The organism is Stenotrophomonas sp. PS02300, assembly GCF_029959395.1.
Lineage (GTDB): Bacteria > Pseudomonadota > Gammaproteobacteria > Xanthomonadales > Xanthomonadaceae > Stenotrophomonas > Stenotrophomonas maltophilia_AD.
Window position 1 is genome coordinate 1 of sequence record NZ_JASCOP010000018.1, and the last position, 47,442, is coordinate 47,442.

Consider the following 47,442-nt stretch of genomic DNA (forward strand, 5'->3'; position numbering starts at 1 on the left):
TGGATACGTGTTGTTGGCCGTTGCGAGCCTGGCTGGCGAACACCTGGTTGGCGCTGGCCGGCAGGGCCGTGGGGGCCAGCGCCACCAGCAGCCCTGCCTTCCAGCGGGTCACGTCAACGCGTCCGGATTGGTCATCGCAAGATGCAGGTCGGCCAGCGTGATCACCGCACGCAGGACTTCCGCGTCCGGCAGCGTGCCGCCGGCTTCCTCGATCTGGATCAGCAGCGCGTGCATCTCCAATGAGTCTACATCCAGGTCTTCAACCAGGCGCTGCTGGGACCCGACTTCTTCCAGCGGCCGCCCAAGATGGGCGGCGGCCAGTCTGCGGATGTCCTGCAGGCTCAGGACGGTGCTCATTCCTCGGCTCCCTTCATTCCCTCCAGGCGCTCGCTCAGCTCCTTGATGAGCTGCACTGTTGGATCCGCGAGATCATTCCCCTTGGGGGTGAGAGCAGCGCGGTCGGCCACGCGAAGCGGCGTCTTCGATTCCCCGCTCTCATCTGAACTCAATACCGGCGGCGAGTCCCGGCCGCAATCCATGCTGACGGCGGAATAGCTCCGCTGCACGACCATGTTGTCCTCGGGTTCGACGTCGCCGAAGTCCACGAGCTCCTCGGGCCCGTCGCCCGCAACGCTCGAAAGCGCATCCCATTCCTCATCGAAGCTCTTGTATCGCTGTCCCGGTGTTACTTCACTCCGCAGCGGCTCCTCGTCCCTGAGACGTTCATGGGCTGCATACGGATCGATGCTGTCCTGCGGATCGCGGGGAACGCTGAAACTTACCGAGCGCTCCTTCTCGCCGCGGGGTGTCCGCGCATCAGCCACGATGTTCTGGCGGAGTACATCCTGGCGTTGCCCGTTGGCCGAGCCCGGAGAAGCGGGCGACGCCGCATGTGTGCGCACAGCCGTCTCAACGATCGGCGCCGACGGGATGCTCCTGGCCAGCAGGGCCAATGGCGTCAACCCGGCGGCAGGGGCGTTCAGCGGCCCGTGTCCCGCACGCGGAGGCAGGGTGGGCCGTGACTGCCTGGATGCGGAGTAGATTCGCTTGCCGAGCTCAGCCCCGGTTTCGCTGGCGTCGCTCTCGTTGCTGGCGATGCTTGCGAGGGAATCAGAACGGTTCAGCACGCCTCGCGCTGCAATGGGGCTGGAGGGCAAGCTGTCCAGGAACGACTGGAAAGTCCTGCGTTCACCAAGGACCGCCGATGCCGGCTGCGCCTGGACGGACGGGCGGGCCAGCCCCTGGCTGCTGAGGGGTATGGAGGACCCGGTGACGGTCTGCCGCTGCGAACGTTCAAGCAACGCCAGGTCACGCTTCTGGAAGAAGGCCTCCATTCCCTCCTGCAAAGGAGACTTGGCTCGCAACGTGGCGGGAGCAGACTTCTTGAGGCCCACGGTGCCTTCCTTCCCCGCTATTTCGCTCGGAACGAAGCGCGCCGCGCCCAACTCGTGGATCAGCTCCCTGACGCGCCCCGGCGACGATTGCACGGGCGGGAGCAGTGAGCCTTTCATGGTAGGTACAAACGGCGTACCGGCCTTCGCGCTGCGCCGGCCGACGTAGTCCTTCACGCCACTGGGATGAATCCAACGGACGGGGTTGACGCCGCGCGCTGGGTTCCACGGCTTGCCCTCCTCCATCCCGCGCACATTGGTCGGCTGGAACGGATCAGGGTCCAGTGGCCCCACGTCGATCCCCTGCGAATTCAAGAAGTGCTTGAACTCCTCGTAGTTGCCGGTCCCGGATGGCGCACGCTGGTTGTCCAAGCGGTTCATCATTCCCGCGCTGCAGGTGGCGATTCCGCTCGGTCCTCTGCCCTTCCAGGCGCTGTTCCGTGTTGCCCAACCGCTGACGTTGGTTCTGGTTGTTTTCGTTGTTCCGGTTGTTCTGGTTCAGCCTGTTGAGTGCCTCGTCATCAGGCGTCCTCGACGTGGAGGCCCGATTGATCGGACGCGAGGTGTTGTCCACCTCATCTTCCGGGGGAAGGTTGTTGTTGCGCGGACCACCGCTGCCATTGCCACGGCTGTTGACCTGACGCTGTTCTGAATGCTCGTTGTCGGTTCGACGTTCCTGCTGGTTCTGGCGGTTCTGCCGGTCAAGCTGGTTCTCGCGCCGCGTCAGGTCGGGAGTACCCGAGTTGCGCAGGGAGGACGAATCCACCTCGACCTGATCCAGGTCCCAGGTCGAGGTGGTGGCATCGCGCAGCTGATGCTCGGTACCGGTGCCCTGCTCCCGGGTAGAAGCCGGCGTCGCTCGCGTCAACCCAGAACCATTGGCCCACGCCTGAAGACTCCTGTTCTTCTCTAGGAAACGCTCCTTGAGGTCAGCGATCTCCTGCTTCTGCTGTGCGATCAGCTCGCGCTGCTCGGCAATCAGTTCATCCTGGATCAGGTTGCGCTCCTCCGACCGGCCCAGGGAGTAGGCATCCTTCCGCATTTCCTCAATAAGATTGCGGACGTCGGTCCACTGAAGCGGCGGCTTGTCCAGAAGTTTGAATAGCTTGGAGATGTCAAAATCGACCTTGTTGTCGATATTGACGGGAGCATTGTTGTGCAGGGACGCTGCACCGCTACAGGCGTGCGGCTGCAGCGCCTGCGGCGGGTTGGCCGGCGGGGGGGTGCGAGGCGGCTTGTCGGGCTTGTCGGGCTTGCCACCGGGCTGACTCTGCTCCACATACTCCGGCGCCTTGAGCAGGTGCAGTACGGCCTCTGCCAGCGCTTCGGGGCTTCCGTCTTCGAGCATGTTGCCGATAACCCTCTGCAGCGACAGTGCCTCGTCCACCTGCAGTACGTTGAGGATGTCGGGTGCCCCGTCTGCTCTGTCGAACTTCGCAAACGAATCAGGGAGCCGCTCGGCAACGCTGTCCCTCATTGCCGACGGCAGGATCGCTTCAGCAATGCCACGCATCACTTCCCCACCACCGACCTCCCGGACGCACCGGGTCATGACGCCCTTGGCCACCTCGATTTCGTCGAACAGCTTCTTGGACTTGGGGTCACCGTGAAAGGCGCCGTCAGGCACACCGTCACACTTGCCAATCCTGACGGCAACCTTGACGATAGCGCGATCCAGCTGATCCAGGCAGCGGCTCAAGCAGCGGCTCAAACGCTCATCACCGGCGGATTCACGCAACAGCAAAGCGACACTGGCGCGCTCCGCACCCAGTACCGTCATGTAGCACTGGAGTTTGCCGCCGAGCCGGATCGGGCTCTGCGGGCTGAACTGCCACATTGCCTTGTCCAGCGCCTTGGCATCCGACCTGGAAAGCCCGCTCCGCCCCGCCTCCATGACGTCGTATGCGACGCTTATTGCACTTGAATTGGCGGTGCGCTCATGCACGCCAGGGGTATATGCCAGGCGGCAGGGGATCGCGCTTTGGGCGACATTGCGGACGTCGTGAATGGACAGCTTTCCGAAGATGCCCTTGAGGTTCGGTCGGTTATTGATTTGCGGCGCGACGACTGGCGCGCCAGATTGAGATACTGAACGGGGCATTGCGTTTCTCCTGATAGTGCGCAGGCCAAACTTCTGCGCACGAAGCTCGTTTCGGCGCCGGGCATGCTGACGCCGCGCGGACCAGAAATCTCTACAACATTGTCGAAGTTGGACCAATCAGCGCTACCGACCCATCCAGCCGCGAAGCCGCCGGCACTGGAGAGCAGTGCCGGCAGGCTGATGGACATCTCGACCTGTCAGCGCGTAGACCGGTCAAGCGGCAACGTCGGTCAGGTGTTGTGTACGTAGGCGTTGTTGGCCTCGGACATCTTGTCGATGGAAGAGCTGAGGATCTTCACGATGTTGTCGAACTTCTGAGTCATCTCATTGAGCTTCTCACCCAGCACCTTGCTGACGTGCTTGATCTGCTCCATGTTGCTGTCTTTCGCAGAAATCCATGAGTTGTAGCGAGCGCTGTCCCACGTAATCCGGAAAGGCCAGTTCTCGTTCAAAGGATGGGCAGGCATATCGTTGATCAGCTGATCCACCGCAGAGAGGTCCATCATCACTTTGTAGCTTCCATCCGCAGCTCTGACCACCGTCAGACCAGGCAGGCCCATGGAGTCCTTGAACGCTTGCGCGGCAGCCTCATTCGAAAACGAGGCCAAGGCCACATCGGGGAGCCCGTACTTGGCCATCAGCGCTTTAAGTTCCTTGCGAACTACACTGAAATCCGTCGTCACATCCCCCTTGTCGCCGTTTGCGTCAAACTTGATTTTCTCCATGATGTCGGAGAATTCCTTATAGAACTCCAGGAACTTGGCCAAGGCATCCTGGTACTTGCTTAACCATTCGGTCTTCAGCACTTCCAGCAGCGCGCTGATCTGTGCGAAGAAGTCGGCATGCGAGTTCCAGATGAGACCGCTCATATCGAGGTCTGCCGGGTTCTTCATGGGCGACTGGAAGCCCGGAAGACCCGCAGCCTCCTCGTCTTCCAGCACGACCTTGGGCAGGAGGAACGAGAAGGCACGCAACATGTCGGCTTGGACACGTTGGGATGTACCCAATGCGTAGCGCAGCGCGGACGACAGCTCCGACTCCCTCTGCTTGTTGCGCTTCAGCTCCTCGAACGCAGCCTCGTCACTGAGAACCTCGGCGTGGGGCGGAGCCAGGGTACCCAGCCCGTCCGCCTTCAGCTCATGGGTCAGCGTGATCATGGTGGCCGCAGTGTTTCTCACGCTCCGCGTCAGATGTCCGAGTTGGAGCAGGCGGGAACGGGTTTCGGGATCCAGGACGGACGCTTCCGTGATGACGTTCTGGACCTGGACGTCGGTCTGCGCCGGCTGCACCTGGCGCATGGCCATAAGAGTGGCGGTGATACTGAAGGAATTAGGCATGACAGGTACTTCTCAAGCGCGTTGAATGATGTGTTCGTTGGTGCCGTTCTCCAGCGCCAACAGGCTGATGAAGAGCTGCGCCGTTGCGTCGCGCAGTGCCCGGTTGTTGGACACGTTCTCCTGGTGCGTCTTGGCGACGTTGGCGAGGATGTCGGCCTCCTGCTTCGCGATGTCGCCCACAACCGTGGTCGATTGCGACTGGATGTTCCCACCGGCCTGGATGGTGCCCGTCACCGCCGGGAGCATTGAATTCAGCAGCGTCGCCTGGCTGAGCGTCTTTTGGGACTTGGCCATCGCGGACCCGTGCCATGCCTGATCGGTACGATCGACCTCACTCAACCCTGTCTTCTTGGCAGACTGATTCATCACGGTCACGTTGGCTTCGGCATCGGGCTGCAAGTCGGCGGGGACGCGCTCATTGCCCTTTGCGGTCGGCAACGGGCTGTCGTCCAGGTTGCGGGCGGGACGCAGGTCGGCGCTGGGCGTCGCATGGTGCCTCGTCCCCCCGTGAGAACTCGACGCTACGGCTCCGCTCTTGTTGGCCTCGGCCAGGTTCCGCTTCGACGTGCCGGTCTGCATGGAGGTTGATTCATATGTCTTCTTCATCGATGCTGCACCGATCGCAAGCCCCCCCAGGCCGCCTGCGATAGCGGCGCCAAAGTTTTCAACGGCCGCCTGCTTCTGCATCTCACCGGCGTAGATGGCGGTCTGCAACCTCATGGTCGACATCTCCGCGCTGTTCTTCAGTTCGATCGCTTCGAACTGCAGCAGAATGTCGCGCAGTGCGATCAGCAGATTGACGAACTGACTGAACTTGAAGAAGGCCCCCATTTTCGGTGAATCCGCTGCAATGTCCGCGTCGATTCCTGTCGCCTCCATCGCACCGTCAACGGCGCCCGAACCATCTGTACGCGCTGCGGCCTGCATCTGGGTAGCAACGCCTTCCCCGCCGCGGATGGCGGCACCCTCTTCAGTCTGCATGGGATCCCGAAGCGCCGCCGGGCCGAGCAGCAGGAGCGGCAGCCTGTCGACGATGCCTGCCAGCGTCTGCTGGGCTTCTTCCATCTGCTTGGCAGGTGCAGGAATGTCAACGGCGGGGGCCGGGCCGGTGCGGCCTTCCCCGCCCTGGCCACCCGAGCGCTGCCGGTTAGCGGCCTCTTCGCTGAGCGCCTGCACGGTCCCCGGGTCCATGGCCAGGATGATGTCGGCCATGCCTGCTGCCGCAGTGCGTGGATCAGCGCCTTGCGCCGGGTTGGCGGCGCGCGTGAGGCGTGGCTGCGCATGGATGGAGGGCAATGTATCGACGGTCATTATCTTGGATCCTTGAATGTAAGTTGACGGTATCGTCTGGCAGGCTTATGCAGCCGCCGCGCCAATGCGGTGGGTGACGAACCTTGCGGTGGCGTGCTCGAGCGCCTGCACGTTGCTCATCTCTTCGAACAGCTGCTGCACCAGGTTCTTGGTCTGGATGAAGTACTCGAGGATCTTCTGGATCAGTTCACGGAAGATTTCGCTCGCGACCAGACCCGTCCCGAGCTTCGCGAGCAACTCCGCGGCACTTACGTACATGTCGGCGATGACGATACTGCCAACGCTCTGGCTGGTCTGGTTGGCAAACTGCAGCGTGTGCGAGGCCTTGATGGCATACCCGGCGCGCGAGGCCATGTTGTCCGCGTTTGCGCCGATGGCCTTGCTGGCGGTCTTGCTGATGGCGGTGGCGACGTCATCCACGGTCTGGCCGACCGATCGGGCAACGGCCTTCAGCATCTGGGGAAGCGCCTTGCTGATGGCCTCGGACACCGCGCGGGTCACGGCCTTGGCAAGCTGCTGCACAGCAGCAGTGCCGGCCACCTTTTTGGTCAGCACGACGGCTGCAATGATCATGGCGGCCACCGCGATCACGCCGAGCACATCCTTGATCTTGTTTGCGATGTCCGAGGAAACGCCCAGTGAGGTGAGCACATCACCGATCACGTTGCCAACGGCCTTCACCAGCTCCATCACCAGCTTCATGATGGGCTCCATGATCTTGCCCATCAGGTCAAAGCCGAGTTCGGTGCCAATGGCCAGGGCCAGACCCACGCCGGCCAGTACCATACTGGCGCCGCCGGTGAACGGCGCAGCTACCACGGCCACCACGGTGACGACCCAGCCGATGATCTTGCCGATGCAGCCCATCTTCTTCTGGGCCGCCTCGGCCTTGGCTAATTCTTCCTGGTATTCCTGCGAACGGCGCATGTTTTCGGCTTCGCGCAGCTTCAGCACTTCCTGGAGCAGCCTGGTTTCGGCCTCCAGCTTTGCGTCGTTGGCCTTTCCGATGATTTCCTGCAGCATTGCGAGCAGCTCGCCCAGCATGGCGGCGTTGGTGCGGGCCTTCTCGTCACCACGCGCGCTGACGCTGCCGTTGGGATCCAGCTTGTCTGCTTCGCTCTTGAACTGCTCCAGATCGGCCGCTGCCTTATCCAGCACGCCAACGGCTTCGGCCAGCGCCTGGGTGGCGGTACCCACCTTGGCCTGCTGCTCCACGACCTTGTCCTTGGCGGCTTCCAGCTGGGCGCGGATGGCGTCCTGCTCTTCGGCCGGGGCATCGGTCAGCGCCTGTTCCAGACGCGCCACTTCGGCTTCGACCTGCTTTAACGCTTCCAGTGCGGCGGCGAGTTCGCCTTCCGCAGTACCGACGTCGGCCATTGCCGATTCGACCAGGACCTGGGCCAGGCGGATCGCCTCGGACAGTTCCGCTGATGTGGCAGCGCGCTGAGCCAGGCGCTGCTTGACCAGCTCCAACTGCGAGGCAAGGCTGCGGCTGTTCTCGGTAGTGATCACTTCGCTCAGCTGCATCAGCAATTTGGCCAACGCCGCCTCCGGGGTCAATGGCGCCTGCGGCACGCCACTTGCTGCAGCGCGCATCACCCGCGCCATGTCGGCCAGGCGCAGCGTGGGCTTGTTCGGATCCTGCGCTTCGGTCCCGTCTGCCGCGGCGAGCTGCTCTTCCGCGGCTTTGGCCAACAGATCCTGCGCCTGTCGGCTGATGGCTTCAATCTGGACGATCGATGCTGCACCATAGGCGGCGGCGACGGCCGCGGCATTGGCGCGCCCGGCAGGCGTGGAGGTGAAGGCCAGCGGCGTCAGGCCAGGGGAAGCGGAGATGTTCATGCGTAATCTGTTTCCTCAGTGGTATCGGGAGGTGCGGTGCCATAGCTGGCCAGCGCCTGCAGGTAGACCTTGGCCCGCGCAAGCAGGGCCGGATCGGTGGAACGCTCCTGCACGGTTTCGAAGCAGCCCTTGGCCAGGGCGAGCTTGCCCATGGCCAGGTGGCACTGGCCGACATGCAGCATCGGCCGTTCGTCCTGCTTGAGCAGTGCGTAGGCCAGCGCGTACATGTCGATGGCCTTGGCGTAGTCCTTCTTCATCTGCAGCACCGCGGCCAGGCCGAGGGCGTAATCGCCGTTGTAGAAGTCGTACAGGTACAGGAAGCGGAAGAACGTTTCGGCTTCATCCAGACGGCCGTCGGTGTAGAAGCGGTGCGCATAGGCGTACACGCTTTCCAGCAGGTCATCGCTGACCCCTTTCAGGTCCTTGATCGCGGCGCCGGTCTGGGCACCTTCGAACAACAGCTGGGCCAGTTCATCGAGCTGGGCCTGGTCGGTGTCGGATCCAGCGGGGGCGTCGGAGGCATAAGTCATGGTGGTTTACCGGGTTGGTGCCCACGGCGCTGCAGGACAAGCACAGTGTGGCGAGGGGGCAGAGAACGGGCTTTCGGGTTTCCCTCATCCGGCAGGCGGACGAGGCGGGGTGTCGTCAAGCGGCGGCGTCGGATCCGGACTGGAATCGTCGACAGGATCGGAATCTGGTGGCGGCTGCGCGTGGTTGCGCTCGATATCCTTGAGCCACGCCAGGATCCGGCTGATGGGGGCGACCAGGTCACCCGGCACGAACTGGTAGCGGCGTGTCCTGAAGTAGACCGCGCGCGCCACCGGGATGTCGCGCACGACCGGAATGCCCCACTTCTCGGCCAGGGCAATGACCTTGCGCGCGCGGTTGCCGCGCTCGCGCACGGAAACGAACTGCAGGCCGGGGTAGTCGGGGTGGGTGAATATGCCCACGGCGATGTGGGTGGGATTGGCCAGGATCATCGAGGAGCCGGCGACGTCCGCCTGCACCTGGCCGGACAGTTCCTCGCCGATCTGGCGGCGGCGCTGTTTGATTTCCGGGTTGCCGTTGTGGTCCTTGTGCTCCTGCTTGACCTCATGCTTCTCCATGCGCATTTCGCGGATGTAGAGCCGGTACTCGACGAACGCCGCAGCCAGCGCGATCGGCGCCAGCACCGCCAGCAGCAGCGCGGTGCTGCGCCAGCCAACGCTGTGCCAGAGTGCGCCGGCGGCCTTGTCGGGCATCTGCACCTGGGCGAACAGCGCGGGCGCGAACAGTTTCCAGGCCAGCACCACGAACACCAGGCCGGCCAGCAGGTACAGCACTGCGGTAACCAGGCCCTTGATGGTCTTGAGCGAGAACAGGTTCTTGAAGCCGGAAATCGGGTTGACCCGGGCCAGGTCGATGCGTACCGCCTCGGCGGCGATGACGCCGCGGCTCTGCAGCAGCGAAATCAGCACCGCCGCGACGATGGCGGTCGCGCCGACCGGCACGGCGATCCACAGGAACGCGGTGGTCGCCTGCCACGCGGCCTCGGCCGGGGTGAGGCTGAAGCCCCGCTCGGCCATGCCGCGATAGAAGCCGTGCACCGCCCGGCTGGAGATCATCGTGGTGATGGCCACCAGCCCGGCGATCAGCACCGTCAAGCCGGCCAAGTCGCGGCTGACGAAGCTCTTGCCCTTCTTCGATTCCTTAAGCAGGCGGTGCGGGGTGGGCTTTTCGGTCTTCATTTCGGTACCGCCAGCAGCAGCTGCAGGGCATCGGTGCTGTCACGGATCAGCGGTACCTGCTGGGCCACGGTGGGCATGAGGTAGAGCAGCAGCGCGATGAAAGCGATGTAGGACTTGACCGCCAGTGAGATGGAGAACGGGTTCATCTGCTGGGCGAAACGCGAAAGCACGCCCAGCAGCACTTCCACCAGGAACAACAGCAGCAGCACGGGCAACGCCATGCGCACCGCGCCGGCCAGCAGGGTGCCGGCGAAATCCTGCACGCGGGCCAGGTCCAGCGCGAGCACGCCGCCCATCGGAATCAGCGCGTAGCTGTCCTGGATCACCTCCAGCAGCACCACCATGCCGTCGGTGGCCAGGAACACCACCACGCTCATCAACTGCAGCAGGTTGGAGGTTTCGGTGGCCTCCATGCCACTGACCGGGTCAAGCATGGCGCCGATGCCTGCACCACGCTGGTTGTCGATGATGGCGCCCATGCCGTGGAAGATGTGGAACGGCAGGGCCACCACCAGGCCGATGGCGGTACCGATCAGCACTTCGCGCAGCACCACGCCGGCAGTGGAAAGGATGTCCGGCGGTATGCTGGCCCCGGCCGTGGACGGCCAAAGGCCGATCAGGATCATCATCGCCACCACGGTCCGGGTCATCTTGGCCGGCATCACGCCCGGCGAGAGATAGGGAATCCAGACCAGGCAGGCGCCGATGCGGGCCATGCCCAGCAGCGCCGGCAGGCCGTGGTCGCGGGCCAGCGCGACCAGTTCGGCGTCGAGCGGGGAAAGCTGCACCGCCCTACCCGTTCAGCGCGGTGTGCAGCGCCAGCCGGGCGAAATCCAGCATGCGCGCCGACATCCAGGTCATCAGCACCAGCAGGCAGGCGATCACCGCCAGCAGCTTGGCACCGTAGGGAAGGGTCTGCTCCTGCAGCTGGGTGACGGTCTGGAACAGGCCGATGGCCAGGCCGACGATGGTAGCCACCGCCACCGGCGCGGCCGAGAGCAGCAGGATGAGCAGCAGGCTTTTGTTGCCCATGAACATGATCGCGTCCATGGCTACATCGGCACGTCGAGGTACTGGCGCACCAGACCCTGCGAGAGCAGGCTCCAGCCATCCATCGCCACGAACAGGATCAGCTTGATCGGCGCGGAGATGGTCACCGGGCTCATCATCATCATGCCCAGCGACAGCAGCACGCTGGAGACCACGAGGTCGATCACCACGAACGGCAAGTATAGATAGAAGCCGATGCGGAAGGCATCCTTCAGCTCGCTCAGGGCGTACGAAGGCATCAACGCGAACAGCGAGCGCTCATGCGGCTCCAGGTCGGGCACGGGCATGCCGTCTTCGGCATGCCGGGCGCGTTCGAAGAACTTCACCAGTTCCGGGTCCGAGTACGTGGCCAGGTAGACCTTGTAGCCGTCCAGGCTGCTGTCCAGGAACGTCACCACCGCCGCCACGGAGTTGAGCGGGGCTTCCAGCGCGAGGTAGGCGTCGTACATGTTCTGCACGATGGGCTGCATCACGTAGAAGGCGAGCATCAGCGCCAGCGCGTTCAGCACCATGTTGGAGGGCACCTGCTGCAGGCCCAGGCCGTTGCGCAGCAGCACGAACACCACGGAGAACTTCAGGTAGCAGGTGCCCGCTGCGATCAGGAACGGCAGCAGCGCGGCCATCGACATGACCGCGATCAGCGAGATGTCGTTGTTGACGAAATTCATGGCAGCGCGGGCGCCTGCGCCAGCTGTACGCCAAGCTGGTCGCCCACCTGCACCAGCTCGCCGCGGGCGATGAGCTGGCCGTTGACGCGCAGCTGCAGCTGCTTCCAGGCGTCAACCGGCAGGTTGAACACGGTACCGGGCTGGAGGCCGTCCAGTTCGCCGATGGAATGCTGCAGCTGGCACAGCACCACGTCCACGTTGACCGGCAGATGCTTGATGTCGATGCCCGGCGTGGTGGTGTTGGCTGTCGCTGCGGGAGCGGCGGTGGCGGGCGGGGCGATATCGGCGTTGCCGTCATCGTCGTCGAGGAAATCGAAGGGTGTGTTCACGGAGATGGTCTCTAGGGAGAAGTCGAAGGAGTACAGGCGGCGGGCGCCGGTGCGCGCCACGGGGTGCAGCTGCTCGAGCAGCAGCACTGCCCCCGGGGCCAGGCTGCGCAGGCGGTGCAGCGGCAGCCGCAGGCGGGCGATGCCAAGCGCCACCGGCACGTGCAGGCGACGGGTGGCGGGCGCCAACGCGGCCACGGCACTGCTGTCGGCGTGTTCAATCCAGGCCAGGCCTTGGGCGGTGGGCAGGCAGGGTTGCGCGCCCTCGCCCAGGGCGAGCGCCTTCACCGGCACCACCTCGCGCAGGCACACCTGCGCGGCTTGCAGGGGTTCGGCAGCGATGTCCAGCAGCGGCCGGTCCGGCAGCCAGCTGGACAGCGCGGTGTGGTCGACCAGTTCGGACCAGGCCAGGCCGGCCATGGCCGGCAGCATGGTCGGGCACCACTGGTCGGCCGCCACGGCCAGCCGCAGCGCGCCGCCGGGGCCGCTGACATCGAAGCGCAGCATGGCGCCGCGCGCCGGCAGCGGCTGCCACGCCGGGGTGATGCCCGCGCGCGCGCAGGCGGCCACGATGGCGGCCTGCGTTGCGGCGGCCGGGCTCAGGGCGGAAAAGGGCCAGCGGCGGGCGTTCATGCGTGGCCCTGGCCGCCGCGACGACGGCGTTCATCGGTGGCGTTGTCGCTGGTGTCCACGGCGATCTCCAGTTCGGCGCCCGGCGGTGCCAGCGCCGACGACAGCGCCTGCCCGACGCGTGCCGATGACGGCTGCATGTGCAGGCGCCCGCCCTCCAGGCGCGCGCTGACCGAGTGCCCCGACCCCCAGCTGTTGAACGACACGTTGAAGTGGCTGGCCGTGTCGGCGCGCTGGACCCTGGCGGTCTGCAGGGCTTCGGCCTGGCGCGCCGCGCGGACGTGCTGGCGGGTGCCGAGGTTGGCTTCGGCGCGGCGCGCGTCGGCCATCGACTGGCTGTCGGGTGCCGCGTCGCTGGAGGGCTGTTGCGGAACGGCAGCGGTGTTGGTGACGGAGACGGTCGAGCTGGCATCGGGCACTGCAGAAGGCTCGCTCCCCTCGACCGGGGCCGCCGCAGCAGCCAGCGCATCGGTCAGCGCATCGGTGGCGACGCCTGCAGCAGGCGCCGCCGTGGTGGCTGCGGGCGACGCAGGTGCGGATGGCGAACGCGGCGGTGTCGACGTGGAAGGCACGACGACGCCTGCGTTTGGCAGCACTGCGCCACTGTTCGCCGGGACGGTCTGCAGCGCCGGTGTTTGCCGTTGGGTGCCTGCAGATCCAGGTGACCGGATGTCAGCCGACGGCGTCGCACCGTGCTTGCCCGGCAGCACGGCGGGCGGCGGGTTGGCGACGGCCGGCGGGGGGCGGGATGCGTTGCCTGGCAGCACCGGTGTTGCCGCCCCCGCCTGCGGCGGCTTGCGCACCGTGCGCAGATCCGGGTGGCCGATGTGCTGGCCTTGCCTGCCCGGCGCTTCGCGGGGCGTCGGCACGGTGGCGGCATCCGGTCGCGGCAACGACAGCAGGGCCTGCTCCAGCGCAAGCGCCGGCGCCGGCGATGTACCCGCAGCCACCGCGTCCGGCGCCAGCATCACCTCATCCTCGCGCGGCGGTGCCTGTTCCTCAGCCACCTGCGCGGTGGGCCGCGGCTGCCTGGCCTGCACGCGCTCGCTCAGCGGAACCGGCTCGACGGGGCTGGCAGCGGCAACGGCAGGCGGCAGTTCTTGAATGCTCAACGACATGTGTATTCCTCTTGAATCTGGCGCTCCTGGCGGCGCAGGCGCGCCAGCCGGTGCTTCTGGTCGATATGCGCGCCAACCGCCTGCAGGCGGCGTGCGCGCGAATGGTGGCCGGCGGCGGCGTGGCGCAGCTGGTGCGCCTGCTCGCGTGCATCGCCGGCCTGTTCCTGCAGGTGGCCGGCGCGCAGCTCGCACTCCAGGACATGCGCCCGCGCCACCGCAACGCCGCGCAGGCGTTCGAACAGGCGTTGGCGGTCCAGGCCGTGCTCTTCACCCAGCTGCGCCTGCTGCAGGCGTTCGTCGGCGGCGCTGCGCAGCGTGTTCGCTTCCTGCTCGCGCCGCGCGGCCTGTTCAGCCTGCTCGCGCGCTTCGCGGCGCAGGCGATGCGCGCGATGGTCGAGCAGCGTGGCCAGCCGGTCCGGGTCAGCGGGCGAGCGCATCGAGTGCCTCCACGGCGGCATCCAGCGTCACCGGCTCGTGCAGCGCCTGCCGCAGGAAGGCCAGCACGTGGGGTTCGCGGGCCACGGCATCGTCCTGCTCGGGCTGCGCGCCGGGCCTGTATTCGCCGATGTCGCGCAGCAGCTGCAGGTCATCCAGCCGCCCCATCACCGCGCGCACGCGGGTGGCGGCGGCGGCCTGGCGCTCGCTGGCCAGCTGCGGGTACAGGCGGCTGGCACTGCGCAGCACGTCGATGGCCGGGAACTGGCCACGCTGGGCCAGGCGGGGGCTCAGGTACACATGCCCGTCCAGCAGCGATTTGACTTCCTCGCCCACCGGATCCGGGTCGGCGTCGTCCTCCAGCAGCACCGTGTAGAACGCGGTGATGCTGCCGGACCGTGCATTGCCGGGTCGCTCGACCAGCCGCGGCAGGGCTTCGAACACCGAGGCGGGAAAGCCCCGGCGTGCAGGGGGTTCTCCGGCCGACAACGCCACGTCGCGCAGCGCGCGGGCGTAGCGGGTGGCCGAATCCATCACCAGCAGCACGCGGCTGCCCTGGTCGCGGAAGTACTCGGCGATGCGGGTGGCGACCATGGCCGCGTTGACCCGGGTGGCCGGCGAGGAATCGGACGTGGCCTGCACGATGATCGTGCGGGCGGCGGCCGGGCCTTGGCGGATCGCGTCGACGAACGAGGCGACTTCGCGGCCGCGCTCGCCCACCAGCGCCACCACCCGGACATCGCAGTCGGCATTGGCCAGCAGCATTTCCACCAGCGTGGTCTTGCCGCAGCCTGCGGCCGCGAAGATGCCCATGCGCTGGCCTTCGCCCACGGTCAGCAGGGCGTCGAGCGCGCGGATGCCGGTGGCGAACGGCACCTGGATCGGGCGGCGCTGGCGGTAGTCCAGCGGCGCGGCCTGGACCGGGGCGGACACGCCGGCGTCATCCACCGCATCCCCGCCCAGCAGCCGCTCCACGACCTCGCCGAACCCGTCCAGCACGCAGCCGAGCAGGTGCGTGCCCAGCGCCACCTGCAGGGGCCGGCCGGTGGCGGCCACGACAACGTCGGCAGCCAGCCGCACCGGCGCACCGATCAACGCCAGCGTGGCCACGCCATGGTCGACACGGGTGACCACGCCATGGGTCAACACCCGGTCATCGCGCGCCGAGCGGCGCACGTGGCAGTGCTCGCCCACCGCGACGTCGGCCAGTGGTACGCGCAGCTCACCGGCGCGCATGGCCACGGGCGTCGCGCAGGGGCGCCAGCAGGGCGTGGCCGCTGTCACCGCAGCAGGGCCTGCAGTTCAATCACGCGGGCGTGGAAGCCCTCGATCGCCGCTGCCAGCAGGCTGGACTCATGCCGGCAATCGGGCTGCAGTGCACCGCCCACCAGGCAACCGTCTTCAAGCTGCCGCAGGGCCAGGCAGCCATTGGCGAAATGCGCGGCCGGCGACGAAAGCGCGGTGAGCAGTTCGTCGGCACGGTTGCTGAAGCGCTCGGCCGGCGAGGTATCCAGGCGTCCCCACAGGTACACCATGTCGTCCACCGGATCGAGCAGCAGTTCGCCCACGTCGGCAAAGCCCATGACCACGGACGAATGGGTGTCGAACTGGAACCGCGACGGGTCGCAGCCCAGTTCCTGGAGGGCGGAGTTGAGGGTATCCAGCAGGGAGGTCATAAGCTTCTCATCACATCAAGGGTGACCGTGTCGGAGATCTCGGCGAAGGAGAGCACCGAGGTCGAGGGGAGGCGGTTTTCAATGAAGCGTTTGACGAAGCGGCGGATGTCCGGCGCGACCATCAGCACCACGTCCGGGCGGTGCGCGCTCACTTCGCCCACGTGCAGCGCGAAGCGGTCCAGCAGGTCGCCGGCCTCGGCCGGTTCGAGGTTGAGGTAGGCCGCGCCCTGGCTCTGGCGGATGCCCGCACGGATCTGGTCTTCGACCGGGCTGGAGACCAGGATCGCGGGGATGCGCCCCTCGCGGGCGAAGCGCGCGGAGATGTAGCGCGACAGTGCGCCGCGCACGTGTTCCACCAGCAGGATCACGTCCTTTTCGCGTTGGCCCCACTGCGCCAGGGTTTCCAGCACCACCTTCATGTTGCGGATGGATACGTCTTCGCGCAGCAGGCGCTGCAGCACTTCAGCCACCCGCTGGATGGGCATGTGCCGGTAGGTTTCCTTGACCAGTTCGGGGAAGCGCTTTTCCAGCGCGTCCAGCACGTGCTTGGCCTCCTGGATGCCGAACAGCTCGCCGATGTTGCGCTGTACCGCGCCATGCACCAGACGGCGCAGTTCCTCGTAGTCGCTGGAGACATCGCAGCCCAGTGCGCGAACGTCTTCGTGCGCGTCGGCCGGCACCCAGCGCGCGGTAGTGCCGTCGTGCGGCACCACCAGGCCCATGTCGAGCGCTTCAAGCTCGTCCTGCCGCCCCCAGACCCGCACGTGCCCGCTGACCACATGTGAAGACGCGGCCGGAATCTCGTTGATCAGTACCTTCACCTCATGGTCCTGCGCCGGCGTATGGCTGCGCAGGACCAGCGGCGCCAGCTGCATGCCGGTGTTGACGAAGGCATCGTGGCGCAGTTGCTCCTCCCACTGCCCGGCCATGCCGGCGTCATGCAGCGCCGGCGGCATCAGCAGGATCAGCGGCAAGGTCTCGCTGGTGAGGCGGGCGTTGGCGGTGTCACCCTTGCCGGCCGGGGCGGCAGCACCGCCCTGCCCCGCACCTTGGGCGCCGCCGGCATCGGTGGTCTTCGCACGGCGCAGGCGCCAGACCAGCATCGCCGTCAGGCCGACGGCCAGGCCGGCGAACACCGGCAGCGGGAAGCCCGGCAGCATTCCCAGCAGCAGCACCAGCACCGCACCGGTGCCGAGCACCACGTTGCTGTTGAACAGCTCGCCCAGGATGTTGGCGCCCAGGTTGTTGCTCTCGCCGCTGACCCGGGTGACGATGAAACCGGCGCTGATGCAGATCAGCAATGCGGGGATCTGCGCGACCAGGCCGTCGCCGATGGTCAGCAAGGTGAAGGTGTTGAGCGCCTGCGAGAACGCCATGCCATGCTGCAGCATGCCCACGGCGATGCCGCCGAACAGGTTGACGAACACAATGACGATGCCGGCAATGGCATCGCCCTTCACGAACTTCATGGCGCCGTCGTAGGAACCGTACAGCTGGCTTTCGCGCTCTACATCACGGCGGCGGCGCTGCGCCTCTTCCGAGGTGATGGCCTCGGCGCGCAGGTCGGCATCGATGCTCATCTGCTTGCCGGGCATGCCGTCCAGCGAGAAGCGCGCGACCACTTCACCGATACGCTCGGAACCCTTGGTGATCACGATGAACTGGACCAGGGTGATGATGGCGAAGATCACCGCGCCCACCACCAGGTTGTCGCCCACCACGAAGTCGCCGAAGGCGCTGATGATATGGCCGGCATCGGCATCGAGCAGGATCAGCCGGCTGGTACTGACCGACAGCGCCAGCCGCATCAGCGTGGTGAACAGCAGTACCGAGGGGAACGTGGAGAAATTGAGGATGCGTTCGACGTAGAACGAGCTGAGGAAGATGACGATTGCCACGGCCATGTTCAGGCCGATCAGCAGGTCGACCAGGAAGGTCGGCAGCGGGATGATCAGCATGGCCACGATCACGGCCATCAGCACCACCAATGCCAGTTCCGGGCGCAGGATGCCGCGGGCGCGCTGGCCCCAGCCGCTCGTGGCGGTGTTGGCCGTGGTGCTCATACGCTCACCCCACCGGCGTGGCCGGCGTGCCAGCGTTCGCGTTTCATGCTTTCCACCACCACCACCTCCAGAGACTGCGCCGCGCGTTCGCGCGCCAGGTCATCGCTCCACACCGCATCGGGCAGGCCGCCCAGCGCGCGGCGCAGCGCCTGCACCAGCCGCGCACGTTCGGGCGCCGACAGCGCCACCCGCGCATCGGCCAGGGGGCCCGCGAACAGGCCGGCCCAGTCCTGCAGGCCGCGCACCACATCCAGCAGCCCACTGACCACCGCCTCGGCGGTGGTGGACAGTCGCGCCAGCAGCCGGTCGCGGGTGGCCTCCTGGACCAGCAGGTGGTCGGTGGAGCGCAGCACGGCCAGGTTGCGTACCTGGCGCAGCAGCCGGCCGAACTCCAGGTGCGAGGCACTGGGGTCGAGCGAGTACATGTCCGCGCCGATCGCCTGCTCCATGAAGTCCACCACCTGCGCGCGCCGCTCGAAACCGTACAGTGCGATCCAGCCGGCGTACTCGCCCACGCAGTCCTGGTGGTTGCCGATGAAGTCGCGATAGCTCTGGCGCAGCGCCCGGGCCGAAAACTGACTGCCGCGCGCAGCCAGCCGCGCCTTGATTGCCACGTTCAGGCCACCGCGCGTGGCCGCGCCATTGCCCTGCGCGGCCTCATCGGCGAGCAGCTGCTCCAGCGACTGCTGCAACAGCTCGCGCAGCTCCTCGAGTTCGTCATCGGCGATCAAGGAGCGCAGCACCGCCAGCATGTCGCTGGGATCGGGGAACAGCTGCCGGAGCAGCGCCAGCAGCTGCACCGGGCTGCGCATGCCATCCAGCAGCGCGCGCAGGTCCATGACCTTGCCGTGAACCTGGTCATCCAGCACGTGGTCGATCCACGCCTGCGATTCCACGCTGGCGCCGGTCTGGTGACCATCGCGGCGATTGCGCAGCGAGGCCACCAACGCGGCCAGGTCATCCTGCATGGACATGGCCGTGGCCAGCGAGCCCGGCTTGGACGGCTTGCCCAAGCCTGACAGCAGGTCCCTTGCCGTGTCGTCGCGGTCGCCCTGCGTACTCGCCTGGCGGGGTGTCACCGGCAGCGGCGCGGTGATGTGTCGATTAATGGCCGGCAGCGCCATGCACGTCCTCCGCAGCGTTGAGGTGCGGGTGCAGCGCGCGGATCTGGTCGCGCACGGCGTCGCCTACGCCGGGGCCGTACACCTCCGGCATGCGGTAGCCATCCACCGGGTCGCTGCCGGTAAGCAGACGCGGCTGGATCAGGAACACCCGCACCAGGCTTTCCGCCGAGCGGCTGTTGTGGCCGAACAGCTTGCCCACGCCGGGAATGCGGCGCAGGCCGGGAATGCCGCTGTAGCCGTCATCGGCCTGCATGCGGGCGTAGCCACCCACCAGCAGGCTGAGCTGCTGCGGCACGCGCGCCACGGTATCGATCACGGTGCGGTTCACCAGCGGCAGCGATGCCACCGCGTTGGTGGCGTCTGCCGCGCCATCTTCGATCTTCAGCTGCATTTCCACTTCGTTGCCGCTGGAAATACGCGGGCGCACGCTGATCAGGGTGCCGTAGGTCACCTGTTCCAGCGACACCGCACGGTCGCCCACCAGCTGGGCGTAGAAGGTCTGGTTGCTGTCGAAGTACGCCGGGATGTTTTCCTGGGTCAGCAGCACCGGGCGCGAGATGATGTGCGCGTCGCCCTTGCTGGCCATGGCCTGCACCGAGGCCAGGAAGCGACTGCCGTCCAGCGTGCTGACCGAGGGCGACTGGTTGATGCCGATCGCCAACCGGTTGCCGATGTTGATGCCACCGCTCCAGTTCACGCCCAGGCGGTCCAGCTCGGTCTTCTTGATGTCGATGATCCACAGCGACATCTCGATCTGCTTGCGGGGAATGTCCAACTCGCCGACCAGGCGCTTGATCTGTTCGATCTGCGCCAGCGTGCCGCGCACCACCAGGCTGTTGGTTTCGGCGTAGGCCATCACCACGGCGGGGCTCGGCCCGACCGGCACCTGGGGGGCCACCTGGGCCGCCGGCGGCGTGGGCGCAAGCGACGGCAGGAGCTCTTCGGTGATGGTGGCCGGATCGACCGGCAGCGACGGCTGCTTGACCACGGCACCGAAGTCACCCAGCTGCAGGACCCCGGACAGCACGTCGGCCAGGCCCGGCAGGGAGACCTCACTGGTGCGCAGGCCGTAGCGGCGCCCGTTGACGAAGCTGTGTTCGAGCTTGATCACCTCGACGTGGTGCGGGCTGGCATCGGCGCCTTCATACAGGTCATCCAGGTAGCGCGCCGCGTTCATCACGATGTCCACGTACACCGGCGGACCGGCCACGTAGAACGTGCCGTCGGCACCGCCGCCGCGCACCGGGTAGCGCGTGTCGGACAGCCGCGCCTTGCGCAGGAAGTCCGACAGCGTGGCGATCGAGGTATGCCGCAGCCGGCCGACGGCGTTCTTCTGTTCGTCGGCGTCATATACGTAGATCGACTGACCGTCGCTGTACCAGACCAGGCCCAGTTCCGCCGAGACCTTGGCCAGCACGTCCAACGGCCGCGCCAGGTCGAAACTGCCGCTGACCTTCTTTTTCTGCGCCTTGGGGCTGAGTACCACCGCCTGCCGCGCGCGCGCGCCGATGGCATTGAGCAGGTGGCTGGCGTTGTCGGCGCGGGAGACGAACCCGGTGGCGTGCGGCAGGTCGGCGCGATCCTGGATCGCGGTGCCTTCGAGCGGGGTCTGTGCGAGTGCAACAGTGGGTACGGTCAACAACAGCAGGTACAACGACAGGGAACGCATGGATCACTCGTTGGGCGTCGAGACGGCCCGGTAGACGGAAAGGGGCGAACAGCCGATCAACGATTTGACGTCGGTGCAGAAGTGCGACAGCGACGCGTAGCCGTGGTCGGCGGCGAGGTAGGTGAACGAACGCGCACGGCCGGGATAGGCCAGCAGCGCGCGCGCGGCGCGCTGGATGCGCAGCTCGCGCTTGAGTGGGCGGCCCAGCACCTGCCGGCACCGCCGGTGGAACTGCGCCGAAGACAGGCCATAGCGCTGGGCCAGCGCGGCCACGGTGTTTTCGCCGCCTTCGTCGAGCAGGAAACGCATCAGGCCGTAGCTTTCGCTGCGCGCCAGGTGCCGCAGCAGCTGGGCCGCCTGGCCGTCCTCGGGTTGCCCGGCACCGCGCGCCAGCTGGTCGATCAGCCACGCGGCCGCCACATCCGGATCTTCCAGCGCGGCCGTTACCACCCAGCACAGCGGCTGCGGCTCACCGGCCGGGCGCAGCACGTTGCTGGCATGGTCGAAATGGGCCAGCGCCCGCGCCATGCCACTACCGGCCAGCGTGAGGGTGTCAAGCCCGGTGTTGCGCGGCAGCGGCACACCGGCCAGCAGGAGGCGGTTACCGGGAGCGAGCTGGATGGCCTGCCCACCGACGGTGAGGTCGATAGGGCCCTGCCCTGCATTGACGATGACGTGCATCCGACCACTCCCGTTCAGGCATTTGCCGAGGCGGCACGCGGTCTGCGGCCCTGCTCGATGAGGGCTGCATGTTGGAGACGGCAGGGGGGCAAGGCTCTACAAGAAGTTAGAAAGCCAGCGCGAGTTGCGGTATTTGTATCGCCCCCACCCAGACGGTTGCGCGGATGCGCCACCAGGAATCGATCCCATGACACCCCTGCTTGGCATCCACCATGTCGCCCTGATCTGTGCCGATTACGACCGTTCGCGCGACTTCTACGTCCGCGTGCTCGGCTTGACGGTCAAGGCCGAGCACCACCGCGCCGCGCGCGATTCGTGGAAGCTCGACCTGGCCCTGCCCGACGGCGGCCAACTGGAGTTGTTCTCGTTCCCTTCGCCGCCGCCCCGGCCCAGCCGCCCGGAAGCGCAGGGCCTGCGCCACCTGGCGTTCCGGGTAGCCACCCTGGAGCCGATGATCGAACGCCTGGCGGCCGAAGGCGTGCCCTGCGAGCCGATCCGTGTCGACGAGTACACCGGCCAGCGCTTCACCTTCTTCGCCGACCCGGACGGGCTGCCGCTGGAGCTTTACGAAGTCAGCTGAATGCGTTGTAGCGGCCGCTGCGGGTCCGTTCCGTACCGGAGCGAATGGGTATACAGTCCAGCTGTCCCGGCCGCGCGCCGGCATTCACGTACATCCCTGGGAGGGGAAACATGCGCAAGACCTTCAAGACCCTGCTGCTGGCGCTGCCGTTGGTGATGGCTGCAATGTCCGCTTCGGCCGCCGACAGCGCGGCGGGCCGCTGGAAGACCATCGACGACAAGACCGGTCAGGTGAAGTCGATCGTGGAGATCACCCAGGCCGCTAATGGCACCCTCACCGGCAAGGTGGTGGAAGTACTGAAGTCGGACAAGGGCCCGAACCCGGTCTGCGACGACTGCAGCGGCGCCAACAAGGGCAAGCCGGTGAAGGGCATGACCATCCTGTGGAACCTGAAGCCGGACGGTGACCACAAGTGGGCCGGCGGAACCGTGCTGGACCCGGCCAACGGCAAGACCTACAAGTCCAAGGTGGAACTGCACCAGGGCGGCAAGAAGCTGGACATGTCCGGCTGCGTGGCCTTCATCTGCCGCGCCCAGACCTGGATCCGCGAGTAACCGCTGGCTGGGGGGGAGCGTGCGATAATCCCGCGTTCCCCCCGCACCCGCGCAGATCATGACCCGCACCGCTCTTGTCACCACCGCACTGCCCTACGCCAACGGCCCGCTGCACCTGGGCCACCTGGTCGGCTACATCCAGGCTGATATCTGGGTGCGCGCGCGGCGAATGAGCGGCGGCAAGACCTGGTTCGTGTGCGCCGACGACACCCACGGCACCCCGATCATGCTGGCGGCCGAGAAGGCCGGGGTGACCCCGGAAGCGTTCATCGCCAACATCCAGGCCAGCCACGAGCGCGATTTCGCCGCGTTCGGGGTCGCGTTCGATCATTACGATTCGACCAATTCGGCCGGCAACAAGGCACTTACCGAAGCGTTCTACCTCAAGCTCGAGGCGGAAGGGCACATCACGCGCCGTTCGGTGGCCCAGTTCTACGACCCGGCCAAGGGCATGTTCCTGCCCGACCGCTACATCAAGGGCATCTGCCCCAACTGTGGCACGCCCGACCAGTACGGCGACAACTGCGAAGTCTGCGGTGCCACCTACTCGCCGACCGACCTGAAAGACCCGCGCTCGGTCATTTCCGGCGCCACCCCGGAAATCCGCGATTCGGAGCACTTCTTCTTCGAGGTGGGCCGTTTCGAGGCGTTCCTGCGCGAGTGGCTGGCCGGCGACGTGGCCCTGCCCGGGGTGAAGGCCAAGCTGGGCGAGTGGCTGAATGCCGAAGGTGGCCTGCGCGCGTGGGACATCTCCCGCGACGCGCCCTACTTCGGCTTCCAGATCCCGGGCCACCCGGGCAAGTATTTCTACGTCTGGCTGGATGCGCCGATCGGCTACCTGTCCAGCTTCCAGGCGCTGTGCGCGAAGAACGGCGAGGATTTCGACGCGCACCTGCGCGCCGGCACCAGCACCGAGCTGCACCATTTCATCGGCAAGGACATCGTCAATTTCCACGGCCTGTTCTGGCCGGCGGTGCTGCACGGCACCGGCCACCGCGCGCCGACCCGCCTGCACGTCAACGGCTACCTCACCGTGGATGGCGCGAAGATGTCCAAGTCGCGCGGCACCTTCGTGATGGCCCGCACCTTCCTGGATGCCGGGCTGGAACCGGAAGCGCTGCGTTACTACTTCGCGGCCAAGTCCTCGGGCGGTGTCGACGATCTCGACCTGAACCTGGGCGACTTCATCGCACGCGTAAACGCCGACCTGGTCGGCAAGTTCGTCAACCTGGCCAGCCGCTGCGCCGGCTTCATCAGCAAGCGTTTCGATGGCCGCCTGGCCGATGCGCTGCCCGATGCCGCGCAGTACGACCGCTTCGTGGCCGGCCTGGCACCGGTGCGTGAAGCCTATGAGCGCAATGATCCGGCCGCCGCGCTGCGCCTGACCATGGCGCTGGCCGATGAAGCCAACCGCTACATCGACGAGCAGAAGCCGTGGGTGATCGCCAAGCAGGAGGGCGCCGATGCGCAGCTGCAGTCGGTCTGCACCCAGGGGCTGAACCTGTTCCGCGTGCTGGTTACCGCACTGAAGCCGGTGTTGCCGGCCACCGCCGCGCAGGCCGAAGCGTTCCTGGCCGCCCCGGTGCTGCGCTGGACCGACATCGCCTCGCCGCTGCTGTCCCACACCATCGCCGTGTACAGCCCGCTGTTCACCCGTATCGACCCGAAAATGATTGACGCCATGACCGACGCTTCCAAGGACACCCTCGCCGCCCCCGCCCCTGCGGCCCCGGCCAAGCCCGCCAAGCCGGCGGCAGCGGCCGCCGCGCCGGCTGCCGCTGCAGCTGCGCCTGCGGACGGCCCGGCCTACATCGGCATCGAGGATTTCGCCAAGCTCGACCTTCGCATCGGCAAGGTGCTGGCCTGCGAATTCGTTGACGGCTCGGACAAGCTGCTGCGCTTCGAACTGGATGCCGGCGAGCTGGGCAAGCGCCAGATCTTCTCCGGCATTCGTGCCAGCTACGGCGAGCCAGAAGCGCTGGTCGGCCGCAGCGTGGTGTTCATCGCCAACCTGGCCCCGCGCAAGATGCGCTTCGGCCTGAGCGAAGGCATGATCCTGTCGGCCGGTTTCGATGGCGGCGCACTGGCGCTGCTCGATGCCGACAGCAGCGCGCTGCCCGGTATGCCGGTTCGTTGAGTCGAGCCCAACGGGAGGGTGTAGATGGAACTGGCCCTGATCGACTTCGACAACACCGTCACCGACTGCGACACCTACGCGCGGTTCCTGCGCCGCGTGGCCACGCCTGAGCAGCTTGCGCAGGCGTGGTGGAAGGTCGGGCCGTGGTTGCTGGCCTACCGGTTGAAGCTGATTTCCGCCCAGCGCATCCGCGCGCGGGTGACCTGGCTGGTGATGCGGGGCCGCCATGCCGACGATATCGCGGCGCAGGCCGCCGGGTTTTCCCGCGAGGTGCTGCCCGAGGTGGTGCGACCGCAGATGCTGGAGCAGATCCGTTGGCACCTGCAGCAGCGGCACACCGTGGTGATCGTGTCCGGTTCGCTGGACCTGTACCTGCGGAGCTGGTGCGACGCGATGGGGCTGGAGATGATCTGCAACCGGCTGGAAAGCCGCGATGGGCGCCTGACCGGGCGCTATGCCGAGGGCGATTGCGGACCACGCAAGGTCGAACGCATCCGCGAGCGCTACGACCTGTCGCGCTACGTGCGCATCCATGCGTACGGCGACAGCAGCGAAGACCGCCCGATGCTGGCCCTGGCCCAGGAACGCTGGTATCGCGGTAAACCCTTGAAGTGAACAACCCGCGCAGCCGACGCCACGCATGACATCGCCCTCCCTGCCCCTGATTGAACGCCTCGACCGCCTGCTGCCGCAGACCCAATGCGGCCAGTGCGGTTACGACGGCTGCCGCCCGTATGCCGAGGCAATGGCGCGCGGCGAGGCGGGCGTGGACCATTGCCCACCCGGGGGTGACGAAGGCGCGCGTGCGCTGGCACGCGTGCTGGAGGTGCCGGCGCTGCCGTTCGATCGCCGCCGGGGCGAGCACAAGCCCGCGCAGGTCGCGCGGGTGATTGAAGCCGACTGCATCGGCTGCACCAAGTGCATCCAGGCCTGCCCCGTGGATGCGATCGTGGGCGGCGCCAAGTACATGCACGCCGTCATCGCCGATCTGTGTACCGGTTGCGAATTGTGCATTCCACCGTGTCCGGTGGATTGCATTGAACTGGTGCTTACGGCAACGCGGCCGTAATCACGATCTCCACCTTCCAGCTCGGGTCGGCCAGCTTGGCTTCTACCGTCGCACGCGCCGGGGTCATGCCGTTCACCACCCATTCGTCCCACGCCGCGTTCATGCCGGCGAAATCGCCGATGTCGGCCAGGTAGACCTCCGCGCGCAGCACGTGCTGCTTGTCGCTGGCCACCAGTGCCAGCAGCTTGTCGATCTCGGCCAGCACCTGGCGGGTCTGGCCGGTGATGTCCTGGCTGGTGTCTTCGGGAATCTGGCCGGACAGGTAGGCAACCTTGTTGTGCACGGTCATCTCGGACATGCGCGGACCGACGTCGAAACGTTCCAACATGGCGATGGCTCCTCTGTGATGGTGGTCCATTGTCACCGATGCCGGGTAAAGCTGCTTGGCAAGCGCCTGCCGGAAGCGCACGATTCGCCCGCAAGGCACCACCGGGTGTTTTGACTCTTTCCTCGCCTGCCCCGGAGCATGCTGTCCCGATGACCGACCCCGCCCCTGCCCCCTCGTCCCGCGTCGGCTGGCGCCGCGCAGCGACCGTCATCTTCAGCCTGGGGATCCTTGCGCTGGCCCTGCACGGGCTGGCCAACGAGTTCGATGATCATGGTTATCGGGCCATTCGCGACGCTTTTCACCAGCTCAGTGGCGGACAGATCGCACTGACCGTGGTGCTTGGCCTGGCCAGCTATGCCTGCCTGATCGGCTTCGATGCGATCGGCCTGCGCCGCAGCGGCAAGCGCCTGCACCCGGCGCGCGTGGGCATCACCGCCTTCCTCGCCCACACCCTGGGGCAGACGCTGGGCTTTGCGGCGCTCACCGGCGGTGCGGTGCGCCTGCGCGGCTATGGCAGCGCCGGGCTGAACCTGGCGGAGATCGGCCAGGTGGTGCTGATGAGCATGCTGGGCTTCATGTTCGGTGCGTGGCTGCTGTTGGCGCTGGCGTTCCTGCTGGAACCGGGCGCCGCTGCACTGGCACTGCCGGTCTCGGCGCAGGCCGTGCGCGTGCTCGGGGCGGCAGGCCTGCTCGCTTACGTGGGCACCGTGCTGCTGGTCGGGCGCGAGGGCCGCAGCTTCCAGATCCGCGGCCATGCACTGTGGTTGCCGGACCGCCGCACCATGCTGGGGGTCACCGCGCTCAGCGTGGTCGAACTGGTGCTGGCCAGCGCGGCGTTCTACGTGCTGTTGCCGATGGATACGCCGACCGGACTGCCTGGGTTTGTCGGCCTGTATCTGGTGGCGGTGCTGGCGGGCCTGGTTTCCAGCGTGCCGGCCGGGCTGGGCGTGTTCGAGTGGAGCCTGCTCAAGCTGCTGCCGCAGGTGGCGCCTGCTGCGGTGCTTGCAGCGGCCCTGATCTATCGGGTCACCTACTACGTGTTGCCGCTGCTGCTGGCCACCGTGCTGGCCGTAGGACCGGCCCTGCGCCGCCCGCTGCGGGTGGGCGCAGGCGCCACCCGCGCCGGCTGGACGGCGCTGCGCCCGTGGTTGCCGCAGATCATCGCGCTGGCGGTGTTCAGCGTGGGCGCTGCGCTGGTCATCGATGGCACCCTGCCGACGCCGCGCCGGCACCTGCTGCACGCATCGCTGCCGATCCTGGAAACCTCGCACCTGCTCGGCAGCCTGGCCGGCGTGGTGCTGCTGCTGATCGGCCAGGGCCTGCAGCGACGCAGCCATGCGGCCTGGGTACTGGCGCTGGCGATCTGCGTGGCCGCGCCGCTGCCGATCTGGCTGCGCGGCGGCCAGGTGCTGATCGCGCTGGCATCGGTGCTGGTGGCGATGGCGCTGTGGGCATCGCGCCGCGAGTTCTACCGGCAGGGTGCGCTGCTGGATGAAGCGTGGTCGTGGCCATGGATCCGCAACCTGGGCCTGGTGCTGGTGGCGGTGATCTGGCTGCTGTTCTTCGTGTACAGCCATGTCGAATACCAGAACGAGCTGTGGTGGCAGTTCGCCGCGCAGGGCAACGCGCCGCGTGCGCTGCGTGCGCTGCTGGTGGTGGCCATCGCGCTGGCCATCTTCGGCTTGGCGCGGCTGCTGCACAGTACCCGCACCCCGCTGCCGCCGGCGGACGCCGGCACGCTGGATGCGCTGGCGCCGGTCCTGCTCGCGGCACAGGACACCCAGGCCTGCCTGGTGCTCACTGCGGACAAGGCGGTGCTGCGCGATGAGGCCGGCGGCGGCTTCGTGATGATGCAGCGCTACGGGGGCTCGCTGATCGCCATGGGCGATCCGGTCGGCCCGCCGGACGTCGCCCGCGCATTGATCTGGCGCTTCCGCGAGGAAGCCGATCGCCTTGGCCTGCGCCCGGTGTTCTACCAGGTCGGCGAAGCGTACTGGCAGACCTACCTGGACCTTGGGCTGACCCTGGTGAAGCTCGGCGAGGAAGCGATGGTGCCGCTGCAGGATTTCGGCCTGGAGGGGCGCGAACGGGCCGACCTGCGCCAGGCCTGGAACCGGGGCAAGCGCGGTGGCCTCAGCTTCCGGGTGGCCGCGCCCGAAGAGGTGCCTGCGCTGCTGCCGGTGCTGGCGCAGGTCTCGCAGCAATGGCTGGACGACAAGGCCGGCGATGAGAAGGGCTTCTCGCTGGGCAGTTTCGATCCGGCCTACCTGGCACGGTTCCCGGTGGCGATCGTCGAGGCTGAAGGGCGCATCGTCGCCTTCGCCAACCTGTGGCAGGCGCCTGCCGGCCGCGAGCTGTCGGTGGACCTGATGCGGCACGTGGACGACGCGCCCAAGGGCACGATGGATTTCCTGTTCATCGAGCTGTTCCTGTGGGGGCGCGAACAGGGCTTCCACCGCTTCTCGCTGGGCATGGCGCCGCTGTCGGGGCTTGCCCAGCACCGGCTGGCCGGGCGCTGGAACCGCTTCGCCAACGTGGTGGCACGCCATGGCGAGCGCTTCTATGGCTTCAGCGGGCTGCGCCGTTTCAAATCCAAGTTCGCACCGCAGTGGCGCACCCGTTACCTGGCGGCGCCGGGCGGCATGCACCTGCCTGCCGCGCTGCTGGATGCCACGCGGCTCATCTCGCTGCCGCCATCCGCGCAAACACGTCGGTAAACCGCGCCACGCTCTGGCTGCCATGGATGGCATGCAGGGCCTCCCCTGCCAGCACACGCTCTTCCCAGATCCACGCCAGCCGTGGATTGCCGGTGAGGTCCTGCCAGACGGCCAGCAAGGCATCCGCTGGCACCGTTTCGCCTGCCATCAGCCGTTCGGCGACGGCGATGCTCGCCGGTTGCTGGGTGATGTAGGCGATCGCCCGTGGCGACAGCGGGATGGCGGCAACCGGCTCGGGCAGGAAGTAGCGGGCCGCCATCGGCCACGCCGCGTGGGTGTCCGCCAGGCGCCTGAGCGAGGCGCCGCTGATGTGCAGCACCTGCGGCAGGCGCTTGTTGCCTCCCATCGCGAAGGGATAGGTGATGCCCGGCTGCGCGCGTGCCGCCATCTCCACCACCCCGTTGTGGAACTTCACGCAGTCGGCGGCAATCGCGGTGGCACCACCGGCCTTGGTTTCCCCGATCAGCACGGCATCGGTGCCGTGCATGAGCAGGAAGTCGATTTCGCCTTTGACGTGCCGGCTGTTCTCCGGCCGCAGTCCGGCCGGCACATGGGCGCCCCTGGCAATGCGATAGCCCGCTTCGGAGTCGTCACCGGCGGCTGCGTTCATGGCAGCGCACAATCGCGTCAGCGACGCCCCGACATGGTCCTCCACGTCGCGGCCGCGCGCAGCGCCGCCGTTGACGGCCCGGGTCGACGCCCGCAGCGCCAGCCAGGCACTGACGTCGGCGTTCCGGTCAAGTGCCGCCTTCTCCTCCAGCACCGCCCCATGCGGGGCGAACGGGGTGGCAAGTCCCTCATCCAATGCCGCGGCGCTCGCCAGCACATCCGCCCAGCTGCCGGCTCCCCCGCGCGCGTGCTTGACCGCGCCGGCAAGGGTCACCAGCCTGCGCTGCCTGTCCGGGTCCGGTTCGCGTTCGATCCGGGCCGGGTAGGCAACATCGCCCAGTTTCTTCGCTGCGCGCAGCGCCGCCGCATACGCCGCGCCATCAAGCAGCTGCGTGTAGCGGCGCACCTCGGCGGATCGATGCCAGGCGATCGCCCTGCGCAGTTCGACATCGCGGTCCTTGACCAGCCAGGCCAGCGTCTCCAGCAGGCCTGCGCAGAACAGCGGGCCTGCGGGCTCGTCGTGCCCCGCACGCCGCATCGCCATGGCATCCGCCATCTGCTGCGCGGCCGATGCCGGTGCGTCGCGCACGATGTGCCCGTCTGCCGCCATCAGCTGGAACAGCTGCGCTTCAACGCCGGTGTCGCGGCCCATCACGGCGTCCGCGATTGCGCCGCCAGATGCTCCAGCAACGACTTCGCCAACAGGTCGTAATCGCCCTTGAAGTGGTGATCGCCGGGCAGCGCGACCACCGTGACACCGTTCTTCGGCAGCTCCGGGCACAACGCGTCGGCATCCTCCTGGCCATACAGGCACACGGTGCGTTCGGCCGGCAGCCGGGCAATTTCCGGCGCGATGGGCAGGCCTTCGCCGCCTCCGCCCAGCCAGTTGCTGACATGGAATTCGTAGTCGGCCTTGCGCCCCACCGACATCAGGCCGACCAGGGCGATGGACCCGCGCGTGGCCGGATCCAGCTGGTTGATCGCGGCCGGCAGCACGTCGGCGCCCTGCGAGAAGCCGACCAGCACCAGCCGCTTGCGCTGCCACTGGTTGCCGTAATGCCGCGCGATGCGCTCCAGGTCGCGGGCGAAGCCTTCCGGGGTGCGCTCGGTCCAGAAATAGCGCAGCGAATCCAGGCCGACCACCGAAATCCCGTTCTCACTCAGCGCGGCGGCCACATCCTTGTCCAGGCCGGCCCAGCCGCCGTCGCCGGAGACGAAGATGGCCAGCGTATCGCCGGCCTGCCGTGCCGGCACTTCCACCACCGGCAGCCCCTTCAGGTCATCCGGCGGCGGTGCCAGGCTGACGCCCTTCTGCGCACCCATGACCTGGGCGGCGGCGAGCAGGCCAGGCAGGTCATCGCCACGCCCGGTACGTTGGAACTGCCGCCCCATCTCCACCTTGTGCACGAACGCGGTGGCATCGCCTGCCGCGCACTTGCGGTCACCTGCGGCGTTCAACCACGGAAACGCCAGCTCCGCCGGCTGCAGGCGGCCATGGCTGACACCGGCGCCGCACACCGCGCGCTCGCGCGCCTGGTCGGGACAGAAACCGGTGGTGACCAGGCCGGCAAAGACCTGGGTATCCGCTTGTGCCGCCACCGCGTAGGCCAGCTCGGCGCCGCTGCCATCGCCGCCGATCAGCGGCAGGTGGTAGCCCGGCACGTGCAGGTACGCCTGGAACCAGCGCGAGAAATTCTCCACGTCGCCGGCGCCGAAGCTGCAGTTTCCGCCACCTTCGCGCGCCAGCCCCCTGCGCAGGCGGGCCACATCGACCTGGGCCACCAGGGCGCCCTGCGCGCGCAACGCCTCGATGCGCTCACGCGTGCGCTCGGGTTCACTGCCACCATCGAACCAGACCACCACGCGCTGCGGGTGGCCTTCCGGTGCATGGATCGGGATGTCGTTGAAGCGCCCGTGGCTGACCTGCTGCGGCGCCGCCGAAGCGGCTGCGGCCCCCATCATCGACACCAGGCCCAACACCACTCCCAGTCCCCTGCCCACACTGGCTCGCCGCATCGTCACGCATCCCGGAAAAGTCGCCCCACGATACGCCTGTCCCCTGCCAAGGGCATGTACACAGGCTGGCCGCAGCGCCTACTCCAGCCGCGCAGCGTCCTCGCGCCGTGCATGCCGCCACAGCTGCAGCGCGGCCACGAACAACCACAGCACCACCGCGGCGATCACCAGCTTCTGCCCGGCCCCGCGCGGCGGGCCGCGCCACAGCACGTGCAGCCACAGCAGCGCGAAACACAGCCAAGCCCACCACCACGCTGCGCTGGCCCAGCGCGCCCACTGCGGATCGGCGCGCAGGTACCAGCTCTGCAGCAGCATCGCCACGCTCACGCACAGGAACGCGGTGTTGGCCGCCAGGCCATGGACCAGGGGAGCCAGCAGCGGCGCGTGCCCGGGCAGCCAGCTGTCGCCGATGGCCACGCCCATCAGCCCCAGTGCGGCCACGCAGAACAGCAGCGGCGCCGCCGTGCTGCGCCGGGGCGAGCGGCTGGCGGCGTGTAGCGACCAGGCCAGCAGCATGATCGCCACGGCCAGTACGCAGTAAGCAGTCCGCAACGCCAGGCCCCAGGGGCCGTGCAGGTACAGGCTCAACGTGGCCTGCACCCAGTCCAGGTCCTGGCGTGCCCACTGGGTCCACAGCGCGGTAAGCACGAACCCGGCCAGCGCCAGCAGCGCCAGGCGGGCCACGTGGGCATGGGCAGGAAGGCTCATCGGGGGCGCTGCTCAGGGGCCGGCATCGGGATGGCGCAGCCGCCACGCGGCCAGGTCGGCGCGGTAGCGCTGCAGCTCGTCGCTGTACAGGTCCAGCACGCACAGCGGGCAGCCGCTGCCGCAGCACTCGTTGGGGCCGGGTTCTTCCGGCGGTTGCGGGCGCGGATCGGCATCGGGCGTGGCGGATGGAAGGGGAACGGGCATGGCGTGAGGGACGGCGGTCAACCGGTGCAGTGTAATCGACCGCTGTCAGTGCCCGAGTCGACGGCGCAGGTTGGCCCGCGCCGGTGCGTCCAGGCGCTGATGGAAGAAGTCACTGAGGAAGATGCGCGGGCTGCGCAGCAGGTGCTTGAGGAACCGCCGCCGGTTGAGCCGGAACAGGAACCCCGGCACATGCCCGGCGTATTCCTCGGCGATGCCACGGTCGTAGGCGTCGAACACGTCGGCCGGCGCGCCGAGGATGGCCATGTCGCAGTCCAGGAACAACGCCGCTTCGGGGTCCACATCACTCGCGGCCAGGGTGCCGTGACGCGCGGTCAGCAGGATCAGCTGTTCGACCCGGGCCACGTCCACGCCGGCGCCCGGCAGCCAGCGCTCGACCTGCGCACGTGCCAGCGCGGCCGAGCGCGCTTCATTGTCGTTGCGCCCGGCCTCGTAGATCGCGTCGTGGTAAAGCGCGGCCAGCTGCACTTCGCGCGGGTGCGCCCAGCCCGGGCCGTCCGCCACCGCTTGGCAGTGCGTCAGCACCGCGCGCACGTGCGGGTAGCCGTGATAGGCCCGTGGAGGCATGGCGTAGGCAGCTTCCAGGTCGGCCTGCATGGCCGCCGGCAACGAGAGCGGTGAAAAGGTCATGGCGGCATCATTGGCCGGCCCCCGGGCGAATGGCAAGGGTGGCGGCGGGTGCAACAGGCCGACAAGCGGTGCGCCGGCTGGCGGGCGCCGGCCTAGACTGCAGCTACCAATGCTCCGTCGTGCCTGCGAGGTGACCGCGATGAACGGCTGGAAATCCCTTGCCCTGCTGGCCCTGCTGGCCGCCGCACCGACGCCTGTGCTGGCCGCGCCGCCTGCCAGCGCCGCGGTGCAGCCCCAGGCGGTCGAATCCATTCCCTCCCCGGAGCAGATCCTGGCCATTCCGCCGGATCTGCGCGCGTTGCTGCAGGAACGGGTGATCGCCCCGGTCAGTTCGCGCGAGCAGCGGCTGGTGCGGCTGGTGCACCTGATCTTCGACGAAGACGCCATGCACCTGGAGTACGACCCGTACGCCACCCACACCCTGGCCGAAACGTGGAAGACCCATCGCGCCAACTGCCTGTCGTTCACCCTGATGTTCGTCACCCTGGCGCGCGCGGCAGGCATCGATGCGCGGGTGCAGGAGGTGGCGCAGGTGGTCACCTGGCACCAGGACCAGGGCGTGATCTACAACGTGGGCCACGTCAACGTGGGGCTGAACCTCAACGGACGCACCGCCGTGGTCGACCTGGACCGCAACGTGCTCTATGACCGCTACGGGCCGCGCCCGATCACCGAGCAGCGCGCCCTGGCGCACTTCTACAACAACCGCGGCGCCGAGCACATGGCCGACGGGGACACCGCGCAGGCGCGCGTGTACCTGGATGCCGCGCTGGCGGTGGCACCGGCCTTCCCCGCCGGCTGGAACAACCTGGGCGTGCTTGACACCCGCGAAGGCCGCCTGGACCAGGCCCGCAAGGATTACGAACAGGCCCTGCAGCTGCAACCACGGCATGCGGCGGCGCTGACCAACGCCAGCGCGTTGCATCGCAGGTTGGGCGATGCGCGCCGGGCTGACGTGCTGGCCAAGCGGCTGGAACAGGTGCAGAAGAGCGATCCGTTCGCGCAGTTCCGCTTCGGCAACGAAGCCGAACAGCGCCACGACTATGCGCAGGCCATCGACTACTACCAGCGGGCAGTGCGCCTGTACAGCAGCGCGCACCAGTTCCATTTCGGGCTGGCCCGCGCCTACTTCCTGGCCGGCAACACCCGCCGCGCCTCGCTGGAAATGCTGCGCGCCCGCGACCTGGCCGGCGAAGACGCCGATGTGCTGCGGGCGACCTACCAGGCCAAGCTGGACAGCCTGCAGAAATGGCGGGACCGGACGGCCACCAATTGAATGGCGGCGCACCGCCGCTGATGCGTAACGACCAACGGTCGTTACCTACGCTTTTTTCAGGAAGCAGGTCTTCAGGACCAGGCCCTTGATCTTGTCCGAGTTGCCCTCGATGTGCTCGGCATCGTCCTCGACCAGGCGGATGTTGCGGATCACGGTGCCCTGTTTGAGCGGGATCGACGAGCCCTTGACCTTCAGGTCCTTGATCACGGTGACGGTGTCGCCGCTGGCCAGCACGTTGCCGTTGCTGTCCCGCACGACCACGCCCTGGCCGCCTTCATCGCCGGCCGCCCACTCATGGCCGCAGTCGGCGCAGATCCACAGCGCGCCGTCGGCGTAGGTGTTTTCCAGGGTGCATTGCGGGCAGGCGGGTGCGGCGGACATGGTGAAGCCTTCAGGTTCGGAACAACCCCCATTGTAACCGCCCGATCCGGGCAGGCCTTGCACCGGCGGCCCGCTTGCCGCACAGTGCGCGCCCCCTGACCTCCGGCCCGGCCCCGCATGAAAATCGGCATCGACTTTGGCACCAGCAACTCCGCCGCCGCCGCCGTGGTGGACGGCCGGGTCGTGCCGATCCGGTTTGGCGAGGCCGAGCAGTTCCGCACCACGGTGTACTTCCCCGAGGTGATGCGCGATCCGAACGACTTCGAACTGACCCCGGCACTGGAGCACGAACTGGCCCGGCTGATCGACGCCGCCGCGCGCGACGCCCGTGCCGCCGGCCAGGACCGCGCGCCGGACGCGCTGCGCCGCGAGGCCCTGCGCGTGGTGCGCCGGCAGTGGATGGAAGAGCAGATGCGCGCGCCGCTCAGCTCGACCAAGCTGCTGCAGAACGCGGTGTACGGTGATGAGGCGCTGGAAGCCTACTTCGAGGAGAACGAAGGCAACCTGGTGCAGAGCCCGAAATCGATGCTGGGCTACAACCTGCACCCGCGCGCGCGGCAGACCATCACCGGCATCGCCACGCACATCCTGGAGCACATCCGGCTGACCGCCTCGCGCCAGCTCGACGCGCCGGTGCGCACCGCCACGCTGGGCCGCCCGGTGCAGTTCCGCAGTTCGATCGGCGCGGCCGGCAACGACCAGGCGCTGGACATCCTGCACACCGCCGCCATCGCAGCAGGGTTCGACAGCGTCGATTTCCTCGAGGAACCGGCCGCTGCGGCAATGCATTACCACGCCGAAAGCGCGCAGGAACATGATGCGGTGGTGGTCGACATCGGCGGCGGCACCACCGATGTGGCGCATGCACGGGTGGGCGGCGCGCAGGCCCCGAAGATCCATCGCGCGTGGGGTATCGCGCGCGGCGGTACCGACATCGACCTTGCGTTGAGCCTGGGTGCCTACATGCCGCTGTTCGGGCGCGGCCAGAGCCGCGTGCCGGCACACCATTACGTGGAGGCCGCGATGGTGCAGGACATGACCCGCCAGCGCGATTTCCGCCAGCACAGCTACCGCGAGGCCGAGGCGCCGTGGGGCAAGCGCCTGCAGGCGCTGCAGGACACCGGCAACACCGCGCGCCTGTACCGCGAGGTTGAACGCTGCAAGATCGCCCTGAGCAGCGCACCACGCCACGCCAGTGCGCTGGACTTCATCGAACGCGACCTGGCCGTGGACGTCGACCCGTCGCGGCTGGAAACGGCCGCGGGCAGCTACCTGGGCGAACTGACCGGGTTGCTGGAACAGGTCCGCGCCGATATCGGGCATGACCCGGCGGCGATCTTCCTGACCGGCGGCATGTCACGCGCGGGCTACCTGCAGGCGGCGGTGGCCGCCGCCTTCCCGGGCTCGACGCTGGTGCGCGGCAACCCGTCGTTCGGCGTGGTGCACGGCCTGGCCTGGGCCGCCGCGAGCTGATCCTACCGCCCCGAAACCATTGCAGCACAAGGGTTTCGAGCCGTGGAACCCTCGTATTAACAAAACGTTACGCCGAAAGCGCTATCATCTTTCGGCTTCGATGCGCAATGCGCATGTCGTACCCAGCCTCGAAGAGGCCCTCATCCTTGCCGATACCGCCGCCGTCCGGACCTGTCCGTGGCGCTGGGATCGTCTTTCGCTGAAAGAGAGATTCTATTGGGCGAAATCGCCGAGGCCGACCCCATCGACTGCCGCCGCTGCGACGCAGTGTGTTGCCGGCTGTCGGTGACCGTCATGCCTGACGACGCGGTACCCGGCTACCTGCTGGATACCGACGAAGCGGGCCGCACCGTGATGGCGCGCAACGACGAAGGTTGGTGTGCCGCGATCGACCCCTATCACCTGCGCTGCACGATTTATTCGCAGCGTCCCGCGATCTGCCGCCAGTTTGCGATGGGCGGCGATGACTGCCGCATCGTGCGGCAGGACTACCGTCGACAACAGCACGATGCGTCGACGATTTTTTCCACGTTACACCCATGACAGGAGCATCCATGGCCCGTTCGCCAAAGACCTCCCCCAAGGCAGGCAACACCGTTCGCGTTGACCGCAAGCAGGGTTCCAACACCGCACTGAGCAGCGCCAGCATCGCTGCCGATCTGGCTGCGTTCCGCAAGAGCGGCGGCAAGATCGAAGTACTGGGCAACACCCTGGCGCTGAAAAAGGCCGGCTGACGCCGCTGCCGTCCGCACCGGCCCCAGGCCGGTGCGGGGGCCGCACTCAGCGGCCGCCCAGCGAAACCCGCACGTTGCCCGAATGGGCATTGATCGAAATATCGCCGTCACCGCCGCCCAGGCGCGTGTCCAGGCTGCGACCCGGGCCGTAGCGCGGCCGTTCCACCTGGCCGGCATCGGACTGGATGTCGCCACTGAAGGTCTTCACCGCCAGCTGCGCCGAGACCTTGGCCGGCAGGCGCAGGGCGATCGAACCACTCACCGTCTGCAAGGTCACCTTGCCGCCCGGCGCCAGCCCGGACGCTGCCACGGTGAGGTTGCCCGACACTGCTTCGGCAGCCAGGCGCTGCACCTGCGCCGTGTCCAGGCGGATGCTGCCCGATACCGTTTCCGCAGAGACCTCACCGCCCATGCCGCCACCGGCCTGGATCGAACCGCTGACCGCGCGCAACGCCATGCGCTGGCTCTGCACCTGCGCGCGGATATCGCCGCTGACGGTGCTCAGGTTGGCTTCGGCCGTGCGACCCGCCGCCGAGATATCGCCGCTGACCGCATTGGCCTGCAAACGGCGCAGGTCCACCTCGGCCACGTCGATGTCGGCGCTGACCGTGCCCAGCTGCACTTCCACCGAGCGCGGCACCCGCAGCTCCAGGGTGGCGCCGCCGTTGTTGCCGTTGCGCGGATAGATCACCTCCCAGCGCACCCGGTTGGTGCTCTTGTCCTGCTGCAGGCGCAGGCCATCGGCCATGCTGCCGGTCAATGCCACTTCATTGCGATCCCAGCCGCGCACGGTGACCTTGCCGGCGATGTTGCTGACTTCAACGCGCCCGCCCGCGGCCAGCGGATGGCGCTCGTCGACGCGGGTGGCGGCCTGCGCGGCCAGGGGCAGCAGCAGGGCCAGGGCTGCGGTGAAACGCAGGGTGTTTCGCATGGGACTCTCCTTCAGGATGGCAGGCCAGCGGCGTTGACGGCCTGCTGGGTAAGTTCAAGACGCAGCGCGTAGGTGCGCTGCAGCTGGGTAAGCAGGTACCCCGAGCGCGGGTTCTCGGCGATGGCTGCGCGGATGTACACCGCACTGCTATCAAGTTCGTGCAGCGCCGGCTGCCAGTCCGCGCCGATCGGGGCCGCAGGCAGCGTGGCCATGGCCTGCTGGTACTCGGCGGCGATCACGTCGGCCTGCCGCTGCAGGGGCGATGGGCGCGGCGTGGGCGGGGTGGACGTAGGCACCACCATCAGCACGGCCAGCGCGGCGGCCAGGCCCAGCCCGACGCGCAGTGGCCAACGGCGCGCGCGCGGTGCCGGCACAGCGGCCGGCAGCGCCGCCACGCGTGGCGGCAGCTGCGCGGCGATCCGCTGCCAGGCATCCGCCGGCGGCAATCGTTCGGCGGGCAGCGCGCGCAGGCGCGCCTGCAAGTCGGAATCGATGTCGTGGTTGTCGTGGTTGTTGTTCATGCCGGTTCTCCCAGACGCGCGCGCAACAGGCCGCGCGCGCGGTGCAGCTGTGCCTTGGAACTGCCCACCGCCATCTGCAGCTGGTCGGCAATCTCCTGGTGTTTCCAACCCTCGATGTCGTGCAGCACCAGCACGGCGCGCGCGCGCGGCGGCAGGGTCTCCAGCGCGCGCTCCAGGTCCAGGCTGGTGCCCGCGCAGCGGTCCACTGCCGGCACCGCCGCCAGCAGGTCCCAGCCTTCCTCGCCGCTGTCGCCCGCGTCGCGGGCGGCGTTGGCGCGCAGTTCCATCAGTGCCGCATTCACCCCCAGCCGGTGCAGCCACGTGCCCAGGCTGCTGTCGAAGCGGAACCCGGGCAGTGCGCGCCACGCCTGCAGGAACGCCTCCTGCAGCGCATCCTCGGCGCGCGCGGCGTGCCCGCCGCACAGCCGCCACAACACCGCATACAGGCGCGGCGCATGCCGGCGGTAGATGCGCTCGTAGGCGGCGGTGTCGCCGGCCACCGCGGCCCGCACCCACGCGGACTCGTCGGTGCAATCGGCGTCGTTGGCAGCGTGCAGGGCGGGCATGGTCGTATCGAGCATATCCCTTGGATGCAGGGACGTTCGAAAAGGTTTAAACCTTTCCGGCACCCGTTGCATCCAATTTTCTGTCACCACGCCGGGCGTGGTCCCAGGAGCTCCCATGTCGCCCAGTTGCCTTGCCCTTCTGCTGTCGCTGGCCAGCGCGTGCACCCTGCCGGGAAGCCCGGTGACGCTGCGGGTGGCACTGCCGCCGCAACCGGACCTGTGCGTGCAGTACCAGGATCATGCGCCACTGTGCGTCTCACGGTTGGTCGGTATGCTGGCGCAACCGGGCAGGGCCCGGCTGTACCGCGCGGGGTAAACTGACGCTCCCGCGTCGATCCTTGGTTTCCATGAAAGAACACCTGCCCGCCTGGACCCATGAGTGGCTGCAGTACGGGGTCCCTGCCCTGCAGATCCTGCTGACCCTGCTGGTGGCCTGGCTGCTGCGCCTGATCGCTCGCCGCCTGCTGCGCCGCGTCGGCGAGCACTACACCCTGCCGCCAGAAATGATCATGGGCGCCCGCCGGGTGTTCACCTTCGTGGTCTATTTCGCCGTGCTGCTGGTGGTGCTGCAGATCATCGGCGTGCAGGCCAGCGTGCTGTGGACCGCCTTCACCGGTTTTGCCGCCGTGGGCGCCGTGGCGTTCTTCGCCGCGTGGAGCGTGCTGTCCAACATCTTCTGCACCCTGCTGATCTTCACCACCCGCCCGTTCCGGCTGCACGACTACATCGAGGTGCTGGAGAACGGCGAGAAGCCCGGGCTGAAAGGGCGCGTCATCGACGTCAACCTGATCTACACCACGCTGCAGGAAAACAGCGGCGGACACGAAGGCACGGTGCTGCAGATTCCGAACAACATGTTCTTCCAGCGCACCGTGCGCCGCTGGCGCGATCCGTCGCAGGCACCGGGCGGCATCCAGGGCGACGGTTGATCCTGCGTCAGCGTAGCTGACTGTCCTTGCTGCCCCGCCGGTTGTAGGTGCCCGCATCGTGCTGCGCGGCGTCTTCTGCTTCCTGGCAGCGCACGCACAGCCGTACCCCGGGCACGGCGCGGCGACGCGCTTCGGGGATGGGCGCTTCGCATTCCTCGCAATGGGTCAGCCCGGGACCCTGGCGCAGCTGCGCGCGGGCGCGCTGGATGGCGTCATCCACGGTCGCGTCGATCTGGTCCTGGACGGCGCCGTCGCCTGCCCACCCTGTGGCCATGCCGCATCTCCCATACCGTTGCCGGACCGCCAGCATAGATCCGGCCGGGCGAGGTCGGTTTACGGCCGGCTGAACATCCCCCGTTTCCGGTGAACCGTTCAGCCCGTCATCACCAGATCAGGTCGTCGGGTACCTGGAACTGCGCGTAGTACGCATCGTCTTCGGCATTGCCGGTGCTGGGCTCGGCGGACGCAGCGCGATCCTTGCCGTTGTCGAGCACGATCGCGGCCGGGTCGCGCTCGCGGATCTTGTCGGCGGCCGCACGCGGCACCAGCTCGAAGCCCTCGCCCAAGCGCGCGATCACCAGGCTGCCCACGGCCAGCTGGCGGCGCAGCACCTCGTTGACCAGCAGGGTGCGGATCAGGGTGCCGTCGTTGAAGCGGTACTCGCTTTCACCTTCGCGCTTGACCCGGTTGCTTTCGATGATCTGGCGCACCTGCGCCTGCAGCTCCTGCAGGCGGTTCTTTTCCTTGCGTTCGGCTTCCAGCGCGCGGTCGCGCTCGGCCTTTTCCGCCCGCAGCCGCTCGGCATCGCGTTGGCTGTCGGTGGGCGCCACCGGAGCCTTGCCGTGGCGGGCCTTCACCTGCTCACGCGCAGCCTGGGACACCTGGGATTTCTTGACCAGCCCGGCCTTGAGCAGCTGTTCCTGCAGGGGATTTGCCTTCGCCATTGCCTTTGCATCTGTTGGTGCGGGATTCCAGGCGTCATCATAGCCGCATGACCGCCCTGAAGTACCTCGCCGGCTACCCCGACGCCCTGCAGCAGCAGGTGCGCGAGCTGATCGCGGCCGACCGCCTGGGCCCCTGGCTGGAGCGCCGCTATGCCGAGCTGCACACCGTGCGCAACGACCGCCAGCTGTACGACTACACCCAGGCCTTGAAGGAGCGCTACCTGCGCCAGTCGGTGCCGCTGTCCAAGGTGATCTACGACAGCCGCCTGCAGGTGCTCAAGCACGCGCTGGGCACGCATACGACCGTGTCGCGGGTGCAGGGCAGCCGGCTCAAGGCCAGCCGCGAGATCCGCATCGCCAGCGTATTCCGCGAGGCACCGGCCCCGTTCCTGAAGATGATCGTGGTGCACGAACTGGCGCACCTGAAGGAATCGGACCACAACAAGGCGTTCTACCAGCTGTGCACCCACATGGAAGCGGACTACCACCAGCTGGAGTTCGACCTGCGCCTGTACCTGACCCACCTGGAGCGCGCCAGCGGCTGACGCTCAGCCGATCCCGGCCCAGCGCAGCGCGGCCGCCGCCGCCGCGCCCAGCACCACCACCGCCAGGAACGGCAGCCGCAGCAGCAGCGCCACGGCCGCCACGGCCAGCGCCCCCAGCCGCGCGTCCAGCACCACCGCCGCACCGGCGGCCACGGCATTCATCGCGGTCAACGAGGCCAGCAGGCCGATCGTGAGCGTGCCGGCGACCCGGGTCATGCGCGACGATTCCAGCCAGCGCGCCGGCACCAGCCACCCGGCCAGCTTGATCGCATAGGCCGCCACGCAGCCCAGCAGCAACCACCCCCACACGCTCATGCGCCGCGCGCTTCAAGTTGTACCAGCGCGCCCCACAGCGCGGCCACCGCCGCCGCCAACAGGATCGGGATGCCGGGCGGCACCCACGGCAGCGCCAGCACCGTGACCAGCGCGGCCACGATCGCGATGGCCACCGCATCACGCTGGCGCAGCCGTGGCCACAGCAACGCCAGGAACGCTGCCACCGCGGCACCGTCCAGGCCCCACCGGCGTGGATCGCCCAGCGCGTCGCCGGCCATCGCGCCGACGGCGGTGAACAGGTTCCAGAGCACGAACACGCCCACACCGGCGGTCCAGAAGCCGCGTCGCTGTTCCAGCGGCACGATCTGGCTGGAGGCGGTGGCCGCCGATTCATCGATGGTGATCTGCGCGCCCACCCCGCGCCGCCAGCCGCGCAGGCCCAGCATCCGGTTCATCTGCATGCCGTACACGGCGTTGCGCACGCCCAGCAGCGTGGCAGCGGTGAATGCCGCCGAACCGGCGCCGCCGCCGGCGATGACGCCGATGAACGCAAACTGCGAGCCGCCGGTGAACATCAACAGGCTCAGCGCCTGCGCCTGCCACGGGTTCAGCCCAGCCGCCACCGCCAGCGCGCCAAAGGAAATGCCATACAGGCCCGTGGCCACGGCAATGGAAAGGCCGACTTTCACGGCAGGGGACGCACGCCAGTTCATCATCGGATCATGCCAGCAGCGGCGCGGGGCCGCAGCCCTGTCACGCGCAGGCCCGGCCCCGAGCCAGTACACTCCCCGCCCGCGTCCCGCTTTGTGCTGCCTGCCTGATGACCGATCCGATCCGACTCGACAAACGCCTGACCAGCCTGATCGGCTGCTCCCGGGGCGACGCCCAGCGCTTCATCGAGGGGGGCTGGGTCACCGTCAACGGCGTGGTGATCGAACAACCGCAGGCCATGGTCACCGATGAGGTGGTGGTGCTGCGCGAAAACGCCGAGGCGACCCGCGCCGAGACAGTCAGCATGCTGCTGCACAAGCCGGCCGGCATGCGCGCCGATGAACTGTGCGCGCTGGTCACGCCCGAGACCCGCAGCGAACTGGATGCCACCGGCGTGGCCCTGCTGCAGCGGCACTTCCACGCGCTGCAGCTGGTGATGCCGCTGGCCGACGAAGACAGCGGCCTGGTGGTGGTCAGCCAGGACGGCCGCGTGGTGTCGCACCTGAAGGACCGTGGCGCGACGCTGGAGCAGGAATACCTGGTCGAGGTCAGCGGCGAACTGGTGCCCTACGGCATGAAGCGGCTTGCGCACGGCCTGAGCTTCCGCAACTGGCCGTTGCCGCCGTGCAAGGTCAGCTGGCAGAACGAAACCCGGCTGCGCTTCGCGATCAAGCCGGTGGCACCCGGCCAGCTGCGCGACATGTGCCGGCAGGTCGGGCTGGACGTCATCAGCGTGCGTCGCCTGCGCATCGGCCGGGTGGCGATGGGCAAGCTGGCCCCGGGCCAGTGGCGTTACCTGGCGCCGGACGAACGCTTCTGATCCACGCACGCGCCCTGCACTTCCGGTGCACGCGCGGCCCGCTTAGGATCAGGCCATGAGCGAGAAGAAGCCGTTGTGGCGCCGCCTGCTGCGTGGCGCAGGCATCCTGCTGGCGATCGTGACACTGCTGGTACTCAGCGGCCTGCTGCTGGGCGATCACCTCACGCCCAAGGCGAAGGGACCGCACAGCAGCGTGCTGCCGCTGCAGCCGGCGCAGAGTGCGATCGATCGCGAGCTGGTGCGCCTGCAGGCCGATCACCCGGATCAGTCCGGCGTGGCCTTCCTGTCCGAAGGGCTGGATGCGTATGCCGCGCGCGCGGTGATCACCCGCCATGCCGCACGCAGCCTGGACCTGCAGTACTACATCTGGAAGGACGACCTGATCGGCCACCTGATGGCGCAGGAGCTGTACCAGGCCGCCGAACGTGGCGTGCGCGTGCGCCTGCTGCTGGATGACATGAACGCGCAGGACAAGGATGCGTTGATGATGGCGCTCGATGAGCACCCCAACATCGAAATCCGCCTGTACAACCCGTTCCGCAACCGTGATGGCCTGTGGCGGCTGGTGGAAATGGTGCAGCGCTTCTTCAGCGTCAACCACCGCATGCACAACAAGCAGTGGATCGCCGATGGCAGGGTCGCCATCGTCGGCGGCCGCAACATCGGCGAGGAATACTTCAGCGCGCGCAGCGATGTGAACTTCCGCGACCTGGACCTGATCGTGGCCGGCAAGGCGGTGCAGCAGGCCAACACGATCTTCGACGCGTACTGGAACAGTGATGCGGCGGTACCCGTGGCCGCCCTCGCCTTCCACACCCCGGCCCAGCTGCGCCTGCTGATGCTTGAGTCGGCGCATGAGGCGAAGCTGGCGGCCGCCAGACCCTATCTTGAGCGCGTCGAGCGTTCGCCGGCAGCGCGTTCGTTCTACACCGATGCGGTCGAGCTGCACTGGTCACCGGGCGTGGAAATCGTGTCCGATCCGGCGATGAAGCACCGCCGCGACGACCCCGCCAACTGGCTGGTCACCCGGCTGGTGCGCGAACTTGAAGCCACCCGCCATAAAGCGCTGCTGATCTCGCCCTACTTCGTGCCGGGCGAGGAAGGTACGCGCGGGATGGCCGCGATGGTGAAACGTGGCGCCTACGTGGGCGTGGTGACCAACTCACTGGCCGCCAATGACGTCGCGGCCGTGCACAGCGGCTACATGCACTATCGCGCACCGCTGCTGCGCGATGGCGTGCACCTGTACGAACTGCGCTCGCGTGGCGCGGGCGGCGGCAGCGGCGGCCTGTTCGGCAGCAGCGGCGCCAGCCTGCACACCAAGGCGTTCATGATCGACGACCAGCGTGGTTTCGTGGGCTCGTTCAACCTGGATCCGCGTTCTGCCTACCTCAATACGGAAATGGGCGTGCTGTTTGATGACCGGGAATTGGCCGCGCAACTGCGCGCGGAATATCTGCGCCTGGCCGACCCGAAGCAGAGCTATTGGGTGACGCTGGATGCCGATGACCAGGTGCGCTGGCTGGATCGGGCCGAACAGCCTCCTGCGCTGCTGGACAAAGAGCCCGATACGTCGTTCTGGCAGCGTGCGAGCGCGCGTGTGATCAGCTGGTTGCCCCTCGAATCCCAGCTTTAGGAGCAGCCACGCAGGGCGTGGCTCTACGCTTCGGCTGATTCGTCCGCATCCAGGGTTTCGACCGCGCGGCCGTGCAGGCGGCGCCAGATCCACTGCAATGCATGCGCCGGGGTTCCCTGCAGCTGCTCCAGCAGCGCAAGCGCCTGGGCCTGGCTGATCCGGCCATGCCGGCACAGCAGGCTGGCCGACGCGCCGGCGCGCGCGAAGCGAAGGCTGGCGGCCAGCCCGCCGCCCGTCGCATCGGCGTCGCGCAGCAGCGCCTGGTGCACCGAGGGCGGCAGCTCCCAGGCCGCCGCGATGCGGCTGGCGACCGGCAGGGTCCAGGCATCCAGCAGGGTGCTGGCCAGCTGCGGTGACGGCGGCACGCCCTGCTCACGGGCAACATCCAGCAGGTGCCGCATCACCAGGGCCGCGCCCAGGCCCTGGGTGAGCCCCATCCACTGCGCGGCGAAGCCGTCCTCATGGGTGACCAGGCGGGCGTGATCGGCCGCAGCCCGTGAAGCCAGCAGCGCGTGCTCCCAGACCACGGTGCCGAACTGCGGGAAGGCGTCGCTGTGCAGTTGCATGACCGGTTGCACCAGCACCGCGCTGATGATCTGGCGGATGCCCTCGGTACCCACCAGCGTGACCGCACGCTGCAGGCTGTCCACCGGCTTGGCCTGCAGCCGGTAGACCGGGCTGTTGGCGATGCGCAGCAGGTTGCCGGTCAGCACCGCATCCTGGCCGATGATCGAGGCCATGCTGCGCGCCGAGGCGTCGCTGTCGTTCACGGTCTGGATCAGCTGCGGCAGCAGCTGCGGCCGGCGCGGGAGGTGCCGGGCCGACCAGTCCTGCGCCTCCAGCGCGGCCGCCACCGCCGCCAGCAGGGTTGCGTCCTGCGCGCCGGTGGCCTGCGCGCTGCCAATGCCCGGCAGCAGCGCCAGTGCATGCAGGCCGGCCTGCAGCACCTCGCCGGCCTCGGTGCCGGAGGACTCCGTCAAAGCAGGCGGCTGCGGCTGCGCGCGGCTCCGGCTGCGGGTGCCCTCCGGCACCGGAACCGCCCCCACCCCTGCCGGGCGGCGGTACAGCCCCCAGCCCAGGAATGCCACGACCAGCACGCCGGCCGCCCCCGCCAGGATCGCCATCATCGGGCCGCGCCCCTGCCGGTGCGGCACCGCACCCGAATTATCGCCACTGCACCCACGTGTTCCGTCCTGGCTTGCCGGTACTGCGCACCGTTGCCACGGCATCGGCCCGGAACGGGGCAACTTTAGCGCGCGATGGTCATCCGGCGCTGACAACACCGTCCGACGGAATGCACTAGAATGGCGCCGCGCGACCCGTCCTGCCCAACCGACGACGTCGCTTTTTTTGTTTTACACCCCACCTTTTGCTGGTACGTTCGCCGGCGTTTGCCGCCGTTCGCACCATCGGAGTCACCATGTTATTTGAAACCCTCGAAACGTCCGGTCATGAACAGGTGGTGTTCTGCCACAGCCGCGATGCCGGTCTGAGGGCCATCATCGCCATCCACAACACCACGCTGGGCCCGGCGCTGGGCGGCGTGCGCATGCGGCCCTACGCCAGCACGGACGACGCACTGGCTGACGCGCTGCGGCTCAGCCGCACGATGACCTACAAGAACGCGCTGGCGGGCTTGAATGTCGGGGGGGGCAAGGCGGTGATCATCGGCGACCCGCGCAGGGACAAGACCGAGGTGCTGTTCCGTGCGTTCGGTCGCTACGTGGATTCGCTCGGCGGGCGCTACATCACCGCCGAGGACGTCGGTACCGACGTCAATGACATGGAAAACATCTACCTGGAAAGCGAGTACGTCACCGGCGTGCACCAGGTCCACGGTGGCTCGGGCGACCCGGCCCCGTTCACCGCCTACGGCGCGCTGCAGGCGCTGATGGCGGCCATGCAGCACAAGCTGGGCCACGAGGAAGTGGGCAAGGTCAGCATCGCGGTGCAGGGCCTGGGCCATATCGGCATGGAACTGGTCAAGCTGCTGCGCGATCGCGGTGCCAAGCTGTTCGTCACCGACCTGGACGCGGCGCTGGTCGAGCGTGCGGTGACCGAATACGGCGCCGAGGCGGTCAAGCCCGACGACATCTACGACGTCAACGCCGATGTGTTCGCGCCGTGCGCGCTGGAAGGGGCGATCAACCCGCAGACCCTGCCGCGCCTGAAGTGCAGGATCGTCTGCGGCACCGCCAACAACCAGCTCTCCACGCCCGAGATCGGCGATGAGCTGCATGCCCGCGGCATCCTGTATGCCCCGGACTATGCGGTGAACGCGGGCGGGGTGATGAACGTGTCGCTGGAAATCGACGGCTACAACCGCGAACGCGCGATGCGCCTGATCCGCAGCATCTACCACAACCTGGCCCGCATCTTCGCGCTGTCCCAGCAGGAAGGCATTGCGCCGCAGCGCGCGGCCGACCGCATCGCCGAAACCCGCATCCAGTCCATCGGCAAGCTGAAGATGCCGCTGGGCCGGGCACGCCCGCGGCTGGGAACGCTGCGCGGCGGCTGATCCGGACCACAGGCAAAAAAAAGGGCGCGATCATCTCGCGCCCTTTTTCGTTGCCCTGTCGCGCCTGGATCAGAACGCGGCGGAGTAGCGCAGCGCCACCTGGCTCAGGTCGCCCCGCGGGCCGAAGCGCTGGTCGTAGCCGAACGAGAGCTGCGAGTTGCGCGTCAGCCAGGACTGCACCGACAGGCCGAACAGGCCGCCGGAGCGTGCCGGCTGCAGCCCCGCCACCGGCGCCCAGGCATCCACGCCCACGAAGCTGGCATCGAAGGCCAGGCCATCGCTGGACAGCGTCTGCTGCCACTCGGCATAGCCGCGCAGCGACCAGCCACGCAGGTGCGTTTCCGCACGCAGGCCGGCCAGCGCCTGGCTGCGGCTGGACGCGCGGCTGTCCGCACGCAGGCCGAAGCCGAAGCCGCCGTCTTCGCTGAAGCTGTCGCTGTCCAGGCGCGCGTAGTCCGCACC

52 protein-coding genes are annotated in these 47,442 nt (G+C 67.8%); 16 read left to right on the top strand and 36 right to left on the bottom strand.

From position 1 onward, the window contains the following. Positions 1-108 precede the first annotated feature (108 nt). The 20 genes from QMX79_RS05695 to QMX79_RS05790 all read right to left on the bottom strand — a co-directional run bounded on the left by QMX79_RS05695 (position 109) and on the right by QMX79_RS05790 (position 21,149). A complete protein-coding gene (locus QMX79_RS05695; RefSeq protein WP_282245256.1) occupies positions 109-357 on the bottom strand; it encodes a phosphopantetheine-binding protein in 249 nt (82 codons plus the stop codon). Further along, positions 354-1,763, bottom strand: coding sequence for a hypothetical protein (locus QMX79_RS05700; protein WP_282245257.1), 1,410 nt, complete (start codon positions 1,761-1,763; stop codon positions 354-356). Before QMX79_RS05700 ends, QMX79_RS05695 begins: the two co-directional genes overlap by 4 nt. Beyond that, a complete protein-coding gene (locus tag QMX79_RS05705; RefSeq protein ID WP_282245258.1) occupies positions 1,666-3,492 on the bottom strand; it encodes a hypothetical protein in 1,827 nt (608 codons plus the stop codon). Before QMX79_RS05705 ends, QMX79_RS05700 begins: the two co-directional genes overlap by 98 nt. A gap of 230 nt (positions 3,493-3,722) precedes the next feature. Then, positions 3,723-4,829 (bottom strand): IpaD/SipD/SspD family type III secretion system needle tip protein, encoded by a 1,107-nt coding sequence (locus tag QMX79_RS05710; RefSeq protein WP_282245259.1) that lies wholly within the window; start codon positions 4,827-4,829, stop codon positions 3,723-3,725. A gap of 12 nt (positions 4,830-4,841) precedes the next feature. After that, the gene (locus QMX79_RS05715; protein WP_282245260.1) at positions 4,842-6,140 is read right to left on the bottom strand and encodes a hypothetical protein; all 1,299 of its coding nucleotides are present in this window, start codon (positions 6,138-6,140) and stop codon (positions 4,842-4,844) included. A 45-nt stretch (positions 6,141-6,185) separates the two neighbouring features. Then, the gene (gene sctE / locus QMX79_RS05720) at positions 6,186-7,982 is read right to left on the bottom strand and encodes a type III secretion system translocon subunit SctE (RefSeq protein WP_282245261.1); all 1,797 of its coding nucleotides are present in this window, start codon (positions 7,980-7,982) and stop codon (positions 6,186-6,188) included. Then, the gene (locus QMX79_RS05725; RefSeq protein ID WP_282245263.1) at positions 7,979-8,512 is read right to left on the bottom strand and encodes a SycD/LcrH family type III secretion system chaperone; all 534 of its coding nucleotides are present in this window, start codon (positions 8,510-8,512) and stop codon (positions 7,979-7,981) included. Before QMX79_RS05725 ends, sctE begins: the two co-directional genes overlap by 4 nt. Positions 8,513-8,596: 84 nt before the next feature. Next, positions 8,597-9,709 (bottom strand): EscU/YscU/HrcU family type III secretion system export apparatus switch protein, encoded by a 1,113-nt coding sequence (locus QMX79_RS05730; protein WP_282245265.1) that lies wholly within the window; start codon positions 9,707-9,709, stop codon positions 8,597-8,599. Continuing rightward, positions 9,706-10,497, bottom strand: coding sequence for a type III secretion system export apparatus subunit SctT (sctT, locus tag QMX79_RS05735; protein WP_282245267.1), 792 nt, complete (start codon positions 10,495-10,497; stop codon positions 9,706-9,708). Before sctT ends, QMX79_RS05730 begins: the two co-directional genes overlap by 4 nt. Positions 10,498-10,501: 4 nt before the next feature. Continuing rightward, a complete protein-coding gene (gene sctS / locus QMX79_RS05740) occupies positions 10,502-10,759 on the bottom strand; it encodes a type III secretion system export apparatus subunit SctS (RefSeq protein WP_068853566.1) in 258 nt (85 codons plus the stop codon). 2 nt (positions 10,760-10,761) lie between these two features. Next, positions 10,762-11,427, bottom strand: a complete 666-nt coding sequence (locus QMX79_RS05745) for an EscR/YscR/HrcR family type III secretion system export apparatus protein (protein WP_282245271.1) — start codon at positions 11,425-11,427, stop codon at positions 10,762-10,764. Then, positions 11,424-12,386, bottom strand: a complete 963-nt coding sequence (sctQ, locus tag QMX79_RS05750) for a type III secretion system cytoplasmic ring protein SctQ (protein WP_282245273.1) — start codon at positions 12,384-12,386, stop codon at positions 11,424-11,426. Before sctQ ends, QMX79_RS05745 begins: the two co-directional genes overlap by 4 nt. Next, the gene (locus tag QMX79_RS05755; protein WP_282245275.1) at positions 12,383-13,501 is read right to left on the bottom strand and encodes a hypothetical protein; all 1,119 of its coding nucleotides are present in this window, start codon (positions 13,499-13,501) and stop codon (positions 12,383-12,385) included. Before QMX79_RS05755 ends, sctQ begins: the two co-directional genes overlap by 4 nt. Beyond that, a complete protein-coding gene (locus tag QMX79_RS05760; protein ID WP_282245277.1) occupies positions 13,492-13,938 on the bottom strand; it encodes a hypothetical protein in 447 nt (148 codons plus the stop codon). Before QMX79_RS05760 ends, QMX79_RS05755 begins: the two co-directional genes overlap by 10 nt. Further along, positions 13,922-15,172 carry a FliI/YscN family ATPase gene (locus tag QMX79_RS05765; protein WP_282245333.1) on the bottom strand — a complete coding sequence of 417 codons (1,251 nt, stop codon included), beginning with the start codon at positions 15,170-15,172 and terminating at the stop codon, positions 13,922-13,924. Before QMX79_RS05765 ends, QMX79_RS05760 begins: the two co-directional genes overlap by 17 nt. Positions 15,173-15,216: 44 nt before the next feature. Next, entirely contained in the window at positions 15,217-15,612 is a 396-nt protein-coding gene (locus tag QMX79_RS05770; RefSeq protein WP_282245279.1) for a hypothetical protein, read from the bottom strand. After that, a complete protein-coding gene (locus QMX79_RS05775) occupies positions 15,609-17,675 on the bottom strand; it encodes an EscV/YscV/HrcV family type III secretion system export apparatus protein (RefSeq protein ID WP_282245281.1) in 2,067 nt (688 codons plus the stop codon). Before QMX79_RS05775 ends, QMX79_RS05770 begins: the two co-directional genes overlap by 4 nt. After that, a complete protein-coding gene (gene sctW, locus QMX79_RS05780; protein ID WP_282245282.1) occupies positions 17,672-18,799 on the bottom strand; it encodes a type III secretion system gatekeeper subunit SctW in 1,128 nt (375 codons plus the stop codon). Before sctW ends, QMX79_RS05775 begins: the two co-directional genes overlap by 4 nt. After that, positions 18,780-20,468 carry a type III secretion system outer membrane ring subunit SctC gene (sctC, locus tag QMX79_RS05785; protein ID WP_282245284.1) on the bottom strand — a complete coding sequence of 563 codons (1,689 nt, stop codon included), beginning with the start codon at positions 20,466-20,468 and terminating at the stop codon, positions 18,780-18,782. The genes sctW and sctC overlap by 20 nt, the downstream gene beginning before the upstream one ends. A gap of 3 nt (positions 20,469-20,471) precedes the next feature. Next, entirely contained in the window at positions 20,472-21,149 is a 678-nt protein-coding gene (locus QMX79_RS05790; protein ID WP_282245285.1) for a helix-turn-helix domain-containing protein, read from the bottom strand. 187 nt (positions 21,150-21,336) lie between these two features. Here QMX79_RS05790 and QMX79_RS05795 point away from each other — a divergent pair, with 187 nt between their 5' ends. The 5 genes from QMX79_RS05795 to rnfB all read left to right on the top strand — a co-directional run bounded on the left by QMX79_RS05795 (position 21,337) and on the right by rnfB (position 25,489). Beyond that, a complete protein-coding gene (locus QMX79_RS05795) occupies positions 21,337-21,729 on the top strand; it encodes a VOC family protein (protein WP_282245287.1) in 393 nt (130 codons plus the stop codon). Between the two features lie 110 nt (positions 21,730-21,839). Beyond that, positions 21,840-22,283 carry a DUF2147 domain-containing protein gene (locus tag QMX79_RS05800; protein WP_282245289.1) on the top strand — a complete coding sequence of 148 codons (444 nt, stop codon included), beginning with the start codon at positions 21,840-21,842 and terminating at the stop codon, positions 22,281-22,283. Between the two features lie 58 nt (positions 22,284-22,341). After that, a complete protein-coding gene (gene metG, locus QMX79_RS05805) occupies positions 22,342-24,420 on the top strand; it encodes a methionine--tRNA ligase (protein WP_282245291.1) in 2,079 nt (692 codons plus the stop codon). 24 nt (positions 24,421-24,444) lie between these two features. After that, entirely contained in the window at positions 24,445-25,035 is a 591-nt protein-coding gene (locus QMX79_RS05810; RefSeq protein WP_282245293.1) for an HAD family hydrolase, read from the top strand. A 25-nt stretch (positions 25,036-25,060) separates the two neighbouring features. Then, positions 25,061-25,489: an Rnf electron transport complex subunit RnfB gene (gene rnfB / locus QMX79_RS05815; RefSeq protein WP_282245295.1), complete on the top strand. Its 429-nt coding sequence runs from the start codon at positions 25,061-25,063 to the stop codon at positions 25,487-25,489. Here rnfB and QMX79_RS05820 read toward each other — a convergent pair. Then, a complete protein-coding gene (locus QMX79_RS05820; RefSeq protein ID WP_282245297.1) occupies positions 25,470-25,817 on the bottom strand; it encodes a RidA family protein in 348 nt (115 codons plus the stop codon). The genes rnfB and QMX79_RS05820 overlap by 20 nt on opposite strands. 149 nt (positions 25,818-25,966) lie before the next feature. Here QMX79_RS05820 and mprF point away from each other — a divergent pair, with 149 nt between their 5' ends. Next, positions 25,967-28,534, top strand: a complete 2,568-nt coding sequence (mprF, locus tag QMX79_RS05825) for a bifunctional lysylphosphatidylglycerol flippase/synthetase MprF (RefSeq protein ID WP_282245299.1) — start codon at positions 25,967-25,969, stop codon at positions 28,532-28,534. Here mprF and QMX79_RS05830 read toward each other — a convergent pair. From QMX79_RS05830 to QMX79_RS05850, 5 genes are all read right to left on the bottom strand, one after another. Beyond that, complete coding sequence (locus QMX79_RS05830; protein WP_282245301.1) at positions 28,497-29,795, bottom strand: hypothetical protein; 1,299 nt, start codon at positions 29,793-29,795, stop codon at positions 28,497-28,499. The two genes, mprF and QMX79_RS05830, sit on opposite strands and share 38 nt — an antisense overlap. Beyond that, the gene (locus tag QMX79_RS05835) at positions 29,795-31,159 is read right to left on the bottom strand and encodes an AcvB/VirJ family lysyl-phosphatidylglycerol hydrolase (RefSeq protein ID WP_282245303.1); all 1,365 of its coding nucleotides are present in this window, start codon (positions 31,157-31,159) and stop codon (positions 29,795-29,797) included. The genes QMX79_RS05830 and QMX79_RS05835 overlap by 1 nt, the downstream gene beginning before the upstream one ends. Before the next feature lie 78 nt (positions 31,160-31,237). Further along, the gene (locus tag QMX79_RS05840; RefSeq protein WP_282245305.1) at positions 31,238-31,867 is read right to left on the bottom strand and encodes a DUF998 domain-containing protein; all 630 of its coding nucleotides are present in this window, start codon (positions 31,865-31,867) and stop codon (positions 31,238-31,240) included. 12 nt (positions 31,868-31,879) lie between these two features. Continuing rightward, positions 31,880-32,071, bottom strand: coding sequence for an oxidoreductase-like domain-containing protein (locus tag QMX79_RS05845; RefSeq protein WP_282245307.1), 192 nt, complete (start codon positions 32,069-32,071; stop codon positions 31,880-31,882). A gap of 45 nt (positions 32,072-32,116) precedes the next feature. Continuing rightward, a complete protein-coding gene (locus tag QMX79_RS05850; protein ID WP_282245310.1) occupies positions 32,117-32,719 on the bottom strand; it encodes a hypothetical protein in 603 nt (200 codons plus the stop codon). Between the two features lie 109 nt (positions 32,720-32,828). Between QMX79_RS05850 and QMX79_RS05855 the strand changes: the two genes are divergently transcribed. Continuing rightward, positions 32,829-33,995: a tetratricopeptide repeat protein gene (locus tag QMX79_RS05855; RefSeq protein ID WP_282245311.1), complete on the top strand. Its 1,167-nt coding sequence runs from the start codon at positions 32,829-32,831 to the stop codon at positions 33,993-33,995. Positions 33,996-34,040: 45 nt separating this feature from the next. Here QMX79_RS05855 and QMX79_RS05860 read toward each other — a convergent pair whose 3' ends face one another. Further along, positions 34,041-34,376, bottom strand: a complete 336-nt coding sequence (locus QMX79_RS05860) for a zinc ribbon domain-containing protein YjdM (protein ID WP_282245312.1) — start codon at positions 34,374-34,376, stop codon at positions 34,041-34,043. Between the two features lie 117 nt (positions 34,377-34,493). On the opposite strand from QMX79_RS05860, the gene QMX79_RS05865 reads away from it, so the two are divergent. From QMX79_RS05865 to QMX79_RS05875, 3 genes are all read left to right on the top strand, one after another. Further along, positions 34,494-35,849: an Hsp70 family protein gene (locus tag QMX79_RS05865; protein WP_282245313.1), complete on the top strand. Its 1,356-nt coding sequence runs from the start codon at positions 34,494-34,496 to the stop codon at positions 35,847-35,849. Positions 35,850-36,092: 243 nt separating this feature from the next. Further along, on the top strand, positions 36,093-36,392 hold the full coding sequence (locus QMX79_RS05870; protein ID WP_336618853.1) for a YkgJ family cysteine cluster protein: 300 nt from the start codon (positions 36,093-36,095) through the stop codon (positions 36,390-36,392). A gap of 11 nt (positions 36,393-36,403) precedes the next feature. Further along, the gene (locus QMX79_RS05875) at positions 36,404-36,583 is read left to right on the top strand and encodes a hypothetical protein (protein ID WP_068853593.1); all 180 of its coding nucleotides are present in this window, start codon (positions 36,404-36,406) and stop codon (positions 36,581-36,583) included. Between the two features lie 46 nt (positions 36,584-36,629). Here the strand turns inward: QMX79_RS05875 and QMX79_RS05880 are convergent, their stop codons facing one another. From QMX79_RS05880 to QMX79_RS05890, 3 genes are read right to left on the bottom strand one after another with little or no spacing between them, the layout of a single operon-like run. Next, the gene (locus QMX79_RS05880; RefSeq protein ID WP_282245315.1) at positions 36,630-37,514 is read right to left on the bottom strand and encodes a DUF4097 family beta strand repeat-containing protein; all 885 of its coding nucleotides are present in this window, start codon (positions 37,512-37,514) and stop codon (positions 36,630-36,632) included. An 11-nt stretch (positions 37,515-37,525) separates the two neighbouring features. Continuing rightward, positions 37,526-38,035 carry a hypothetical protein gene (locus tag QMX79_RS05885; RefSeq protein ID WP_282245316.1) on the bottom strand — a complete coding sequence of 170 codons (510 nt, stop codon included), beginning with the start codon at positions 38,033-38,035 and terminating at the stop codon, positions 37,526-37,528. After that, positions 38,032-38,616, bottom strand: coding sequence for a sigma-70 family RNA polymerase sigma factor (locus QMX79_RS05890; protein ID WP_282245318.1), 585 nt, complete (start codon positions 38,614-38,616; stop codon positions 38,032-38,034). The genes QMX79_RS05885 and QMX79_RS05890 overlap by 4 nt, the downstream gene beginning before the upstream one ends. 100 nt (positions 38,617-38,716) lie before the next feature. Between QMX79_RS05890 and QMX79_RS05895 the strand changes: the two genes are divergently transcribed. Next, the gene (locus QMX79_RS05895; protein ID WP_282245320.1) at positions 38,717-38,917 is read left to right on the top strand and encodes a hypothetical protein; all 201 of its coding nucleotides are present in this window, start codon (positions 38,717-38,719) and stop codon (positions 38,915-38,917) included. 31 nt (positions 38,918-38,948) lie between these two features. Continuing rightward, positions 38,949-39,530 (top strand): mechanosensitive ion channel family protein, encoded by a 582-nt coding sequence (locus QMX79_RS05900; RefSeq protein ID WP_282245321.1) that lies wholly within the window; start codon positions 38,949-38,951, stop codon positions 39,528-39,530. Positions 39,531-39,537: 7 nt separating this feature from the next. On the opposite strand, the gene QMX79_RS05905 is transcribed toward QMX79_RS05900, so the two are convergent. After that, the gene (locus QMX79_RS05905; protein ID WP_282245322.1) at positions 39,538-39,804 is read right to left on the bottom strand and encodes a DksA/TraR family C4-type zinc finger protein; all 267 of its coding nucleotides are present in this window, start codon (positions 39,802-39,804) and stop codon (positions 39,538-39,540) included. Positions 39,805-39,913: 109 nt separating this feature from the next. Then, positions 39,914-40,474 (bottom strand): DUF2058 domain-containing protein, encoded by a 561-nt coding sequence (locus tag QMX79_RS05910; protein WP_282245324.1) that lies wholly within the window; start codon positions 40,472-40,474, stop codon positions 39,914-39,916. Between the two features lie 47 nt (positions 40,475-40,521). On the opposite strand from QMX79_RS05910, the gene QMX79_RS05915 reads away from it, so the two are divergent. Further along, a complete protein-coding gene (locus QMX79_RS05915) occupies positions 40,522-41,019 on the top strand; it encodes a M48 family metallopeptidase (RefSeq protein ID WP_093533469.1) in 498 nt (165 codons plus the stop codon). A 3-nt stretch (positions 41,020-41,022) separates the two neighbouring features. On the opposite strand, the gene QMX79_RS05920 is transcribed toward QMX79_RS05915, so the two are convergent. Both QMX79_RS05920 and QMX79_RS05925 read right to left on the bottom strand, forming a co-directional pair. Further along, on the bottom strand, positions 41,023-41,334 hold the full coding sequence (locus QMX79_RS05920; protein WP_282245325.1) for an AzlD domain-containing protein: 312 nt from the start codon (positions 41,332-41,334) through the stop codon (positions 41,023-41,025). After that, a complete protein-coding gene (locus QMX79_RS05925) occupies positions 41,331-42,008 on the bottom strand; it encodes an AzlC family ABC transporter permease (protein ID WP_282245326.1) in 678 nt (225 codons plus the stop codon). Before QMX79_RS05925 ends, QMX79_RS05920 begins: the two co-directional genes overlap by 4 nt. A gap of 107 nt (positions 42,009-42,115) precedes the next feature. On the opposite strand from QMX79_RS05925, the gene QMX79_RS05930 reads away from it, so the two are divergent. Together QMX79_RS05930 and QMX79_RS05935 are read left to right on the top strand one after the other, a co-directional pair. After that, entirely contained in the window at positions 42,116-42,826 is a 711-nt protein-coding gene (locus QMX79_RS05930) for an rRNA pseudouridine synthase (RefSeq protein WP_282245327.1), read from the top strand. A 55-nt stretch (positions 42,827-42,881) separates the two neighbouring features. Continuing rightward, positions 42,882-44,462 (top strand): phospholipase D family protein, encoded by a 1,581-nt coding sequence (locus tag QMX79_RS05935; RefSeq protein ID WP_282245328.1) that lies wholly within the window; start codon positions 42,882-42,884, stop codon positions 44,460-44,462. Positions 44,463-44,485: 23 nt separating this feature from the next. Here the strand turns inward: QMX79_RS05935 and QMX79_RS05940 are convergent, their stop codons facing one another. After that, a complete protein-coding gene (locus QMX79_RS05940; RefSeq protein ID WP_282245329.1) occupies positions 44,486-45,589 on the bottom strand; it encodes an HDOD domain-containing protein in 1,104 nt (367 codons plus the stop codon). A gap of 293 nt (positions 45,590-45,882) precedes the next feature. Between QMX79_RS05940 and QMX79_RS05945 the strand changes: the two genes are divergently transcribed. After that, positions 45,883-46,980, top strand: coding sequence for a Glu/Leu/Phe/Val dehydrogenase dimerization domain-containing protein (locus QMX79_RS05945; RefSeq protein WP_282245330.1), 1,098 nt, complete (start codon positions 45,883-45,885; stop codon positions 46,978-46,980). Positions 46,981-47,049: 69 nt separating this feature from the next. On the opposite strand, the gene QMX79_RS05950 is transcribed toward QMX79_RS05945, so the two are convergent. Beyond that, positions 47,050-47,442, bottom strand: a 393-nt coding sequence (locus QMX79_RS05950; protein ID WP_282245331.1) for an autotransporter domain-containing protein, incomplete at its 5' end; no start/stop codon positions are given.

Bases quoted from the DNA above. Each gene is read 5' to 3' on its own strand.
- QMX79_RS05900 (WP_282245321.1), top strand. From the start codon at position 38,949: ATGAAAGAACACCTGCCCGCCTGGACCCATGAGTGGCTGCAGTACGGG.
- QMX79_RS05840 (WP_282245305.1), bottom strand. From the start codon at position 31,867: ATGAGCCTTCCTGCCCATGCCCACGTGGCCCGCCTGGCGCTGCTGGCG.
- sctC (WP_282245284.1), bottom strand. From the start codon at position 20,468: ATGCGTTCCCTGTCGTTGTACCTGCTGTTGTTGACCGTACCCACTGTT.
- sctW (WP_282245282.1), bottom strand. From the start codon at position 18,799: ATGGCGCTGCCGGCCATTAATCGACACATCACCGCGCCGCTGCCGGTG.
- QMX79_RS05905 (WP_282245322.1), bottom strand. From the start codon at position 39,804: ATGGCCACAGGGTGGGCAGGCGACGGCGCCGTCCAGGACCAGATCGAC.
- QMX79_RS05695 (WP_282245256.1), bottom strand. From the start codon at position 357: ATGAGCACCGTCCTGAGCCTGCAGGACATCCGCAGACTGGCCGCCGCC.
- QMX79_RS05935 (WP_282245328.1), top strand. From the start codon at position 42,882: ATGAGCGAGAAGAAGCCGTTGTGGCGCCGCCTGCTGCGTGGCGCAGGC.
- QMX79_RS05845 (WP_282245307.1), bottom strand. From the start codon at position 32,071: ATGCCCGTTCCCCTTCCATCCGCCACGCCCGATGCCGATCCGCGCCCG.
- QMX79_RS05925 (WP_282245326.1), bottom strand. From the start codon at position 42,008: ATGAACTGGCGTGCGTCCCCTGCCGTGAAAGTCGGCCTTTCCATTGCC.
- QMX79_RS05745 (WP_282245271.1), bottom strand. From the start codon at position 11,427: ATGAATTTCGTCAACAACGACATCTCGCTGATCGCGGTCATGTCGATG.
- QMX79_RS05755 (WP_282245275.1), bottom strand. From the start codon at position 13,501: ATGTCGTTGAGCATTCAAGAACTGCCGCCTGCCGTTGCCGCTGCCAGC.
- QMX79_RS05725 (WP_282245263.1), bottom strand. From the start codon at position 8,512: ATGACTTATGCCTCCGACGCCCCCGCTGGATCCGACACCGACCAGGCC.
- QMX79_RS05890 (WP_282245318.1), bottom strand. From the start codon at position 38,616: ATGCTCGATACGACCATGCCCGCCCTGCACGCTGCCAACGACGCCGAT.
- QMX79_RS05880 (WP_282245315.1), bottom strand. From the start codon at position 37,514: ATGCGAAACACCCTGCGTTTCACCGCAGCCCTGGCCCTGCTGCTGCCC.
- QMX79_RS05860 (WP_282245312.1), bottom strand. From the start codon at position 34,376: ATGTCCGCCGCACCCGCCTGCCCGCAATGCACCCTGGAAAACACCTAC.
- QMX79_RS05760 (WP_282245277.1), bottom strand. From the start codon at position 13,938: ATGCGCTCGCCCGCTGACCCGGACCGGCTGGCCACGCTGCTCGACCAT.
- QMX79_RS05810 (WP_282245293.1), top strand. From the start codon at position 24,445: ATGGAACTGGCCCTGATCGACTTCGACAACACCGTCACCGACTGCGAC.
- QMX79_RS05830 (WP_282245301.1), bottom strand. From the start codon at position 29,795: ATGGGCCGCGACACCGGCGTTGAAGCGCAGCTGTTCCAGCTGATGGCG.
- QMX79_RS05920 (WP_282245325.1), bottom strand. From the start codon at position 41,334: ATGAGCGTGTGGGGGTGGTTGCTGCTGGGCTGCGTGGCGGCCTATGCG.
- QMX79_RS05790 (WP_282245285.1), bottom strand. From the start codon at position 21,149: ATGCACGTCATCGTCAATGCAGGGCAGGGCCCTATCGACCTCACCGTC.
- QMX79_RS05795 (WP_282245287.1), top strand. From the start codon at position 21,337: ATGACACCCCTGCTTGGCATCCACCATGTCGCCCTGATCTGTGCCGAT.
- QMX79_RS05895 (WP_282245320.1), top strand. From the start codon at position 38,717: ATGTCGCCCAGTTGCCTTGCCCTTCTGCTGTCGCTGGCCAGCGCGTGC.
- QMX79_RS05820 (WP_282245297.1), bottom strand. From the start codon at position 25,817: ATGTTGGAACGTTTCGACGTCGGTCCGCGCATGTCCGAGATGACCGTG.
- sctE (WP_282245261.1), bottom strand. From the start codon at position 7,982: ATGAACATCTCCGCTTCCCCTGGCCTGACGCCGCTGGCCTTCACCTCC.
- QMX79_RS05910 (WP_282245324.1), bottom strand. From the start codon at position 40,474: ATGGCGAAGGCAAATCCCCTGCAGGAACAGCTGCTCAAGGCCGGGCTG.
- QMX79_RS05915 (WP_093533469.1), top strand. From the start codon at position 40,522: ATGACCGCCCTGAAGTACCTCGCCGGCTACCCCGACGCCCTGCAGCAG.
- QMX79_RS05865 (WP_282245313.1), top strand. From the start codon at position 34,494: ATGAAAATCGGCATCGACTTTGGCACCAGCAACTCCGCCGCCGCCGCC.
- rnfB (WP_282245295.1), top strand. From the start codon at position 25,061: ATGACATCGCCCTCCCTGCCCCTGATTGAACGCCTCGACCGCCTGCTG.
- mprF (WP_282245299.1), top strand. From the start codon at position 25,967: ATGACCGACCCCGCCCCTGCCCCCTCGTCCCGCGTCGGCTGGCGCCGC.
- QMX79_RS05875 (WP_068853593.1), top strand. From the start codon at position 36,404: ATGGCCCGTTCGCCAAAGACCTCCCCCAAGGCAGGCAACACCGTTCGC.
- QMX79_RS05770 (WP_282245279.1), bottom strand. From the start codon at position 15,612: ATGACCTCCCTGCTGGATACCCTCAACTCCGCCCTCCAGGAACTGGGC.
- QMX79_RS05855 (WP_282245311.1), top strand. From the start codon at position 32,829: ATGCTCCGTCGTGCCTGCGAGGTGACCGCGATGAACGGCTGGAAATCC.
- sctQ (WP_282245273.1), bottom strand. From the start codon at position 12,386: ATGAACGCCCGCCGCTGGCCCTTTTCCGCCCTGAGCCCGGCCGCCGCA.
- QMX79_RS05930 (WP_282245327.1), top strand. From the start codon at position 42,116: ATGACCGATCCGATCCGACTCGACAAACGCCTGACCAGCCTGATCGGC.
- QMX79_RS05945 (WP_282245330.1), top strand. From the start codon at position 45,883: ATGTTATTTGAAACCCTCGAAACGTCCGGTCATGAACAGGTGGTGTTC.
- QMX79_RS05710 (WP_282245259.1), bottom strand. From the start codon at position 4,829: ATGCCTAATTCCTTCAGTATCACCGCCACTCTTATGGCCATGCGCCAG.
- QMX79_RS05705 (WP_282245258.1), bottom strand. From the start codon at position 3,492: ATGCCCCGTTCAGTATCTCAATCTGGCGCGCCAGTCGTCGCGCCGCAA.
- QMX79_RS05940 (WP_282245329.1), bottom strand. From the start codon at position 45,589: ATGATGGCGATCCTGGCGGGGGCGGCCGGCGTGCTGGTCGTGGCATTC.
- QMX79_RS05765 (WP_282245333.1), bottom strand. From the start codon at position 15,172: ATGCGCGCCGGTGAGCTGCGCGTACCACTGGCCGACGTCGCGGTGGGC.
- QMX79_RS05885 (WP_282245316.1), bottom strand. From the start codon at position 38,035: ATGAACAACAACCACGACAACCACGACATCGATTCCGACTTGCAGGCG.
- QMX79_RS05715 (WP_282245260.1), bottom strand. From the start codon at position 6,140: ATGACCGTCGATACATTGCCCTCCATCCATGCGCAGCCACGCCTCACG.
- QMX79_RS05730 (WP_282245265.1), bottom strand. From the start codon at position 9,709: ATGAAGACCGAAAAGCCCACCCCGCACCGCCTGCTTAAGGAATCGAAG.
- metG (WP_282245291.1), top strand. From the start codon at position 22,342: ATGACCCGCACCGCTCTTGTCACCACCGCACTGCCCTACGCCAACGGC.
- sctS (WP_068853566.1), bottom strand. From the start codon at position 10,759: ATGGACGCGATCATGTTCATGGGCAACAAAAGCCTGCTGCTCATCCTG.
- QMX79_RS05775 (WP_282245281.1), bottom strand. From the start codon at position 17,675: ATGAGCACCACGGCCAACACCGCCACGAGCGGCTGGGGCCAGCGCGCC.
- QMX79_RS05835 (WP_282245303.1), bottom strand. From the start codon at position 31,159: ATGCGGCGAGCCAGTGTGGGCAGGGGACTGGGAGTGGTGTTGGGCCTG.
- QMX79_RS05800 (WP_282245289.1), top strand. From the start codon at position 21,840: ATGCGCAAGACCTTCAAGACCCTGCTGCTGGCGCTGCCGTTGGTGATG.
- QMX79_RS05850 (WP_282245310.1), bottom strand. From the start codon at position 32,719: ATGACCTTTTCACCGCTCTCGTTGCCGGCGGCCATGCAGGCCGACCTG.